A 57,671-nucleotide genomic window follows, 5' to 3' on the forward strand; every position below is an offset into this window, starting at 1 on the left:
GACGGCAGCAAGCTGGCGCTGACCGCCCGCGGCAGCAAGGCGCTGTCGCAGCCGCTCGAAACGGTCGTCTCGCATCTGTTCGAGCGCTGGCAGGCGAAGGGGGCGCCGGACGAACTGCGCCGCGTGGACCTGATCAAGGGCCAGACCAGCCGATCGGCACAGCTCAGTGCCCTGGCCGATCGCCGTACGGTGATCGCTGAGGCCCTCAAGGATTGCTGTCCCGTCGGTCGCTGGATCTCCCTCGACGAGTTTTTCCGCCAGATGCGGTTTCGCAACCACGACTTCGAGGTCACTTACAATGCCTGGGCCCTGTACTTTTCCGACCCGAACTACGGCAGCCTGGGCACCGAGGGCTTCGGGGGGTTCGAGATCCTGCAGGCGCGCTACATCCTCGTCTATCTCTTCGAGTATCTGGCGACGCTCGGCCTGCTCGACGTCGCCTACACCAGCCCCTACCACGCCAGACCCGACTACAGCGAGGCCTGGGGAACCGACGACTTCCTGTTCCTGAGCCGTTACGATGGCCTGCGCTACGTTCGCCTCAATGCCCTCGGTGCTTTTTGCCTCGGATTGACCCCGGACTACCGACCGACTGTCGAGAAGAAGCCGCCGCTACTGGCCACCGGGGCCGACCTCGGTCTGACCCTGCTGCGCGATCCGGAGCCTGCGGAGCGGCTGCTCCTCGAGCGAATCGCCCAGCATTTGTCTGCCGATCGCTGGCGACTCGACCCGGATGCCCTGCTACGAGAGAGTGCCGATGCCAACGAGCGCGGGCGCATCCGCGACTTCCTAGATGCTGCGACCGTTGGCGAACTGCCGGCGGAGTTTTGCCAATTGCTGGAGAGCGTCGGCGAGCGTGCCACCGCTCTCGTCGACGCCGGGTCGGCGCGCCTGATCCGCTGCAAGGACGCCGCCATTGCCGCGCTGCTCGCCTCCGACCCGAGCACCGCGCCGCACTGTATGCGTGCCGGCGACCGCCTGGTCTGTGTTCCCGATCCGAAGCTCGCGGCCTTCCGCAAGGGACTCGCCAGGCTCGGCCTGGTGCTTCCCGAGACCCCCATTGGCTGAGCTGCATGCGCGCTACGAGCGTCTGAGTCCCGACGAGCAACGCATCCTGCGGGTGTTGTCGGTGGTCTGCGAATCGGTCGGGCAGACCGTGCTGCAGCAGATCCTCGACGCCCTCGCCTGGCATGACCGGGCTGGCACCCCACTGAGTCGCCTGCTGAACAAGACCCTGCGCGAGCGGCTGTGCAGCGACGGCTTGATCGATCTACCGAAGGGCGCTCTGTTCTGTCGTCCCGACCTGCGCGAAACCCTGACCCGCGAGACCGTCGCCGACGGAACCTTCGCGACGATCGTCGAAGCCGCAGAGCGCTGCTTCCCGACGCCGCTGCGCAACTCCTGGGAGCAGCCGAGCGAGATGCGCCGCTTGCGGGTGTTGCGCAACGCGCTCTACGCCGGGCGCGAAGACGAGGTCTTGCAAGGGCTCGGGATCGGCCCAGCCGCATCGCTGGCCCGGGTTCCCTATCACCAGGTTCGACAATTGGCCGAGGTCTGCCTGTCCCAGCCGGACCCGGAATGGATCGCCGGCCTGGATCCCCGTCTCCAGATCCTGGCCCTCGCCCCGCTGTTGCACCAGGCGGCTCTGGAACTGGTTCCACAGCCGGATCACTACGTGCTGATGGAACGTCTGCTGACTCCTTTGGCCGCAACCCGCCCGGACGTTGCCGACGCCCTGGCCGAGCAACACCTGCTGCGCGGCCGCCTGGATGCGGTGCCGGCGCTGCTGGCTGGCCAGAGCGACCCCGAGGCGCTGGCCCTGCAAGGCTGGCTACACTTTTTGCAGGGCGATTACACACAGACCATTGAGAGGATCGAGGCCGCCGAGCTGTCGGCGCGCAAGCTGAGCCGCAAGCGCAACGTCTATACGCCGGGCATCGCCGGTGCCCTCTATCTCATCGCCCTGCTGCACCGCGGCGGCAAGGCCGATTACGAACGGATGCAGCGGCAGGTGACCCTCTGTCTGCGGGCCAGCGTGACCGACCCCCTCGAGCAAGGGTTCCGGGTGCTCGGCGACCTGGCCGCGGTGCTGGCCGGCCAACGCCAATTGACCGACGCCGTCTGGCTGCAGTCCAGCCTGAGCGTGCGCGGCGCATTTCCAAAACTACTCCGCTTCCTGGCACTGCACTGGCTTGGCGAGCGCCCGGCAGCGGACGCGCTGCAAGTCCTGGCGACCTGTGCCGAGCAGGCGGCGCAGGCCGGGATCGACTGGTATGCACACGAGGCCGTTGCCCTGCTGGTGGCCTTCGGCTTCGAGGGCGCGACCCCGACCCTTGCGGCACTTGGCGATCCGCCCGCCGGCGTGGTCCGGATGACCGATCTGCTGGCCCCCAGGGCAGCCTGGGAGATCGCCCTCGATGCGCTCAAGGGGCTCGGCAGCCAGGCGGCCGATCCCGGCAGCGTTGCGCCCGAGACCGCCGATCTGCGCATGGCCTGGGTATTCGAATTGCACCAGAACGACGCCCTGCTCGAACCTCGCGAGCAGAAGCGCAGCAAGCGTGGCGGCTGGAGCCAGGGCCGGCCGGTGGCGCTGCAGCGGCTCGCCGAGACCCCCGAAGATTTCCCCTACCTGACGCCCCAGGATCGCGAGATTTGCGCCTGCATCGTCCGCGAGCAGGAAGCGAGCTGGCACGGCGGCTACGCGCGGACCGTTTATCGGATCGATACCGAGCGCGCCCTGCTGGCCGCCGTCGGTCACCCCCTGGTCGTCCGCGACGCGACCACAGATACCCCGGTCGAACTGGTGCGCGCGCTGCCGACGCTGGCGGCGGTGCGCCGTAGCAAGGACTTTCTGGTCAGCATCGAGCCCTTCCCGGCCGAGGACCGGTCGCTGTTGCCGGTCGAGGAGACCCCGCAGTGCATCCGGCTGGTGCAGTTCGATGTCCGGCACCGGGAGATCGCCCGCATTCTCGGCCCGAAGGGCCTCAGCGTCCCCAAGGGTGCCGAGCCGCGCTTGCTCGAAGGGCTCACTGCGGTAGCGCCGCTGCTGACCGTCCATTCCGACATCGGCGGCGGCACCGGCGTCGCCGAGACGATCGTCGCCGACCCGCGCCCGCACCTGCACCTGAACGCTTTCGATGGCGGCCTCGGCCTCGAGTGCTATGTGCACCCCGCTGGTGACGCCGGCCCGCAGTTCCGACCGGGGCAGGGTGGTGCGACCCTGTTCAGCGAGCGCGACGGTCGCGCCCTGCGCTGCCCCCGTGACCTCCGAAGCGAGCTGGCTGCGGCCCGCGCGGTGATCCGTCAATGCCCGGCACTCGCCGGCAACGACGGCTGGAGCTGGCATCTCGACGACCTCGAGCAGGCCCTGAGCGCACTCGAAGAGCTCCATGGCCTCGGTGATGCGGTCGTGCTCGACTGGCCGCAGGGCAAGCGCATCGGCCTTGGCAAGGAAACCCAGCTCAGCCAGATGCGCGTCACCCTCCGGCAGCAGGCCGACTGGCTGGCGATCAATGGCGAGCTGACCCTCGACGACGGGCGCGTGCTGGCGATGCGCGAGCTGCTCGACCGCGCGGCCGCCGCCCAGGGCCGCTTTGTCCGCCTCGGCGAAAACGATTATCTGATCCTCAGCCAGGCCCTGCGCCGGCGCCTCGACAAGCTGCGCGGACTGGTGGCCGACGACGGCTGCTTCCACCCCTTCGCGGCGCCGGCCATCGACGAGATCATCGATGGCATGGCAGTCGAGGCCGATCCGGCGTGGCGGGCGCTGCTCGACCGGCTGGCTGCGCTGCAGGCCCTCGAACCGCCACTCCCTTCGACGCTGCAGGCCGAGCTGCGCGACTACCAGGCCGAGGGCTACCGCTGGCTCGCCCGCCTTGCCCACTGGGGCGCCGGCGCCTGTCTCGCCGACGACATGGGGCTGGGCAAGACGGTCGAGGCGCTGGCACTGATCGTGTCGCGGGCCGCTGCAGGTCCGACGCTAGTGCTGGCGCCGATGTCGGTCTGCGGCAACTGGATCGACGAAGCGCAGCGCTTCGCCCCGACGCTCAAGCCGCTGCGTTTCGGCGGCGCCGACCGCGCCGCGCTGCTCGAACAGGCCGGCCCCTTCGACCTCATCGTCTGCAGCTACGGCCTTCTGCAGAGCGAGGGCGAACGCCTCGCCGAGGTGCAGTGGCAGACCATCGTCGCCGACGAAGCGCAGGCCTTCAAGAACGCGCTCACCAAACGCTCGCAGGCGATGATGCGCCTGCGTGGCGTATTTCGCATGATCACCACCGGCACGCCGATCGAGAACCACCTCGGCGAGCTGTGGAACCTCTTCCGCTTCATCAATCCCGGCCTGCTCGGCTCGCTGGAGACCTTCAACCGACGCTTCGCGATTCCCATCGAGCAGGCCAAGGATGCAAGCGCCCGGCAGCGGCTGCGCCAATTGTTGCGACCCTTCATTCTGCGCCGCCTGAAGAGCGAGGTCTTGAGCGAGCTGCCCGCGCGCACCGAGATTACCCTGCAGATCGAGCTCAGCAGCGGCGAGAGGGCGCTCTACGAAGCCCTGCGCCGGCAGGCCATCGAACGCCTAGAAGAGGCCCCGGAGGATCACCCCGGCCAGCAGCGCATGCAGCTCCTCGCCGAGATCATGCGTCTGCGCCGTGCCTGCTGTCATCCGCGGCTCGCGCTTCCCGACAGCGAGCTGCCAAGTGCCAAGCTCGAGGCCTTCGCCGAGATCGTCGACGAACTGCTCGACAACCGCCACAAGGCGCTGGTCTTCAGTCAGTTCGTCGATCACCTCAAGCTCATCCGCGACCACCTCGATGCCCACGGCATCCGCTACCAGTATCTCGACGGCTCGACCGCCGAGGCGCAGCGCCGCGCCGCGGTCGCCGCTTTCCAGGCCGGCGAGGGAGAATTGTTCCTGATCAGCCTGCGCGCCGGCGGCGCCGGGCTGAACCTGACCGCCGCCGACTACGTCATCCACATGGACCCCTGGTGGAACCCCGCCGTCGAAGACCAGGCCTCCGACCGCGCCCACCGCATCGGCCAGGAGCGCCCGGTCACCATCTACCGCCTGGTCGCCCAGGACACCATCGAAGAGCGCATCCTGCAGCTGCACGCCGGCAAGCGCGACTTGGCCGACGGGCTGCTCGCCGGCACCGAAGACGGCGGGCGGCTGAGCTACGCGGATATGCTGGCGCTGGTGCTGGGGCGCGGCGCAGGCGAGTGAGACGCGGCGCTTGGCTGGGCGGGGTTGGGCCGGTACGCTTGCCCTCGGCTTGAGTTCGGGAGAAATTGCTGGGGCAAGGCTGGGAAATGGGAATCGCGCCCACAGCGCGCCGGCTATACAATCAAGTCTGTTAATCTGCAGGTCGCGTCAGCGACTCACGAATCCTGTACTGAGATTGGTCGTACGCTTCGGCTGCGGAGTCGTCAGCGCTTGCGCTGGCGAACCGTTAACCGTTATCCACGGCTTGATCGTTTGTTGATTGAGGAGGAACATCGATGTCCCTTTACGTCAAGCGTATTTCCATCTTCGCTGCCATCGGTGGCCTGCTCGCAACGACTGCTTGCAATTACAATTCACCGTACGACAGCCCTTACCGCGGCTACTCCAACGATGGCTACTGGGCAGCCGATCGCGACTCGGCGTACGAGCGCGGTTACCGTGATGCCGAACGTTCAAGCTACAACCAGAATTACAGGTCGCATGACTACGAGAAAGGCTATGAGCGTGGCAAGAAGGAGGCCAAGAAGGAGGCCAAGGAGCAGTATCGAAACCGCGACGCCTACCGCCAACCCAAGGCTTACGATCCGCCAGGGAGTTACGTGCCACCGAGCGGTCACATCCCAAAGAGCCCCTACAACGGCCCACCCATTGCTCCCCAGCCCGGCTGGGGGCCAGGGGGTGGTTTGAACGACGGCTGACTTCAGCCAAACGGTCATGACTTTGCAAGACACCCCCGATGATGAAAGTCATGACCGTTTCCCCTCTCCCCCAACCCCTCCCCCGCGAGGGGGAGGGGAGATTCGAGAGTCGCTCGCGACTTTCATAGTAACAGGGGTCACGGACACCGCCGAAAAATTGTCTTGTGTTTTCCCTTCGCGTCTTCTACCCTTTAAGATGTGTTGATTAGCTGTCTTCTTGGGTCGGGAACGTAACGCATCGGTTGTGTTGAGGCCTGAACTTTTCGAGCCGGTTCAGCCGGTAATTTCCCAAGCGGCTTGATTACGAAAGGAGATCATTGATGTCTGCGATGCGGAGCTTCGTCCTGGTGACGGCTGTTTGTGGGGCAATGGCTTCTCCCTGTCTGGCGGAGTCCCCGAAAACAGACCCCCTGCCCGGGGTGCAGTCCCTGGTGGAACGTCACAACAAGGCGTTTGACGCGCAGGATCTCGAGGGCGTGATGGCGACCTATTCCTCGTCGCCCGGTGCCGTCCTGTTGGGTACCGGTGCTGGCGAAGCCTATCTGGGCGGGGAAGGGATCTCTGCTGCCTACGCTCAGTTCTTTACCAAGTTCAAGCCGAACAGCATCAGCTTCAGCAACCAGTGGATTTCAACCGGTGCGAGCGGTAACATCGCCTGGTTTGCGATGACCACCACGATGAAAGCCCCCGTCGACCAGGAAACGCGGGAACGCGCCTTCAACATGTCCGGAACCTTGCAAAAGGAGAAAGGCCAGTGGCGTTTTGTCAGCGTGCACTTTTCCCGGCTGGGTGCCGAGTAGCGAGTAGCAGAGCCGGCGAAAGCATCTGAGTGAAGCGCATGAGGCCATCGAACCGATCCGCATGGTACTTTGCCTCTGGTTTGAGACCAGTTCTACGGGGCCATGGCCGGATTTTTGCGAGCAGGAAACCGAGGTTGAACATGAACGACGACATGAAATCACAGCAGGGAACTGACGACAATACAGCCGATGACACGACGTTGATGGGGCGGAGGGACTTCCTCCGCAGTCTCGACAAGTGGTCCAAGGTCGTCATCGGCAGCGCCCTCTTCGGTGGGGCAATGTTGAAACTGGGTGCTGTGCCGGACGCCGAGGCGGGCGCCTGGGCCAACCGCGCGGGCGGAGGCGGTGCCTGGGCCAACCGTGCGGGCGGTGGTGGTGCCTGGGCCAATCGTGGCGGCGCCTGGGCCAACCGTGGCGGCACTTGGGTCAATGGCGGCGGTTCCTGGGTCAACCGCTTCTAGCCGCCCACTCTTTTCCCCTTCTCGTACTGCCTGACGCGGGAAGCGGGATGGTATGGGCATGCGTCGGTGTCCGCGTGTCAGCACGGGAAGAAGACGTCCTCGGTCGATCAACGGCGATATCCTTGGTAGTCCGCGAAAGTACGCTTCTTGACTGATTCCCTCTTGTACAACGTCCCGCTTGCCTTGGTCGATGCCTATCGGGGACGTCATCTCGTGGTTCGTTCCCGGGATCCGGACCTGATCGGCGCAGCACTCTCGACGAAGGACCGCGACGACCTCGCCTATGTGCAGATCCTTGGCCTGAGTGCGCCGGTGGACGGCCTGTTGCGCTGGGAATGCGGGACTCCTCTCGATCTGGTGGTGGAAAAGCCGACCGAAGAGTTACCGCTACTCTACAAGTACTCGCCCTTGCTGAGCGATCGACCGGTTCGGGTTTCGGTGCCTTTTGCGCCGGGGTTCGGCAAGGTGGTGAGGCTGGCGATATCGCTCGATTTCGCAGTGAAGCTCGAAGGATCTCAGCCAGCGCATTCCCTCGCCGAAGAGTTGCTTGGCGTGGCCAGCGATTACCTTTACCGGCCGAGTGTCTCGGTGCCCGTCGAGTTCGTCCACAGCCTCTTCCTGGCTTTTTTTCGCCAGGAGCCAGTGAGCCTCTGGGCCGTGCAGGAGGAAGATCCGCGCCGGATCCGCTACGTAACCGACCAGAACGAAGAGATCGTCGGCAAGCGATTCATCGGCATGGCGCCGCCATCCGATTTCAACGAATTTGTCAGCGGGCAGATTGCCGGGTTGATCACGGAAGGGGGGGAATGCCGAGGATGCGAATTCGTCGATAGCTGCTCCGGCTATTTCAAATGGCCCGCTAGGAATTATCGCTGCGACACCGTCAAGGCCCTCTTCCGGACGCTCGCCGAGGCAGCAAGGGAGTTGCGGAGCGATCTCGCTGCCTGCCCGCCGAACGGGACAGGAGTCGCGTGAAGCCTCCTTTTTCCCTCATCCTGCTGCCCACGCTGCGTTGTAACGCCGATTGCGAGTACTGCTTCGAGACCCGAACCGAAGATCGACTCACCCTGAATCAACTTGCCGTCGTGCTCCGGAAGGTCCTTGACCACATGCAGGACCGGCAGATCGACACCTTGTCCATCTACTGGCAGGGCGGTGAGGTGATGACCCAGCCACCCGAATGGTTCGAGCGCGCCCATGAACTCGTCCAGGAGATCGCGACCGCACGGGAAAAGCGAATAGGCAATTACCTGCAGACCAACATGATTGGTTACGGCCCGAAATGGAAACCGGTCATCACGGAAATGTTCGGCAACAGCCTGGGGACTTCGATGGATTTCCCCAATCTCCACCGCCGCGTCAAGGGCGGCACGCCGCAACAGTATCAGGATCTGTGGGAGAGAAAGGTTCTCGAGGCCAGGGAAGCCGGCATCGAGATTGGCGTCATCGCGATACCCAATGCCGGGACCGTCGAAGCCGGAGCGGAGGCCTTCTATTCGTATTTCGTCGACCGTCTGGGAATCCGGGATTTTCAGGTCAATACGCCCTTCCCGGGAGGCACGTCGAAAGCGGTGAAGTGTGCTCATCCTCTGGAAACGGAAGACTTCAGCCGCTTTCTACTGGATCTGGCCGATATCTGGGAGAGACGAGGCAGGGACGCAGGTGTACGAATCGGACCCTTCGACAAGCTGCTCGCCTACTTCGAGCAGGGCACGAAAGACCTGCTCTGCATCTGGCGCGAGAACTGCGCAAACGAATTCGTCTGTATCGATCCCCGTGGGCACGTAGCCCAATGCGACTGCTGGGTCAGCAGTTATCCCGAGTATCGCTTTGGCAACATTCTTGATCCGGTCAGCCTCTCGGACCTGCTGCGACGGAGCGATGCACGCCGGGAGTTCCAGATGAGACCCGGTTCCCTGATAAAAACCGAAGAGTGCCTGGATTGTGACTACCTCGCCATCTGCCACGGCGGATGCCCGGTGAGAGCCTACAGCGTTCACGGCGACATCCTCACGAAAGATCCCTATTGTGACCTGTACAAGAAGATCTTCGCCCGTATGGAAGCAATGTCGAGATTTCCTATCTTTCTGCGTAATGCGAGACGTCGTTGAACAAGCTCAAGCGGGCGCGTACCTCGCTCATGAAGTCGAGAATGTTCAGCGCTGCCGGGCTTTGCTCCAGGCGGTCGCGATAGCCCCGCAGGTCGAAGCCCAGCAGGCTGCTGATCAGCAGTCGGTTGGTTCCCTTGTGGGATACCAGCAGCACCGTGCAGTGGCGATGCCGCTCGACTATCCCGCGCATTGCGGGCAATGCGCGGTTGAGCACATTGATACCGGATTCTCCACCCAGGGGCGCGATGACGAACGGATCCTCCTGCCAGATGGCGTACTCGGCCTGGAACCTACTCTCGACCTCGGATCGACGCAGCCCCTCCCAGTGGCCATAATCGATCTCGCGCAGCCCGGGCTCGGCTATCGGCTCCAGACCGTGGGGAAGCGCCAGGGTGCGCGCGGTTTCCATGGTGCGTCGTAGCGGACTGGCGTAAACGGCATCCAGCTTCTCTCGTTTCAGCCGCTCTGCCAGGCATGCCGCCTGTCTGCGGCCTTCGTCGGAGAGGGGCACATCAGAGGAACCGGCGAATCGGTCTTCGGCGGTGAGATCGGTGGCGCCGTGGCGCACCAGGTAGATTCTGGTCGGCATGGGAGTTGGCCAGTTGTTCGTTCAGCCTGCGTCCTTTTCTCGGATGGTTTGATTCGTGGTGTAACGCGAATGGACCGCTGCCACCGCCTGGGCGATGACCGAATCAACTTCGCCTTCCTCGTTGAAAGAACCTTGCAGGTCTTGCAGGCGACCGTCTTCCAGGCCATAGATCCAGGCATGCAACATCAGGGGCTGGTGACGCTTCCAGGCGTCGCCGACCAGCGTGGTGCGGGCAACATTGCGCACCTGCTCGATCACGTTCAGTTCGCACAGGGCGCGCCAGCGGGTCGTGTTGTCCGGCAGCGCCGCCAGGAAATCCATGTGCCGATCGCGCACATCCTGGATGTGGCGCAACCAGTTGTCGATCAATCCCAGGGAGGGCCCTTCCAGAGCCGCCCGGACACCGCCGCAGCCGTAGTGACCGCAAACGATGATGTGGCGGACCTTGAGCACATCGATGGCGTACTGCATCACCGACAGGCAGTTGAGGTCCGTATGCACCACGACGTTGGCGATATTTCGATGCACGAACACTTCGCCCGGCTTCAGGCCGGTGATCTGATTGGCCGGCACCCGACTGTCCGAACACCCTATCCACAGGTAGTCAGGGTCCTGCAAGCCGGCCAGACCGGCAAAGAAATTGGGGTCAGCTGCTCGCATGTCCTCAGCCCAGCGGGTATTGGCGGCAAACAGTTCAGGCAGATATTTCATACTGGAGTCTTTCCATGAGTGGACGCATGCTGGTGGCGACGTGCCGGACACCGAACGCCGCGCCACGATACGGCGAACGAAGAATGAGCGCACCTGCCTGCCGGCAATCCGACCGGCAACGCTGGTCCGGGCAGCGCCCTCGGCAGCAGATTGCCCGCGGGCGCGGCCAGCATGGTCAACGACGACGGTTCAATTGGTCTCGTGCGCCAGTTCCCATTTCTCGGGCGAACGCCACAGCCGCGAGCGCAGCAGTTCGCGTTCGAAGATGAACTCCTTGGGCAGGCGGTCAAAGAACAGCTCGAACTGCTCTTCGTGGGCATGCGCCTCGGCCGAGCCTGCTTTGCGGCCGACCGACATCAGGTCATAGAAGGTATCGCTAGGATAGTCGAGACCGTCCCATGCAATGTCTTCGTGGCGCGGCATCCAGCCCATCGGGCTTTCGATGCCGAAGCCGCGGCCGTGCACACGATCGACAATCCATTTCAATACGCGCATGTTTTCACCGAAGCCCGGCCAAAGGAACTTGCCGTCGTCCCCCTTGCGGAACCAGTTGACGCGGAAGATGCGCGGCGGATTAGGTACTTGGCGACCGACGTTCAGCCAGTGACTGAAATAGTCCGCCATGTTGTAGCCGCAGAACGGCAGCATCGCCATGGGGTCTCGACGCATCGCCGCCTGGCCGATCGCCGCGGCTGTCGCTTCGGAACCCATGGTGGCGGCCAGATACACGCCGTGACTCCAGTTGAAGGCCTGGAACACCAGCGGCATGTCCTTGCTCATTCTGCCGCCGAAGACGAAAGCGCTGATCGGTACGCCGTCCGGATTTTCCCAATCCGCGTCGATGCTCGGGCACTGGCTCGCCGGCGCCGTGAAGCGCGCGTTGGGATGCGCTGCCACGCGGCCGCAGCCGGGAGTCCAATCCTCGCCCTTCCAGTCGATGGCGTGCGCCGGCGGCGGACCGTCCATGCCTTCCCACCAGACGTCGCCGTCGTCGGTCAGCGCAGCGTTGGTGACGATACAGTTCGTCTGTATGGTCAACATTGCGTTGGGGTTGGAACTCCTGTTGGTACCAGGAGCAACGCCGAAGAAACCGGCTTCGGGATTGATCGCCCGCAGCCTCCCGTCCGGTGCCTTCTTGATCCAGGCAATGTCGTCGCCCACCGTGGTGACCTTCCAGCCCTCGAAGCCCTTGGGCGGAACCAGCATCGCCAGATTGGTCTTGCCGCAGGCACTGGGGAAAGCGGCGGCGAGATAGGTCTTTTCACCCTGCGGCGATTCGAGACCCATGATCAGCATGTGTTCGGCGAGCCAGCCCTCATCGCGGGCCATTACGGAGGCGATGCGCAATGCCAGGCACTTCTTGCCCAGGAGTGCATTGCCGCCATAACCCGAGCCGTAGGACCAGATCTCGTAGGTTTCCGGGTAATGCACGATGTACTTGCGACTGATGTCCGCCTCGCACGGCCACGGGACGTCCTTTTGACCGGGCGCGAGCGGAGCGCCGACGGAGTGAACGCAGGGGATGAAAAAGCCGTCGCTGCCGAGTACGTCGAGCACGGCACGGCCCATCCGGGTCATGATTCCCATGTTTACCACGACATAGGGGCTATCGGTGATTTCAATGCCGATCTTGGCGATCGGCGAGCCCAGCGGACCCATGCTGAAAGGGATCACGTACATCGTTCGTCCGCGCATACAAGCGTCGAACAGGCCATTCAAGGTGGCGCGCATTTCTGCCGGCGGCGCCCAATTATTGGTTGGACCGGCATCCTCCTTGTTGATGGAGCAAATGAAGGTGCGGTCTTCAACCCTTCCGACGTCGGAAGGGTGCGAGCGTGCAAGGTAGGAATTCGCCCGCTTTTCGGGATTGAGGCGAATGAATGTTCCGCCTTCTACCATGAGGTTGCACAAACGATCGTATTCAGCCTTCGAGCCATCACACCAGACAACCTGCTCCGGCTTGCACAGCGCCTGCACCTCCTCGACCCAGGCGATCAGTTTCGGGTTGGTGGTCGGAACATTGGCGGATTTCGTTGCGTTGTTCATGTTTCTCCTTTGTCTCGGGTAGTGGTATCAGCTTGCAGGACGCGTCGAAAATACCTCACCGCCCGCTATCAGCAAACGGGGTATATCGACGGTATGGAAATACTGTTGGCAGAAAAATATTACTATGCTAGCCTACTTGAAGTCAACTTACCATAAGCAAGCTTACTAATCGTTTGGTGTCATCAATCAAGACTACTATCCGGAGCACCATAGCAAGTACAATCCGGCGGAGCGTTGCTGGCGAATCCTGGAAAAGTACTGCAACGGGGCCAAGCTGACCGATGGCCAAACGATGTTGGGGTGGGCCAAGAGCCTGACCCGGAAAGGCGTTCATCCCGTCGTCGAACTGAGCCACACGGTCTGTGCAAAAGGAGTCACCGTGGCCAAGGATGGCATGCAAGCTGTCGAGTCCGGACTGGAACGAAGCCGCTTCTAGCCAAGTGGGACATCTTGATCCGACCGGCCTGCACGTTATGAATATTCGTAGAAATCACCTTGATCTGAGGAAAACGCCTGCGCCGAACACAGCACCGTCGTACCGGCAGCCAAGGGCCATTCCTTAGATCGTCACTGAGGCCGCATCCATGATCATCGATGATTTCCAACGGGGCCCGGGCTTCCTCCTGACCGAATCCGCGCGACTGCTGCGCAAACTGATCGACCGACGATTGCAGCCACTGGGCTTGTCGCGTGCGCAATGGTCGATACTGGCGATCCTGTCGAATCAGGAGGGGCTTTCCCAGTCGCAAATATCGGCCAAGCTCGAGATCGAGAAATCCACCGCCGGCCGCCTGATCGATCAGGTCGAGAGAAGCGGCTGGATCGAGCGGCGTCGAATTCCTGGCGACCGGCGCGTATGGGGCATCTACTTGACCGACCAAGCACGGCAATTGCTCGTTCAGGTCGAGACTGTCATTCTCCGTAGCCGCACGGAAATGCTGCACAGCCTGTCACCGGAACAACAACAGTACTTGTCCGAGATCCTGCAAACCGTAAAGTCGAGTCTCTCAGCAGCCCTTGAACTTGATCGGTCGGAACTTCACACGCGGAAATCCGAAGACACAATCGGCTGAGTTCCTGCTGCGGGAGCCGAGAACCAGCTGTGCTTCGGTGGCTGCCGCTGCCCGCTGCTGGTCTCGAATGGGGTTCTTCGATCCGAGCAATTCGCTGATTTTTTCGAGAAACGTCCTGGCGGGGGCCAACCAGGGTTTGAGCTTCTTGGGCGCTGTTGCCAATGCCGGCGAGAAGATCGCCCGGGTCCGGCTGACCTCCGGCGCGAACACCATCACGTCCAACGGTATTCTGGGCAACCCGTCCGACGATGTCGTCGTGATGGACGACTTCCTTTATGCCGAACCGACTGCCGTTCCGGAGCCGTCGAGTCTGGCGCTGGCCGGTCTGGGCCTGCTTTGCGGCCTGGGGTGGATTCGGCGTCGCCGGCCGGAGGCCTGACTCAACAACTGCACCTTGCTTCAGCAAGCGAATAGGGGCGGCATGGCAAAGTGCTGTGAGGATTGGGCGGTTACCTGCCGTTGCGGCTGTCCCGGCGTCAAGCACACAGTGGCCGCCCCACGCTGCTTCACTTCACCCGCTCCAGGCGCGAGCGGCGCCTCACGACCCACCGATCCATCGACGACCGTGCCGTGCGCAGTAGCACCGGCCTCGTGTCTGAGCTATAGTCAATGCCCGCAGGATCTTCGAGCATCTTTCTTCCCCTCGGTTAGTTTGCCCTTCCAAGGGTACGAAATTTCGAAGGCCCTGCCACTCTCCCGCAGGACTTTCATCGGGCGTAGCACTCGGCCTTGGCCGAAATGATGATCAAGGCCGAAATTTCAGCGCGTGTGGTGCGATTCAAAGGGATACACGCTATAGTGAAACAGACCAAAGGTGCCGAACGATTTCATGCCGATTTGCCGGAGCGACAAGCTGCTGGCGCAGTTCACACGGCATGATTCCGGAACAAGAGTCCGGGTGCAGGAGGGTGAAGTGAGCACAAGATATGAGATGGATGTGGTGGCATGGGCCAATGAACAGACTCGGCTGATTTGTGCCGATTGCTTTGATCTGCTCGACCTGGAGCACATGGCGGAGGAGATTGAGGACGTGGGCAAGAGTGAACAGTGCGGGATGGCCAACCGTATGGCCATCCTCCTGGTCAAGTACCACCCGAATCGACGCGGTAGCAGTGATTATCAATAAACTGGTGTTCTGACGCCCGCTTTTGACCGGGAGAGACAATGCTCGACAACAAGACGATTCTCATCACCGGCGGTACCGGTTCGTTCGGCAAGCAGTTCGTGAAGACCATTCTGGCGCGCTATCAGCCGAAAAAGGTCATCATCTACTCACGCGACGAATTGAAGCAGTATGAAATGGCGCAGATTTTTAATGCGCCGCAGATGCGCTATTTCATTGGCGACGTGCGCGACCAGCCGCGTCTCAGGCAAGCCATGGATGGGGTCGATCATGTGATCCACGCAGCGGCCCTGAAGCACGTGCCGGTGGCCGAATACAATCCGATGGAATGCATCAAGACGAATATATATGGGGCCGAAAACGTGATTCAGGCCGCCATCGCCGCTGAAGTGGAACAGGTGATCGCCCTGTCGACGGACAAGGCGGCCAATCCGATCAACCTGTATGGTGCAACAAAACTGGCGTCCGATAAATTGTTCGTCGCAGCGAACAATATCGTGGGTGCACGCCGAACGCGGTTTGCGGTCGTTCGCTACGGCAATGTGGTTGGTTCGCGCGGCTCGGTCATTCCTTTTTTCCAGAAGTTGCTTGCGCAGGGCGCCACCGAATTGCCGATCACGGATGAGCGCATGACCCGCTTCTGGATCACCTTGCAAAATGGGGTTGACTTCGTCATCAGGAATTTTGAGCGCATGCATGGAGGCGAGATCTTCATTCCCAAGATTCCGTCGGCGACCATCCTCGACCTGGCCAAGGCCATTGCCCCGCACCTGCCACTGAAGATCATAGGCATTCGTCCCGGCGAAAAGCTGCATGAAACCATGTGCCCAGGCGATGATTCTCATCTGACTCTTGAATTTCATGACCATTTCGTGATCAAGCCAGCGATTTCGTTCACCCTGCAAGTCGATTACCACAAGAATCGGCTGGGCGAGATCGGCATCCCGGTAGTCGGTGGCTTTGAATACAGTTCCGGCACCAATCCCGAGTTCCTTGATGTTGCTGCCATTCGCATGCTGATCGCACAGGGACGCGAGAATTGATTCCCTACGGTCGCCAATCGATTTCTGAAGAGGATATCGCTGCCGTCGTGGCAGTGCTACGTTCGGACTGGATCACGCAGGGACCCTGTATCGACGCTTTCGAATGCGCACTGGCAGGGTATTGCGGCGTGGCCCACGGGGTGGCGGTGGCCAATGCGACGGCAGCGCTGCACATCGCCTGCCTGGCGCTCGGTGTCGGCCCTGGGGACTGGGTCTGGACCTCTCCGAACACCTTCCTGGCTTCGGCCAATTGCGCCCTGTATTGTGGTGCCCGGGTCGACTTTGTGGACATCGACCCGCTGACCTACAACATCAGCGTGGCGGCGCTGCAAGAAAAACTGCGACAGGCAAGTCTCGATGGTGTGCTGCCGGCGGTGCTCATCCCGGTTCACTTCGCAGGCCAATCCTGCGACATGAAGGCGATCGGAGCGCTGGCAAGGCAATACGGATGCCGGGTGATCGAGGATGCATCGCATGCGGTTGGCGCCGACTACCAGGCCGGCAAGGTCGGCAATTGCGCCTTCAGCGACATGACGGTGTTCAGTTTTCATCCAGTCAAGATATTGACCACTGCTGAAGGCGGCATGGTGATGACCAACAGCGCGGCATTGAGCCAGGCATTGCAGCGTCTGCGGTCGCACGGAATGACACGCGCCCCGGCCGATTTGCAGAACAAGAATGAAGGCGCCTGGTATTACGAACAGATCGAACTGGGCTACAACTACCGAATCACCGATCTTCAGGCGGCACTAGGCCTCAGCCAGCTGGCAAGTCTGGACAGGTTCGTGGCACGCCGGCGCGAACTGGCCGCGCGCTACGACCGGCTGTTGGCCAACTTGCCGCTGGTATTGCCGCGGCAGGCCGGATACGGCCGTTCGGCCTACCATCTATACCCGGTCTGGGTAGCGTCCGAGCGGCGTCGTGTCGTGTTCGACGCGCTACGCGCCCAAGGCATCGGTGCCAATGTGCATTACCTGCCCGTCTATCTACAGCCCTATTACCAAATGCTCGGCTTTCGCGTCGGGAAGTGCCCACAAGCCGAGCATTTTTACCGTGGCGCCATCAGTCTGCCCCTGTTCTATTCGATGACAGACGATGAGCAGGACCAGGTGGTGGCTGCGCTGTCGAGTGCCCTGGCATGAAGCTGGCAATCATTCCTGCCCGTGGTGGCAGCAAACGCATTCCGCGCAAGAACGTCAAACTGTTCTGCGGCAAGCCGATGATCGCCTGGTCGATTGATGCGGCACACGCCTCCGGTCTTTTCGATCACATCGTCGTTTCGACCGACGATATTGAAATCTCCGAAGTGGCGAAGGCGTATGGGGCGGAAGTGCCGTTCATGCGACCGGCAGCCCTCTCCGACGATCACACCGGAACATCACCTGTAGTTGCGCATGCAATCGAATGGTATCGAGCACAGGGCGGCATGCCTGACCCGGTTTGCTGCATCTACGCGACCGCACCATTCGTCAGCACGGCGGATCTGCAGCGGGGCCTGCAATTGCTGACTGACAGCGGTTCTGATTTTGCTTTCTCGGTCACCCGTTATACATTCCCGATTCAGCGTGCAATCAAGCTGACTGAAGAAGGGAGGGTTCAGATGTTTCAACCCGCACATTTCAACACCCGTTCGCAAGACCTGGAAGAGGCTTTCCATGATGCAGGGCAGTTCTACTGGGGGCGTGCTGCGGCGTGGATAGCCGACAAACCGGTCTTTTCAACGATTGCAATGCCGGTGATTCTGCCCCGTCACCGCGTACAGGACATTGACACGCCGGAAGACTGGGAGCGTGCAGAGTGGATGTTCAAGGCATTGCAGACAGGATGACCCGGATGACCGGGCAAGAAATTTCTTTTCGGGTTGATGCCTCCCTGCAAATCGGCACAGGCCACGTCATGCGTTGTCTGACACTGGCCGATGCCCTACGATCCGCGGGTGCCAAGTGCCGTTTCATCTGTCGTGAGCACCCAGGCCATCTTCTTGGCCTGATCCGGCAACGTGGGCATGCAGCGATTGCCTTGCCTGGCACGGCTGCGAACGCTTCCCTTGCTTCTCATGGGCACCAGTTTCAACTGGCGCATGCGGCCTGGCTTGGCGCCGAATGGGCGACCGACGCAGGGCAAACCCAGGCGGTATGGCATGGTTTGGTCACGGACTGGCTCATCGTGGACCATTATGCTCTCGATGCGCGCTGGGAATCTGCGCTCAAGGCGCAATACCGAAAGCTGATGGTCATTGACGACCTTGCCGACCGCGAACATATTGCTGATCTCTTGCTTGATCAGAATCTGGTCGATGGAATGGAAAACCGCTACCAGGGCAAAGTGCCCGGCCATTGTATCTGCCTGGTCGGCCCGCAATACGCACTGCTGAGACCAGAGTTCAGCATGCTTCGGCCTGCCAGTCTTGCCCGGCGTAAAACGCCTGCTTTGAAGCGATTGTTGATTTTCATGGGAGGCAGCGACCCGGACAATGAAACCGGCAAGGTTCTCGATGGGGTGATGCTGTCCAGGAAACCTTGGGAGCATATCGACGTGGTCGTCGGGGAAAGCCATTCTGCCCTGCAAACCCTGAAGGACACCCTGGTGAACTTCCCGTCCGCCACGCTGCACATCCAGACACCCGATATGGCGAAATTGATGGCGGCTGCGGATCTGGCCGTCACTGCAGGCGGGAGTGTGACCTGGGAAAAATGTATCCTCGGACTGCCCAGTCTCGTCGTCATCCTTGGAGAGAACCAGCGCTCGGTTGCCACGATGATGCATCGGCAGGGGGCTCAACGAACACTGGGTGTGGCCTCTGAACTGACCCCAGCTTGCTATGCGAAATATCTGGACGAGGTCGTAAGCGCTGCATTGCCGGCAATGATCGACTGTGCCAGCAGAGTGTGCGATGGTTCAGGTGTTGAAAAGGTATTAAGAATTCTCGAGGATGAGAACTGCGTATGAATGACAGCCTCTTGGCCATCGCCGGGCGGAGGATCGGCCCCAATGAACCCCCTTATTGCATCGCCGAAGTCGGCATCAATCATAATGGCGATCTTGGAATCGCCAAACGGATGATAGAAATTGCCAAAGAGGTGGGTGCCGATGCCGTCAAGTTCCAGACCTTCAAAGCGGAAGAATTCTGCGGTGATCCTGAACAGATGTTTACCTATCAATCGCAAGGGCAAACCGTCACCGAATCCATGCTGGAAATGTTCAGGCGCTACGAATTCGCCCCGCAGCAATGGCGTGCAATCAAGGCGCACTGCGATGCTGTAGGCATTACCTTTTTCTCGACTCCACAGAACCGTTCCGACCTCGATCTGCTGCTGGCGATCGGTGTGCTGGCGATCAAGGTGGGCTCCGACGACTTTACGAACCTGCCGTTACTCCGAAGTTACGCGGCAGCCAATCTGCCGCTGATTCTTTCCTGCGGCATGAGTGATCTGGCCGAAGTGCACCAGGCTCTGGAAACGGTCGGATGGTTTACCGGCAAGCCTCTGGCCTTATTGCTGTGCACTTCCCAGTACCCTACGCCTGCGCAGGACGTTAATATCCGCAAGCTGACGACCCTGCAGCAGGCTTTCCCAGGCCTGCTGGTCGGTTTTTCCGATCATACACAGGGTCCCTTGGCTGCAGGACTGGCCGTCGCTCTGGGTGCACGGGTCTTCGAGAAGCACTTCACTCTGGACCATGATCTGCCGGGGCCGGATCACTGGTTTGCCGAAGACACCGAGGGGCTGCGCGAATGGATACGAATCATCAAGTGCGCGCATGAAATATTGGGTAGTCCATTTCTCATGCCAACAAAAGCAGAAAGAGGGATGCGCTTGCAGGCGAGGCGCAGCATCGTAGCATTACGAAATATAGAAATAGGTGAAGAATTGAACGCCGAGAATATTGGTTTGCGGCGACCCGGTGCCGGGTTGTCTCCAGAGCTGATTGATCAGGTGATGGGTCTGCGAGTGGCGCGCCAGATTAAAAAGGGGTGCTATCTCCGGTTGACTGATATTTCAAATCAAGGATGAAAATGGTCACCAGGGTTTTTTTTAATCATTCCGACTATGCGCTGACAGCACTAGACGATCAGGATAAGGATCTGATTTTGAGATGGCGTAATTCGGAATCGATTCGCCATTACATGTACGACACCAGGATAATCACTCCGGAAATGCACGACGAGTGGTTCCGCAGAGAGTTGAAGAATGAAAAGTCGCGGCATTTCATGTTCAAGGAAAAAGGCAGGTCTGTTGGTTTTGTGTCCTTTACGGATATCAATGCTCGCGATCGTCGTTGTACCTGGGCATATAATTTGTCAGACGAAAGGGATAGTCTTCAGAAGGGGCTTGGCGCCGTGATGGAGTACTTTGCCATCGAACATGTATTTGAAAAAATGCCCATCGAGAAGCTTTGCTGCGAGGTTCTGGATTTCAATACTGCAGTGGTTCGCCTTCATCAGCGCTTTGGATTCATCAAGGAGGGATTTCTTCAAAAGCATATATACAGGGATGATGGGGTTTTCGGCGTGGTGGTGATGGCGCTTTTTCGAGAGGACTGGATGAAGATAAAAGGCGATTTGAACAAGACCTTGTTCAGCGCCAGCTAGCCGATTGGTGATTATCTCTGCTCATCAGCCAGCCTATCTCCCATGGCTGGGATATTTTGATAAAATTGCACGCGCTGATGTCTATGTTTTTCTCGATACCGTGCAGTTCGAAAAAAACAGCTTCATCAACCGCAACAAGATTAAAACGGCACAAGGCCCACAATGGCTGACCATTCCGGTCAGGGTCAAAGGGCATATTCAGGCATCACTTCGTGAAACCTTGACCGACGAGATGCAACCCTGGCGCAGCAAGCATTTGAAGTCGCTGGAAATGAATTACCGAAAAGCGCCAAGATTCAGGGAGTGCTTTCCAATAATCGAACAGTTGCTGGCAACGCCGGAATCCAATCTTGCCGAGTTGTGCTGGCAGCAACTTCGATTCTGGGTGGCGGAATTCGAAATACACACAAGGATTGTGCGTGCATCGGAATTGCCGATAACCAGCAGAAAATCGCAATTGATCCTGGATCTGTGCCAGCACTTCGGGGCAGAAAAATATTTGTCCGGTGCTTTGGGGAAAAACTATCTGGACGAGGATCGTTTCGCAGCCTCCGGAATATCGATCGATTATCAGGACTTTCAGCATCCAGTTTATCCGCAATTATGGGGAGATTTCGAACCCTATATGTGCATCGTCGATTACTGGATGAACTGCGGTTCGGACATACATAAGATTTTGACTGGGAAATGGCATGAGTCTGAGTTCTGAATGGGAGCAGCGTTACGCAGAAGGCACTCATCTGTCGGTATGGCCGTGGTCCGATGTGGTCAGCCTGGTACATCGGCACCTTAAACCGATCCTTGTGGCGGGCGGTGGGAGTGTTCTTGAACTTGGCTCAGGTGCAGGTGCGAATATACCATTATTTATTTCTCTGGGTATGGACTATTATGGCATAGAGGGTAGCCCAACAATAGTGAAAAAACTACATCAACGCTATCCTGATCTCATCACAAATATCATTGAAGCGGATTTTACAATTCAGCAGCCGTTCGAGCAAAGATTTGATCTGGTTCTCGACCGAGCTTCGTTGACCCACAACAACACAGTGTCGATAAGAAGTGCATTGCAGATCGTTTCGGATGCGCTCAAGCCTGATGGCATATTTATCGGCTCTGATTGGTTTTCCATGAATCATAGTGATTTTTTGTCTGGGAAAGCTGTTGATGATGATTTTACAAGAACAAGTTACAGCAAGGGTCAATTCACTGGGGTAGGAAAAGTCCACTTTTCCGATGCAGCCCATCTTCGAGATCTGTTTTCGAGTTTCGAGATTTTGTTCATGGAAGAGAAACTGATGCGACGATATGAGCCACAGGACAACCATCAGTTCGCCTCCTGGAACATCGTCGCCAGGAAGCCGCATGATTAATGTGAAAGTCGCGTCAGCGACTCACGAATCTCCCCTCCCCACTTGTGGGGGAGGGGTCGGGGGAGAGGGCGTTAGAAGTGTTCTGGTCGTTGCCGCCCACCCGGATGACGAAGTATTGGGTTGCGGGGGTACCATTGCCAGGCATCTTGCCCAGGGTGACCATGTCCATGTGCTGATCCTGGCAGAAGGTGCCACCAGTCGTTCGGAGCAGCGTGATCGCACCGCAGCCGGAGAACAATTGCTGGTTCTCTCTGCAGCCGCCAGGGAGGCGCATGCTCGACTCGGATCAACCTCCCTGGCAATGCTCGATTTTCCGGATAACCGGATGGATAGCGTGCATTTGCTCGATGTGGTCAAGGCCGTGGAATCCCATTTCAGGAAGGCCGATCCGGACATCATTTATACCCATTTCCCTGGCGATCTGAACATCGATCACCGGATTACCAGCGAAGCCGTGCAGACCGCCTGCCGCCCGCAACCAGGAAACCGGCTGTGTCAGGTCCTGTTTTTCGAGGTGCCTTCGAGTACCGAGTGGCGCATGTCAGGAAACAACGGTTTTGTGCCGAACTATTTCTGTGATATTTCTTCGATGCTTGATCGCAAGCTGGCCGCGCTTGATAGCTATGCCCTGGAAATGAGGGGTTGGCCACATGCGCGTTCAGTCACTGCCTGCGAGCATCTGGCGAGATGGCGAGGTGCAAGTATCGGCGTGGAGGCAGCCGAGGCCTTCGTGGTGGGTCGGATGCTAGATGCCCTGTTCATGGCGCGGCATCTATAAGTAGGCTCGCAATGGCCGAGCATTCTGGAACAAGCTGATGTAATTCCTGAACTGTTCAGTGCGAAAGTAAAATAAACTGCTAGGGTCCGAGGTAAACCACTTCAATCGGAGCAGAGTATTCTCGACGCTTTCCTGAGGAACGAGCCTGGCATTACCAAGGGTCATTTCCGAAGGAGCCAGGGACTCTACAATAGGGTTGAGAATGGGAATGGAATCATTCAGAAAATGCAGTGCACCGGTTGTCGGCATATCATACATCAGGCATAAATCACAACCGTTTGTATGTTGCTCCATGGTCTCATTGGCATTTTTCATTAACTCGGCGGCAGAAATTCCAATATCTCTTTCCAACAAGCTGATAATTGAGTAACTCGGTTTGCAACGTATTTTTAGTGCGATGCCATTATCATTGCACCAGGCAACGATCTGCCGTATTCCGTGCATGTAGGGTTGGTAGCGTGTGAAATAGACTCCATTGAGAGACAGCGAATTGAGCAACAGCGAAATCGTTTTTATTTCGCTAACGATGGTCGAACCGCTGAAGGTTTCCGGATAAGCGATCTTGAAGTTCAGTACGCTTTTGCGATTGGCATCGAAAATTTCCTGCCCATGTATTGGATGACTGAGTACCGTGATATTTCTGTATTTGAACTCGATGTCATTGACGCACTTGGAGTGGGGTAGGAAAATTACGGGTAGTGAGTGCTTCTGCGCAAAAGAAATGATCGGGCCATGAAATCCGGCATCGTGATCGGATAATATTATTCTTGATGGTTTCGATTTTTCGAAATACCGGGAAAGCTGGTAATAGGTGACTAGCTGGGCGCAGTAAATGTTTGTGAGATGTCGGATCTGGCGCTGGCGGTAATTGGGAATGACCAGATATGGCGCGAATATCTGATCGAGTTTTTCCATTAATGCAATGGAGAAATCGTGAATCCTATTGCGAATTTCTTCCGGTAAACCGGAGAGGGTGTTCCCGGCTTCCACCAGTGCCAGCGTCCTGATTGCCGGTAATGGGATATTGAAATTCGTTGCTTCGATATTTATCAGCGTTTTTCCGGTCGAGATCATTTCCTGGAAAAAATATTTGATATCATACCAGCAGGTCGGCAAATGAATCAGTAGCTGTTCAAGTTCTTCATTAGGATTTTCCTCTGATAATTCGGGGATCAGATGGGTATCCTCATCCTTGCTGCCGTAGGTAAATCCTGAAAACTCGATGTCACTGCATTTCAGGTACCACAGGAGCAAGATCGATGGGATGTATGAATTGAAGTAATACGAGCCAGGGGTATCGCAGATGAAGAGATGTACTTTCGTGCCGGCCAGCTTGTTTCCCAGATTTTCCCATAGGGCTGTGTACCACTTGAGAGCAATAAGAATATAATAAAGATTCAGATGCTGCCATCCAGCTATTGATACCTCGGGGACGATCTCCCTGACTTCGAGATCAAGTGCACTCTCCAGGTCGAAAGCGGCAGAGTGAGCGCTGCCATCCAGTTCGTGATAGAGCGGGCAATTGTCGAAAGGAATGAAATTTATATTCTCCAGTCCGCTCGAAGAAATTTGGTCAACCAGTATCGGGTCGAATGTGTAAACAGTATACGAAGGCAGGTTTCTGGCGATTTGTATGGCTGGGGAAATATCGGCAGCACTGATGATTATGATCAAATTTTCCATCGCAAGAGTTTTCTATTCGCGCAACTTGTCACGTAATTGCGAGTAGGCTTCCTTGTAATCGTGGAAGCCCTGTTCCTTCATCGCGATCTTCAGCGCATCGCTCAGCACGGCTTCGGTCCTGAACTGATTCAGACGGCTATTCGACCAGGCACAATCAAAGGTGTTGTAAGCGCGTACACGCCACTGGGGATGGACCGTCAGCATGACTGAAGCAATACGTTCCATGAGGAAGACTTTTCTCTGCACGGAGCCCGGATAGGCTGTTTCGACAGTCAGCAACTGTTTCAGCACGCTGTCCTCACCCTCGCAAATGGAAAATAGCTGCTCGTTGAGATTCAGCCAGGCGCGCCAGAATGCAGGGCGCGCGGCAAAAAAATTGCTGAAGATGATCTGCCGTGAATCCATGACCAGCGGCGCCAGACCGATGGGCATGCCAACTGCCGCAAAAAAGGTTTCGCTGGCTGCGATAAAACCTGGTGAAAACAGTTCCTCCTGTTCGAATACATTGAGGAAAAAAGCTCCCATGTCAGGTTGCGGGCTGAATGAAACCACATCGGTCTCTGCGCCGGCGGCTTGCACGAAGGTTTTTACCTGGGCATGGCTCAGCCCGGTCTTTTCCTGAAAGCGTGGTGAGAAGAAACCATAAAACGCATTCTCGTCGAGATCTTCATCGATCAGGAATCTGCGAATCGGCCAATACTCACGCCAATCATTGCGAGGGCTATTGACATTGTCCAGGATCAGGTATCCCGGAGGGACTTCAGCCAGGGTCTTTTCAGAGTAGGCAATATGATAGAGATGGACCGGAGGCAATGCAGGACTCATCACTTGCATCGGGTCAGTAGTATTCCCGGTTTGCATCAGCTGTCTGCTAGCGCCTTGACCACATACTGAAATGGAGTTGCATCTTGCAGGGCCATCTCGGGATCGTTACCGGATGCACGCGCCATCTGCCGGATCGCTGCCGCCATTTCATCGCTAGGTTGATCGAGGAGACGGGCAATCATGTTGATCACCTGGAATCCGTGCGAATTGAACAGATCGATAATGGTCAGACGGGTAAGCCAGCGAATATGGGTGCGATCGAACAGGCCTGAATCCTGATAGATGAACAGGCCGGCGTTGAGGCGGGACTGGACGCCCCAGTATTGCGCATTCGGGATGCAGGCAATCACTTCGGTGTTGCCACGTGCATTGGCCTTGATACGTTCCAGCAGTTGCCACGGATCGTAGAGATGCTCCAAAGCATCAGCAAACACCCAGCACTCGGCATCACCCAGCTGGCGGAATGTTTCGGCAGATAGATATTCGACGTTACCATGGATCACCTCGGTGCAATGTTGCCTGGACGCTTCGGCGTAGTCCGCATCGATTTCTATGCCCACATAGCGGCAGCCTGGATTGATGTCACGATAGGCACGCGCCAAAGCACCGCTGCTGGAGCCCACCTCCACCACTTCGGTATAGTCGCTACGCATGAAGTTGAGAACATCCGGATTATGAATCTGATTGATCGGGGTTTGTCTCATTGCTTGTGCCGGGTGCACGGTGATCCTTTCAAGGGGGCTGAATTTGCTTCACATTGGCGATGAAGTTGCCGGTGGATGCATGGTCAATTCCAACAACCGGCTTTCCAGATTGCGTACGAACAAGGGGGTATCGAACAGCACTCCCTGAGTGCGCTCCCTGATCAGGTGTGCCCGCATCCGTTGGCATTCAGTTCGACGATGACCCAGGGCAACCGCCTTTTCTTCATAGTCATTGAGCTGGTAGGTGATGAGTTCTCCCAGATTGGCGGCGGTCAGCAGGGCACCGGCCATCCGGGACGCAAAGGTACGTCCACTCCGGGTCAGGACGGGCAAGCCCATCCATAGGGCGTCGTTGGCGGTCGTGCCGGCATTGAATGGGAAGGTGTCAAGGAACAGGTCCGCAATCTGGTAGCGAGCCAGATAGTTTTCCGGGGCAACCCGCTCGGTGAAGATCAGACGGGAGGGTTCGATGCCCTGATTGATGGCTTCCTGACGCAGGTTTTCTTCGGCCCAGGGATTGTCGGCCAGTAACCACAAAACGCTGCCGGACACGCGGCGCAGGATGTTCATCCAGATGCTGAACATTTCGGGGGTGAACTTGAAGTTGTTGTTGAATGAGCAGTACACAAAGCAGTCTTCCGGCAGCCCGCAGCTCGCCCGGCTAGGGGAGGGACCCAGCGCCCGCTTGCGGTCGCTGACCTGGTAGATGTCAGGCATATAGAGGGGTTTTTCGGAATAGTAGCGGGCTTCCTCTTCGGGGATGAGGAAGCGGTCGGCAATGACGTAGTCGATGAACGGGAGGCCGGTGGTGGCCGGCAGGCCGAGATAGGTGATCTGGATTGGCGCCGGCCGGTAGGCCAGCATGTTCATTCGGGCACCGGCAGTCTGGCCCTGCAGGTCCACCAGAATATCGATCTCGTGTTCCCGAATCAGGCAAGCCGCTTCCTCGTCGCCGAGTTGATCGATACGTTGGAAGTGATCCATGGCGGCAATCACCCGCCTGCGCACTTCCGAGCCATCCTCCGGGCTCCAGCAATACGCGTAGACCTCGAATTTCTCTCGGTCATGAGATTCGAACATCTCCACCATCAGCATCGCGACCGGATGCAGGCAGAAATCCGAGGAGCAATAGCCGATGCGGATTTTCCGGTGTCCGTAGCCGCCAGGCTTGGCGAGGGATGGCAGATCCTTGAGTACCTTCTTGTCCGCGTAGCGTCGCGAGGCGGCCAGTTGTACCGCAGGATCATCGGTCATCGCAAGCATGGCCAGGGCGGAGGTGGAATTCTCCATCAGTTCCGGGCTGACCTTGCCGGTGCGTCGATAAACTGGCCAACAGCATTGTTTCATGCGCAGAAATACCCAGTGGTGGAGTACATCCGCCTGGGTGGGATCGATCGACAGACTCCTGTCGAGATAGTCCGTGGCATCCCGATATTCTTTTTTGATCTCCAGCACCCGGCCAAGATTGTTCAGGGCAAGCAGCAGGAAGGCCTGGTATTCATCCGTGTCGGCGGGAACATTGCGCTCAACCCACAGCCACTCTTCGACCGCCTGGTCCAGCAGGCCCCGGCGCTCAAGGACCAGCCCAAGGTTGAGTCGAGGCTGAATGAAGCCAGGAGACAGGGCGATCGCCTGCCGGTAAGCCTCTTCAGAAGCCGCCAGATCCCCGAGATTCGACAACGTCGCGCCGAGGTTGAAGTACGCCGCATGGGCGTGGGTTGAAGGGGTTCTCTTGAGCCAGGTCTGGTAGAGGATCGCTGCCAGAGGAGCGCGCTGCTCTTGCTCCAGTTTGCTGCACTGGTCGATGAGTTGCAGCAGTTCGAGTTGCCCGTTCCATGCCTGCATCAGCAGAGAAACAAATACATCGTCGCGCACTACCACTCCCCTCAAGGCCGCCGTCCCGAATCCACTGTCACAACGAGCCTGGATTATATCCTGAAAACTGGCCTCGGCGATCTTTGCAGGATAATCATAACTGATTGTAATAATTGAACAAAATCATCCGTTCAAGCGGTACGTTTGCTGTAGATCAGGCGACAGACGGATTCTGCACGCGCAGCTTGCGATCAATCGAAAGACTGTCCAGGATGGCATGGGACATCTTCAGCCAAACGGTCATGACCGTTTCCCCTCTCCCTCGAGCCCTCTCCCGCGAGGGGAGAGCAACTGTGTTCCCAGTCAAGCTTTTTTAGGCGCATTTTGCATGCTCTGGATTCCACGGAATACCCGATTTGACTATGGCGTTCATGATCGTCAGCATCTTGTGCATGCAAGCGACCAGCGCGACTTTTTTGAGTTTTCCGTTAGCAAGCAAACGTTCATAAAAGGTCTTGATGACGGGGTTGTAACGTATGGCACTTAAGGCCGCCATGTATAAAGCGGTACGGACCGTCGCTCGACCACCCCAGGTGATGCGCTTACCCTTGTGGCGACCACTGTCCGCGTTTAATGGAGCGACTCCGACCAACTTGCCAATCTGCGCATGGGTGAGTTGGCCCAACTCAGGCAATGCCCCCATCAGACTCGCTTGCGTACACGGTCCGACCCCTTTGAAGCCTTTGAACAAAGCGAGCTTCTCGGCAAAATGCTCTTTCAGCATGCCAGCCATGCTTTTATCAACCGCCACGATCTGTCGATCCAGTATTTTGAGGACTGCCTTGATGCTCTTGTGTTGCGAACCATGGCTCAGGGCCAATCGGTTTCCTTCCGCCACGCGCATGCCAATGAGCTGGTTGTGGCGTACAAGCAAGGCTTCCAACGCCTCCTGGTTGGCATCGGGCAGTTTCATCAACAGCCGTTCCCGCTGCGCCGATTGGTGCAGTGTCCGCGCAAAGTGCGACAGGACTCGCGCATCAATGGCGTCCGTCTTGGAAAGGTATCCCATGGATTTGGCAAAGTCTCGCGCCTGCCTCGGATTGACCACCATCACCGGCAGCCCGGCCGCACAGAGTGCCGCCGCCACCTGGCGCTCGAAGCCTCCCGTGGCCTCCAATACGATCGCCCCAATCTCCTCAGAACGTGGAACGAGCTCTTTGACCAACGCCGCTATATCAGCGTCAGCATTGGCAATGCATTGGGTTTTTGATTGGTCGTCTAAAGCGATCTCCAGCGTGTCTTTGGAAACGTCAATACCCACAAACGTTGATTCAGAAGCGTTCATCTATAGCCATCCTTGCAAATACGTGGTCACGGCTTTCCGGCACGTGCCAACCAGCAACTGTTCGGTATTCAGACAAACGGCTGACAATGCACGCCAAGTGCTCTCCCACGGGCTTGATGTCCCAGAGGGGCGTCGGGCTGTGCGTCGCCTTCCGAACTCGTTTCCACCACACCTCCGTGGCACTCTACGACCTAAACCTTGGGGCTCTGCCCCAAACCCCGCACTCGCCGTGAGGCAGCGGCCGGGGATGATCAACCCCTCCCCAGCCCCTGCCTCAAGTGTACTTGGCTTACAGGATGTCAAGAGGCTTTCGCGGCATAAACGCAAGAGAAAAATACCTCTCTCGCATTTATTCCACGGTCCTCTTGACACCCTTCCAGCCATGACTTCATCTCCTCTCTTGAACGAACGAAAAACCACAAAACGAAGCATACAAGGGGAGATTCGAGAGTCGCTCGCGACTTTCATAGTAAAAGGAAGCGGGGCCGAGGAGGCCCCGCTGCATGGCTGAACCGCTGCTTAATTACCTGTCGCGAGCATGCCCTTGGTGATCGCATCCAGGCTTGGCGGATTGGTCAGCGAGTTGGTCGCCACCGTCTGTGAAGCCTGGGAGGCACCGAACGGATTGCCGTTCGGGTCGTATTGCTGCAACAAGGCCGCAATGCTTGCCTGCGGGGCGAGTTGAGGCAGGAGGCTGGTACCCAGGGCGTTCGGGTCGGGCGCTGCCTGTTCTGTGTTGAATGAGGAGATGGCCTGCAGCAGGTTGCCCACATTCGCTCTGAGATCCACCGCCGCTGCCGCAATGGTGGGCGGCGCTGCCTGGCTTGCGGCGTTGCCGTCGGTCGCGAACCAGACGTCGGCCATCCCGTGATTTGCCCCATCAACGGTCTGGTAACTGGAAATCAGTCCGACGATATTGCCCGCATCCATCACCGCAGTTCTCGTCGCTTGCAGATCGAGTTTGACTATTTCCAGCGACTCGAGGGAGCGCAGTTCACCCGCCTGGCTGATCCCGTCCGAATTGCCGTCCACCCAAACCGCTAGCTCCGACCAATGAGCGTCTGCCGAACTGATGACGCCGTCGGCATTGCTGTCCATTTCATTCAGGGCGACATAGCCGTCTGCAGCCTTTTCGCCGTTGGCCAGCGTGACCGAAGATCCAAACAATTCACCGCCGTCGTTGATGGTTCCGTCGCCATTGCGGTCCATGACCAGGAGGCCGTCACCACTGGCAACCCAGCCGGTATGAATCTTGTTGCCGGTCGCCAACAGGTCGAACTGAACGCCCGAAGAAATGCTCTGCGACAGTTTGCCATCTTCGTTGAGGTCAAGAATCAGCGGCGTGGAAGCGGAGTTGACCTGTGCCGTGGTCAGGGCGGCGGTTTGCGTGGTCGTCAGGAACATCCCCTTGAGGGCATAGGTCTGAGCCGTGCTCATGGCAGCGAGCTGGCTGAGGGTCAGGACGGGAACCTGAGCGGCGGTGAGTGCGGCGAGCTGGGTGGTACCGAGTGCTGCGACATCAGCGGCTTCCATGGCCTTCACCTGGGCAGTGGTGAGGCCGCTGGCGATCTGGGTGACCGTCAGTGCGGCAACCTGCGCTGTGGTCAGCGCGACGATCTGGCTGGTTCGCAGAGCTGCGATATCGGCGGCTTCCATCGCTCTCACTTGGGCCGTGGTGAGACCGCTGGCGATCTGGGTGGCGGTGAGCGCGCCGACCTGGGTCGTGGTCAGCGCCACCACCTGGGCGGTGCCAAGGTTGGCGATCTGACTGTTGGCGAGGGCAGCGATCTGGCTGGTCCTCAGTGCCGCGACATCAGTCGCCTCGATCGCTTGCAGCTGGGTGGTGGTGAGGCCGTTGACGAGCTGATTGGTGGTCAGTGCGGCGACCTGCGCCGTGGTCAGAGCGACCACCTGGGCGGTGTCGAGACTGGCCACCTGGGATGTGGTGAGTGCGGCGACCTGCGACGTGCCGATCCCTGCGATCTGGCTGGTGCGCAGGACGATGGCGATCTGACTGCTGGAGAGCGCGGCTACCTGGCTGGTCTTGAATGCTGAGACATCGGTGGCATCCATGGTGCTTAGCTGGTTGGTGGTGAGGCCGTTGGCAATCTGATTGACGGTGAGTGCGCCGATCTGTGAGGAAGTCAGGGCTGCGAACTGGGAGGTGCCGAGGTTGGCGATCTGACTGGTGGCAAGGGCGGCGATCTGGCTGCTCTTGAGTGCCGCGACATCAGTCGCCTCGATGGCTTGCAGTTGGGTGCTGCTGAGGCCGTTGACGAGCTGATTAGTGGTCAGTGCGCGGACCTGCGCCGTGGTCAGCGCGACGATCTGGGCGGTGCCGAGACCGGCGACCTGGGCAGTGGTCAGGGCAGCGACCTGCGACGTGCTGATTCCCGCGATCTGGCTGCTGCCAAGGACGATGGCGATCTGGCTGCTGCTGAGCGCGACCAGCTGGCTGGTCTTGAGTGCCGCGACATCGCGGGTTTCCAGGGCCGTCAGCTGGTTGGTGGTGAGGCCATTGATGAGCTGATTGGTGGTGAGCGCGGCGACCTGCGACGAGGTCAGCGCGACGATCTGGCTGGTGCCGAGGTTGGCGATCTGAGTGGTGGTGAGGGCGGCGACCTGACTGCTCTTGAGTGCCGCGACATCGGCGGTTTCCATCGCCGCTAGCTGAGCGGTGGTGAGGCCATTGACCAGCTGATTGGTGGTGAATGCGGGGATCTGCGCCGAGGTCAGCGCGGCGATCTGGGCGGTGCCGAGACCGGCGATCTGGGCGGTGGTGAGGGCGGCGACCTGGGCCGTTCTGATCGCAGCGATCTGGCTGCTGCCAAAGACGATGGCGATCTGGCTGCTGGTGAGCGCGGCCACCTGGACAGTCTTGAGTGCTGCCACATCACGGGTTTCCAGGACCGTCAGCTGGTTGGTGGTGAGGCCGTTGATGAGCTGATTGGTGGTGAGCGCGGCGACCTGCGACGAGGTCAGCGCGACGATCTGGCTGGTGCCGAGGTTGGCGATCTGAGTGGTGGTGAGGGCGGCGACCTGGCTGCTCTTGAGTGCCGCGACATCGGCGGTTTCCATCGCCGCCAGTTGGGCGGTGGTGAGGCCATTGACGAGCTGATTGGTGGTGAATGCGGGGATCTGCGCCGAGGTCAGCGCGGCGATCTGGGCGGTGCCGAGACCAGCGATCTGGGCGGTGGTGAGGGCGGCGACCTGGGCCGTCCTGATCGCAGCGATCTGGCTGCTGCCAAAGACGATGGCGATCTGGCTGCTGGTGAGCGCGGCCACCTGGACGGTCTTGAGTGCTGCCACATCACGGGTTTCCAGGACCGTCAGCTGGTTGGTGGTGAGGCCGTTGATGAGCTGATTGGTGGTGAGGGCGGCGACCTGCGACGAGGTCAGTGCGACGATCTGGCTGGTGCCGAGGTTGGCGATCTGAGTGGTGGTGAGGGCGGCGACCTGGCTGCTCTTGAGTGCCGCGACATCGGCGGTTTCCATCGCCGCCAGTTGGGCGGTGGTGAGGCCATTGACGAGCTGATTGGTGGTGAATGCGGGGATCTGCGCCGAGGTCAGCGCGGCGATCTGGGCGGTGCCGAGACCAGCGATCTGGGCGGTGGTGAGGGCGGCGACCTGGGCCGTCCTGATCGCAGCGATCTGGCTGCTGCCAAAGACGATGGCGATCTGGCTGCTGCTGAGCGCGGCCACCTGGACAGTCTTGAGTGCTGCCACATCACGGGTTTCCAGGACCGTCAGCTGGTTGGTGGTGAGGCCGTTGATGAGCTGATTGGTGGTGAGGGCGGCGACCTGCGACGAGGTCAGCGCGACGATCTGGCTGGTGCCGAGGTTGGCGATCTGAGTGGTGGTGAGGGCGGCGACCTGGCTGCTCTTGAGTGCCGCGACATCGGCGGTTTCCATCGCCGCCAGTTGGGCGGTGGTGAGGCCATTGACCAGCTGATTGGTGGTGAATGCGGGGATCTGCGCCGAGGTCAGCGCGGCGATCTGGGCGGTGCCGAGACCGGCGATCTGGGCGGTGGTGAGGGCGGCGACCTGGGCCGTTCTGATCGCAGCGATCTGGCTGCTGCCAAAGACGATGGCGATCTGGCTGCTGGTGAGCGCGGCCACCTGGACAGTCTTGAGTGCTGCCACATCACGGGTTTCCAGGACCGTCAGCTGGTTGGTGGTGAGGCCGTTGATGAGCTGATTGGTGGTGAGCGCGGCGACCTGCGACGAGGTCAGCGCGACGATCTGGCTGGTGCCGAGGTTGGCGATCTGAGTGGTGGTGAGGGCGGCGACCTGGCTGCTCTTGAGTGCCGCGACATCGGCGGTTTCCATCGCCGCCAGTTGGGCGGTGGTGAGGCCATTGACCAGCTGATCGGTGGTGAGTGCAGCGACTTGCGCGGTGGTCATCGCCACGATCTGGGCAGTGCTGAGGCCGGCGGCGATCTGGCTGGTGGAGAGCTCCCGAATTTCGCTGGTCGTGAGTGCGGCGATTTGCCCGGCATCCAGAGTACTGATCTGCGTGGTCGTAAGGGACGAAATGATTGACATCTATTCTTCCTCGGAGACTTTTCTTGCCCTGAAAAAAGCCTCGAAAGTAAATTAAATTAATGCGCAAGGGCGTTTTTTCGGATGCCGGTCGAGCACATCGAAACGCGTCAGACGATTACATCATCGGCTTGCGTCAGGAAAACTTTAGCCAACTATTTCACGGATTCAGTCTTTTTTGCCCGCGCCCGAACATTGGCCGCGCAGGGTTTCCCACGCCGGCCAGAAGCAGGAGGCCGAGCCTGTCTGGTCATGATTGGCCTGCTTCCGGCTTCGCATCGTGTGCTGCGACGGCGTTTGCCGCTGCTCATGGACCGGGCTGGATATTCGCTGGTGGCGCGGTGATTCCCAGTGACGCGAGGTCCAGGCCGGCCTGCTCGAACTGGCTGCGCAGGGTGGCGGCGTCGCTGCGCAAGCGTGCGCGGGTCTCGGCGTCGGGGGCGATCACGGCCAGCGTGATCTGCTTACCCTGGATGTGCAGTCGGGCATCGACCTCGCCGAGTTGGGGAAGCGTCAGACGCAGCCGTGTCTGCCACTGTTCGGCGCTGTCGCCGGAGTCAGCGCCGCCGCCGCCCCTGTTTTCACGGCGACCGATCTCGTTGGCGATCTCCCACTGAATTTGCTGACCGGGCCAGACTTGTCCCTGCCATGAAAAATTCTGGGTGGCGAAGGCTTCGAGTTGCTGCTGGACGATTGTCTGTGCCTGCGGGGCGACGGGCTGGGAAGGCGGTGCGGATGGAGGGGGCTGGGGAGTTTGGGAAGACTGGGCCGACTGTCTGGTAGCAGGGTTCAAATCTGCCGGCTTGGCCTGGGTGGCCTCCACGGCGGTGTCTGACACGGCGAGTGGCTCGGCAGCCTGGGGTGATTCCTGCACGTTCACGATCGGGGTGGTCGCAAGCCGGGGCGCCGTTACTTGCTGCTCGGCCAGCCCGGGAGCCGGTATTCCCTTTGGTTCCTGCAGCAGAGTCGCCGACTGGCTGGTGGCGAGGTTCGGGGCTACCGGTCTGGTCTGCGCTTGCGTCGCCTCGGCGACGGTGTCTGTCATGCCACGGGATTCTTCTGCCAGGGACGATTCCTGTGCAGCCGTGACCTGGGGAGCCGTATCTGGTGGTGCGGCCACCAGGGGAGCCAGTTTCCCCTGCGCTTCCTGCAGCAGGGGCGTTGACTGGCTGATGGCGACGTTCGGGTCTGCCGGCCTGGCCTGCGTGGCCTCTCCGGCGGCGCCTGTGATGCCGCGAGCTTCGCTGGCCGGGGACGATTCCTGCGCGGTCGCGATCAGGGGAGCCAGTTTCCCCTGCGCTTCCTGCAGCAGGGGCGTTGACTGGCTGATGGCGACGTTCGGGTCTGCCGGCCTGGCCTGCGTGGCCTCTCCGGCGGCGCCTGTGATGCCGCGAGCTTCGCTGGCCGGGGACGATTCCTGCGCGGTCGCGATCAGGGTGGCCGCCAGCCGGGGAACGGCTGCTTGCTGCATTGCCACCAGGGGAAGCAGCTTGCCCTGTGGCTCCTGCAGCAATTGCGCCTTGCTGTAGCGGCCCTCGACCCATTCCGCCTGATGCGATTCGTAAAACATGCCGCTCTCGCTGATCGCCTGCTTGAGCAGCGGCAGCAGCTCCTGGGCGTTGGCCGGTGGGCGGGCGGCGATCGGCTGATTGCCGTTGAGCGGCAGCGCCACGGGGCCGGCGTTGCGAGCGCCGCCAAGCAGATCGCTGATCAGTTGCCCGGTGCGGCTCAGACTGGTGGCGGCCGCTTCGACGCCCCGCTGGCCGCTGTCGGATACCGTTTTTGCCAGCACCGCCAGAGTCAGCTTGCCGTTGCTCTCGGCGACCTCCAGCTCGATCGCGTCACCGCTCCTGGCGGCAAAGGGCAGGGCGAGGGTGACGCTGCGCTGGTTGATCAGCGCGCGGTAGGAGCCGTTGGGCAGCAGCGACTGGATTTCAGCCAACAAGCGCTGTCCGACGACGAGGCCGGAAAGTTTGTCGGTAATCTCCTGTCCCGGCGGCGTCGGCCGCAGGGCGAGATCGGCAGTCGGCTGCAGGCGGTTGGCGACGTCGGGGCGGATCATGGCCGTTAATATGAAAGTCGCGTCAGCGACTCACGAATCTCCCCTTCCCCCTCGCGGGGGAGGGGCTGGGGGAGAGGGAAACGGTCATGACTTTCTTGATCGGATGTATCTCGAAAAGTCATGGCCGTTAATGTGAAAGTCGCTCAAACTTCTCGCAGGACGACGCGCAGTTCGTTCAAGCGGGCCTCGACCAGCGGGCGGATGCGCGCATCGCAGCGCTGGCAATTCCCGATCAGCGTGCGCGCGCGCACGGCCTCCGCGGGTGCGAGCTGGCTTGTCAAGTTGCTTGGCAGGCTGTCGGTCAGGGCCCGGCGTGCGGCCTCGTGCCTGGCCAGCAATTCCCAGTCACCGTCTTCGGCAGCGCTGAGCATCGCCTCGGCAAGCGCCAGCAGGTGCTCGAGTGCGCTCAGCGAAGAACTCATGCGACGGCTCTTTGCTGCGCCTGGGGTGAAATTTCTCGCCAGGCACCATGAATCTCTTCGAGCAGGGCAGCGACTTCCTCGAGCGCGCGCAGATCGTTGTCGAGGTTGGCGCGCAGCAGGCGCAGCACCATGTAGTCGTAAAGGGCATGGAGGCGCTCGGCGAGTTCGCCGCCCTGTTCCAGGTCGAGGCTGACCTTGAGGCCGTTGCCGATGATGTCGATGGCTTTGGAAATGGCTTCCCCCTTGGCGGCGATCTGTTGTTGCTGCATGGCGGCGCGGGCCTTGCCGATGGCGGCCTGGGCGCCGGCGAAGAGCAGCAGAATCAGCCGGTACGGGTCGGCCACTTCGATGGCTGCATCGATACCTACCTTCTGATAGGCTGAAATCGCGTTGCGTGCATTGCCGAACATTGCGGACTCCTGGTGGATGGAACTAACTACTACTGTACTTGGGCAGGTTGGCGAGTTGTTGCGTCAGGAAATTGCTGGTCGTGGTCATTCCTGCGATGAGCGTGTCGAGTGAGGTGAATTGCTTGCGATAGCGCGCTTCGATCTGGACCAGCCGATCCGATATCACCGTCGATTGCTTGCCGAGGTTGCTGATCGACGAATTGAGTCCGTCGCTGCGGGCGGCAATCAGGCCACCGCTACCGACCAGTCCGTCGGCAACGCTCTTGACCGCGCTGCCGTAGGCGGCGACCAGGTTGGCGACGCCGTTGAGATCCTTGCCGATTGCCGTGCTCAGTTTGGCGGCATCGACGGTCAGCGTGCCGTCCTTCTGCAGGCTGACACCGATGTCCGACAGACGTTGCAGGCTGGCGCCGGCGAGTGCGGAGGGGACCTCGCCAAGTGCGCTGCGGAAGGAATTCTGTACCGTCCGCAGCGTGCTGTCGCCGTTGAGCGTACCAGCTTTCTTGCTGGCTGCATCGTAACTGCCGAGATTCCTGGCGGTGTTCTGGAAATCGTTGATCGCCTTGACCAGCGCGTTGACGCCGGTGGTCAGGCTGGTATTGTCCTTGCTGATCGTCAGCGTGGTGCTGAGCGAGGTCGCGGGCGCTTCCGGGCCTTTCAGCAGATTCAGGGTGATGCCGTCGATCGCCGTCGTCACGGTGTTGGTGGCGGACGACACCGCAACGCCATTCAGTGTGAAGGTGGCGCCGAGCGCGGCGTGCGTCTGGGTAAAGGTATCCACCGGCTCGACCGGATCCGAGCGGGTGTTGGCAGGGGCGGCGCTCCCCGACAATTCGATGAACTGGTTGCTGCCGCCGGTGTTACTGGTCAACACGAGCTGCTTACCGGAGGTGCCGTCGATGACCTTCGCCGTCACGCCTGTGCTGGCGCTGTTGATTGCGTCGCGCATCATTTCCGGGGTGGAGTCGGCGGCGATGGGGACATCCGTGGTCTTGTTGGTATTGGAACCGTCGCTGTCGCCGAGATTGATGGTCAGCGTGCCGCTGACCGGCAGGGTGCCACCGACCCCGGAAAATACGCCGCTGTCCGTGCTGACGCTGTGGTGTCTGGCCTCTGGAGCTACGTAGGACAAGCCCGTACTTCCAGAAATCTGGATGACCTGGTTGCTGCCGGCGGTGTCGCTGGTCAACAGCAGTTGCTTGCCATCGGTACCGTTGATCACCAGCGCCGCAACACCGGCGTTGGCGGCGTTGATCGCGTCGCGGATGGCCTCCGGCGTGGCGTCATCCGCGATGGTGATGTCGGTCGTCTTGCTCACGGTGACGCCGTCCGCTGTGCCGAGCGCAAGGGTTAGCGTACCGCCGTCCGAGAGGGTTCCGTTGGTCCCTGAAAATGGCGAACTGGCTCCGCCGGGAGTAGCGATGCTGTGCTGCGTGGCAAGTTGGGTCACTGCCAGGCTGTAGGTGCCGGCTACCGCGCTCGATGTCGTGGTGGCCGAAGCGATCGTCGTGTCGGCCACAGACGTTCTCAAAACCGTGAATTTCTGCGCCGCCGTCGTGCCACTGACGGGTACCAGATTCCCTGCCGCCGTTTGCATCGCCGAAATCGTTCCCTGCAGCGATCCGAGCGCCGAGATCTTGGCCTGAAAGCCGGCCTGCTTCTGTGCCAGAACGGTCAGCGGTCGTTTTTCCACCGCCATCAACTGGCTGACGATGCTGTTTACATCGAGGTTCGAGCCAAGGCCCGGTGACGAAACCGCCATGGTATTCTCCTGCAGCCGTGCGCTGCGAACTGCGAGCGAGGAAGCGGTCAGGCCGACTGTTTGACAAACAAACCCTTGATGCTGTCGAGAGCCTTGGCAATGGCCAGCATCTCCTGCGAAGGCACCTGGCGGATCACTTCCTTGGTGGCGCTGTCGATGATTTTGACCACCAGTTGCCCGGAATCTCCGTCCACGCTGAATTCCAGATTGTCATTGATCGGCTTGACAAAATCGCGAACGCTCTGGGTGGCCGCTTCAAGCTGCGTCCGGTCGGGGGGCTGCACTGGCAGCAGGGTCAGTGTGGGGTCGGTGGTTCTGGTTTCGCCCGCTGTCTTGACGTCGCGTGCCGCAGGGCTGACGACGACCAGATTGGCCTGGGGGGGTAGTGAAGCGGCAGTGGATTGGATGTTCATCTCGGACTCCTTAGGGAACAGACGCCAGGGCGCGACCGCCGGATCACGACCGCGCCCCTGATCTTAGCGCTATTTGACGGCGTTTGCTTAGCCGCGCAGCAGCGAGAGCACACCCTGCGGCAGCGAGTTGGCCTGCGCCAGCATCGCCGTACCGGCCTGCTGCATGATCTGCCCACGGCTCAGGTTGGCGGTCTCGGCAGCAAAGTCGGCGTCGAGAATGCGGCTGCGTGAGGCCGTCAGGTTTTCCGAGGTGGTCGCCAGATTGCTGACGACGCTGGCGAAGCGGTTCTGCAGCGCACCGAGGTTGGCTCGACTCGAGTTGATGTTGGCCAGCGCCGAGTCGATCGTCGCAATGGCGTTCTGCGCGCCGGTGGCGGTGCTCAGATCAACGCTGGCGATGCCGGCGCCAAATGTGGCCGTGGCAGCCGTATAGGATGAACTCAGTCCGGAGCGTGCGATGTCGGAACCACTCAGGGTGATGCCGGCACTCGCCGTCGAGCTTAGCGTGATGTTGCCTCGCGTAATGACGGCATTGGAAGATGCGGCATTGGCGGCTTCGTCGGCGCCTGCGCCGAGTTGATCTGCGCTGAAGCCGGTGGTGGTTGCCGTAGCGGTTGCGTGCGCAAAGTTGCCACTGATGCTGATGGCTTGTCCCTCGCCGGCCGACAAGGTCAGGGTGCCAGCGCCATCAGTGGTTGCCGTCACGCCGGTCTTGCTGGTCAGTGCATTGATCGCGGCGGCGACGTTGTCCCCTTGAGTTGTGGCGTCGATTCCGGCGGCAACTGCGCCAATATCGTAGCCATTGATCGTCAGATCTCCGGCAGCCAGGGTACCCACGGCGGCGGCGCCGGCGGCGGCGATGTGGCTGTTAGTGCCGCCATCGTCGCCGATGGTCAAACCGGTGTTCGTGACATCAGCACCTGTACCACGGCCGATCAGGCTGATGTTGCGGCCATCGGCAGCGGTCAGCGAGACCGCGCCCGTCGAGGTGCTGAAAGTGGCGGTGACGCCGCTCTGGTTGGCAACGGCATTGAATGCGGCAGCGATGTTGGCGCCCTGGGTGATGGTGTCTGATCCTGCTGCGATGGCCCCCAGTTTGACATTATTGACGTAAATGAAGTCGGTGCCATCGCCAGCAATGGCAACCTGTGCCGGGTCCGCGGCGCCGGTCAGCGTGGTGGCGCTCGCTTTGGCCGTGACTCCGGTCTGGCCCGACACGGCGTTGAAGGCTGCCGCTTTGGAGATGGCGCTATCGTTGCTTCCCGCAGCGGAAAGACCGTCCCGCACACTTGGTCCGATGCCATAACCATTGACGGTAATGCCGCCACTGGCGATGGAGCCCGTTTTGGTGGCGCCAGCGGTGGTTGCATTGTACGAGGAGGTGGTGCCGACGCCCAGCGCATCGGCTTTGGCGCTGGCGAGCGAACTGATCGTCAGTGCTTCGCCGCTGTTCGCCCCGACCTGGAAGGACTGCGCGTTGAAGGTGCCGTCGAGCAGCTTGACGCCGTTGAATGCGGTCTGACCAGCGACGGTATTGATCTGCTGCACCAGCGTGTCGACTTCCTGTTGCAAGGCGGCGCGGTCGGTGGCGGTATTGGTGGCGTTGGAGGCCTGTACCGACAGTTCGCGCATCCGCTGTAGCGAGTCGGTGATGCTCTGCAGGCCGCCTTCAGCGGTCTGCGCCAGCGAAATGCCGTCGTTGGCGTTGCGCGAAGCCTGGTTGAGGCCGGTGATCTGTGAACTCATGCGCGTCGAGATGGCGAGGCCGGCGGCGTCGTCCTTGGCGCTGTTGATGCGCAGTCCCGAGGACAAGCGCTGCAGCGAGGTGGAGAGCGAGGCTTGAGACATGTTGAGGCTGCGTTGCGAGTTCAACGACGCGACGTTGGTGTTGATGAGTTGGGGCATTTTCCTTCTCCTGACTGAGTCGAATTGAATTCGGGTTGTCGGTGATCTGCCTCTTGAGGTGTCTGCCGGCCCGTCCTGTGTGGCGATTGTTTCGCTGACAATTTTTCTTACGACCCATTGCTGGAAAACTTTAGCGGGCGGAATGCAAATTTCCGAGCATCGACTCCAGACCGTATTCGAACAACTGTTGCAGAGGGGCGCCCAGATACGACAGGCCGACCATCAGGGCGGCGAATCCGAGCGCGATGGTCAGCGGAAAGCCGATGGCCATCAGGTTGAGTTGCGGCGCGGCGCGGCTCAGAATCGTCAGGGCGAGGTTGCTGATCATCAAGGCGACGACGATGGGCAGCGCCAGGAGCAGCCCCGAGGAAAAGATGATCGCGCCTGCATTCGCCAGTCTCCCCAGGAGTCCGCTGCAAGCCCCTGGGTGCTGACGGGGAGCACCGTGAAGCTGTGCGCCAGGGTGGCAATCAGCATCAGGTGGCCGTTGATGGCCAGGAACACCAGCAAGGCCAGCAGTCCCATGAATTCCGAAATGACCGCGGTCTGGCCGGCGGTCTGCGGGTTATAAAAGGTGGCAAAGCCGAGACCCATCTGCAGGCTGATCAGGTTGCCCGCCATGTCCACCGCGGAGAAGACGAGGCGGATGGCAAAACCCATGGCAAATCCGACGAGCAGTTGTTGTGCCAGGATCAGCAGGCCGCTTCCCGACGCCGGATCCAGCGGCGGCATGCCGGGCAGTACGGGAACGATGGCGATGCTGATCGCCAGGCCGAGCAGCAGTCGGACCCGCGTGCTCAGGGCAGGATGGTCGAATGGCGGAGCCGCGGCGAAGACGGCCAGGATGCGCGCCAGCGGGAAGAAGAAGGCCACCACCCAGGCGTTGATCTCGGCAGCGCTCAGGCTGATCATGCGGCGTTCAGCCGATCAGGAGCGGGATGCTCTCGAACAGCCGCCGCACATAATCGACCATGATCTCCAGCATCCACGGGCCGGCCAGCAGAAGGATCAGGAACATGCCCACCAGCTTGGGAATGAAGGAGAGGGTCTGCTCGTTGATCTGGGTCGCCGCCTGAAAGATGCTGATGATCAGGCCGATCACCAGCGCGGCCAGCAGCAGCGGCGCGGACATCAGCAAGGTCATCTCGACCGCCTGGCGCCCGATATCCATGACCAGTTCGGGCGTCACGTGGCAAAGCTCGCGACCAGCGAGCCGAGCAGCAGATGCCAGCCATCGACGAGAACGAACAGCATCAGCTTCAAGGGCAGCGCTACCAGCACCGGCGACATCATCATCATGCCCATCGACATCAGCACGCTGGCAACCACCATGTCGACGACCAGGAACGGGATGAAGATGATGAAGCCGATCTGGAAGGCCGTCTTCAGCTCGCTGGTGATGAAAGCCGGGATCAGCAGGCGCATCGGAATGTCGTCGGCCGACGCAAAGTTCGCGGTCTTGGTCATGCGCGCGAAAAGGGCGATGTCGGCCTCACGGGTCTGTTTGAGCATGAACTTGCGCAATGGCACCGCCCCGCGCTCAATGGCTTCGAGGTAGCTGATCCGGTTCTCCGACAATGGGAGATAGGCATCGCTGTAGACGGTGTCGAGTACCGGGGACATGATGAAAAAGGTCAGGAACAGCGAGAGACCGATCAGCACCTGATTGGGCGGCGAGTTCTGGGTACCCAGTGCTTGCCGTAGCAGCGAGAGGACGATGATGATGCGTGTGAAGCTGGTCATCATCAGCAGCGCAGCCGGCAGGAAAGTGAGTGCCGTCAGCGTCAGCAGGGTCTGGATCGACAAGGTGTAGGTCTGGCTGCCACCGCTACCCGGCGTGCTGGTCAGCATCGGCAGCCCGCCGGCCTGTGCCCAGGCAGCCCCTGGCGCGACGATTGCGAGCAGAAGCAGCCAGGGGAGGTGCTTAACCGCCTTCATTCTTGCGCTCGGTGATCTGTTTCAGCCACTGCGCAAAATGCCGCTCGCCATCGCCGGCAGGTTTGAGGTCGCCTTTCGGCAGCGTGTGCAGGGTCCGGATCTGGCCTGGCACGAGGCCGACGACGATCCAGGTGTCGCCGATCTCGACGAGCACGATACGCTCGCGGGTGCCAATCATCAGACCGCCAACGACGCGCAGGGGACCGCTGCTGCCGAATCCGCGACCCCCATTGAGCTTGCGCAGCAAGTACGCAGCAAGAAACAGAACGCCGATGACCAGGACCAGAGCCAGAATGGTCTGCAGCAGCATGCCTGTTGAAACGCCTGGCTCGGCAGCCTGCGCGCAGGCATTGCTCGAAAACAGTGCGAGCAGCAAACGGCCCACCCTGTGGGTGCCGTCGAGACAGATGGGTTGGCAGTGTCGAATCAAGTGGGTCGGCCAGACTGTGGTGCTGCTCACTATCTTAAAGCAAGTGGGGAGAAGGTCAAAACATCGTGATCGGACAGCAATTGCTCGGCAGAGACGCTCAATGTCCGATCTTGCGAGCCCGTTCGGAGGGCGTCACGATATCGGTCAGGCGAATGCCGAACTTGTCGTTGACCACCACCACCTCGCCCTGTGCAATCAGCGTGCCATTGACGAAGACATTCAGCGGTTCGCCTGCCATGGCATCCAGTTCGACGACCGAACCGTGTGCGAGTTGCAGAAGGTTCTTGATGGTAATCTTGGTGCGCCCGAGTTCGACAGCGATCTGGACGGGAATGTCCAGGATCATGTCGAGTTCGTTCATCATCGAGGTCTTGTGGTCCGAATCATCGAAACTCGGGAAGATGTTCGCGGGCTGCGCCCTGGCGGCTGGTGCCGCTTCAGCCATGGCCTGCTCAGCCATCGCCGCCGCCCAGTCATCTTCCGCGTCGTCGGTTGCCGAAGTCGCGAAATCGTCTGTTTCCTTAGCCATTGCTTTCTCCCAGAGGGGCCTCCGCGTTCTCGGAAGCCATGAAGCGGTCGATCTTGAGCGCGTATTGCCCCCTCTGCTGACCGTAGCGGCATTCCATCAGGGGCACGTCGTCGACCAGTGCGACGATTTTATCGGGGACTTCGAGAGGGATGACATCGCCGACTTTCATCGTGAGAATCTCGCGTAGGCTCACCGTTTGCGTTGCCAGTCGCGCCGTAATTTCGACTTCGGCATTGATCAACTGCTTGCGCAACATGATGATCCAGCGCCGGTCGGTGGATAGCTGATCGCTCTGCATGGCGCTGTACAGCAGGTCGCGAATCGGTTCGATCATCGAATACGGGAAACAGATGTGCATGTCCGCGTTCGAGCCGCCGAATTCCAGCGAGAAGGTCGTTGCGATGACGATCTCGGACGGTGTGGCGATGTTTGCGAACTGCGAGTTCATTTCGGAGCGGATGTACTCGAAGGTGAGATGGTAGACCGGCTTCCAGGAGCGGGTGTACTCGCTGAATACGACCCCCAGCAGTCCCTGAATGATGCGTTGTTCGGTCGCGGTGAAATCCCGGCCTTCGACGCGCGTGTGAAAGCGGCCATCGCCGCCGAACATGTTGTCGACCACCAGAAAGACCAGGCTGGGGTCGAAGACAAACAAGGCCGTACCCCGCAGCGGCTTGGCGGCGACCAGGTTCAGGTTGGTCGGTACCACCAGGTTGCGGGTGAATTCACTGTATTTTTGTACACGTATCGAGCCGACCGAGATCTCGGCGCTGCGATGCATGTAGTTGAAAAGACCGATGCGAAGGTAACGGGCAAAACGCTCATTGACCAGTTCGAGCGTCGGCATGCGCCCCCGGACGATTCGCTCTTGCGTCCCGAGATTGTAGGGACGGGGACCCTCGCCAGCCTCATCAACCGCCTCGGGTTCGTCGGCTTCGCCGCTGACGCCCTTGAGCAGGGCGTCGACTTCATCCTGGGAGAGGAAATCGGCGCTCATTGCGGCTTATTGAATGATGAACGAGGTGAATAGCACTTCCCTGATTGGCCCCTCACGGTTCTTCCCTTTGCCGGCAGGGTCGAGAACGCCGTTCATTTTCTCCATGATCTCCCGCGCGAGCTTCTCCTTGCCTTCGGTACTGATCAAATCCGAGGCCTTCTTGCTCGACAGCAGCAAGGTCAGGTCGTTGCGCAGCTTCGGCATGTAGGCTTTGAGCTGGTCACCTGTCTGCGGATCGTCGACTTCGACCGACAGAACCAGTTGCAGGAACTGGTCACCACGTTCCGGGACGAGATTGACGGTAAAGGCATCGAGTGCGATATACACTGGCGCTGCATTCCGGTCGACTTTCTTCTTCTTGACCGGCTTGACTTTTTCCACGGCGACTTCGCCGTCATCGTCGACCTGCTCGGGGGAATGCCTCAACAGGAGGAAGGCGCTTACCCCGCCGATGCCGAGTACCAGCACCAGGACCACGATGATGATCAACAGTTTCTTGCTGTTCTTCGCTGGCGGGGCGTCCACGCCCTCGCTTGCGGGCTTTGCATCCTTGGCCATTCAGCAGTTCTCTCCCTGGGTTTTGCAGCCTGGTCCATTCCGATACACGCTGGCTGCGGCCCGGCTGGACGACTGTTGCTATGCAAAAATGTCGATCAGTCCGCGGCCACGCTGCGTGACGAAGGTCTTGCCCGACAGGACGTTGACCGAATCGCTGCCAAGTATAGCGTTATCGGCCAGCGGGCGGGGCCGGTGCTGCGGCTCTGGTTGCCCGTCTGACTGCTGACGGAACGACTCGCTGCCGACACTGACTTGTCCGAGGGCAATTCCCGTTCCGGCGAACATCTCGCGCAGGCGCGGCACTGCCGTTTCGATGGCGCCACGAACATCGGCATTGAGCGAGACAAAGTGAGCGCTGGCGCCGTCCTTGTCCAGGTTCAGGGTGATCTCTATCGACCCGAGCTGTGGTGGATGGAGGGTCAGTTGGGCGAGCTGCTTTTCGTTGCTCGCAAACCACAACAGCTTCTGACCCAGATCGCTGGCCCAGGACGGATCATGAAGTGGTGTCTGAAGATGATGAGGGATGTCGTGGGTGAGTGCTGCACCACTCACGAAGTTGCCGGGCAAACTTGCGAGTGTGCTCGGGCTGCTGGCCGGAGCGAATGGCGGCTCGGGCGGGTTCGACCCGGATCGTTCGGGGGAGGGCCAGGTTGCGAGCGTGCCCGGGCTGCTGGCCGGAGCGAACGGCGGCTCGGGCTGGCTCGACCCGGATCGTTCGCTGGAAGGCCAGGCTGCGAGCGTGTCCGGGCTGCTGGCCGGAGCGAACGGTGGCTCGGGCTGGTTCGACCCGGATCGTTCGGAGGAGGACCAGGCTGCGAGCGTGCCCGGGCCGCTGGCCGGAGCGAACGGTGGCTCGGGCTGGCTCGACCCGGATCGTTCGCTGGAAGGCCAGGCTGCGAGCGTGTCCGGGCTGCTGGCCGGAGCGAACGGCGGCTCGGGCTGGTTCGACCCGGATCGTTCGGGGGAGGGCCAGGCTGTGAGCGTGCCCGGGCTGCTGGCCGGAGCGAACGGTGGCTCGGGCTGGCTCGACCCGGATCGTTCGGGGGAGGGCCAGGCTGTGAGCGTGCCCGGGTCGCTGGCCGGAGCGAACGGTGGCTCGGGCTGGTTCGACCCGGATCGTTCGGAGGAGGGCCAGGCTGTGAGCGTGCCCGGGCCGCTGGCCGGAGCGAATAGCGGCTCGGGCTGGTTCGACCCGGATCGTTCGGAGGAGGGCCAGGCTGTGAGCGTGCCCGGGCTGCTGGCCGGAGCGAATGGTGGCTCGGGCTGGTTCGACCCGGATCGTTCGCTGGAGGGCCAGGCTGCGAGCGTGCCCGGGCCGCTGGCCGGAGCGAACGGTGGCTCGGGCTCGTTCGACCCGGATCGTTCGGGGGAGGGCCAGGCTGCGAGTGTGCCCGGGCCGCTGGCCGGAGCGAATGGCGGCTCGGGCTGGTTCGACCCGGATCGTTTGGGGGAGGGCCAGGCTGCGAGTGTGCCCGGGCCGCTGGCCGGATTGCGCAGCTCGGGCGTGTTCCACCCCGATGGCTCGGCGGAAGGTACGGCGGAAGGTACGGCGAATTCGGCAACGGCAAATTTTGCCGGTTTGTCGTCAGAGGCCAATGGTGTCGATGCCGCAGGCTGCCGCTCATCGCCGGTCTGCGCTCTGATCTCCGGGGTCTCTGGAGCGATTCTGGTAGGGGTCGATGGCAGCAGTGCTTCTGTGCGAACCGACCGGGAAGGGTCGATCTCCGGGTTTGTTGCGAGCACCGAACTGCCTGGCTGTTGCGCTGGCGGGAAGCCGAGAGTCGCCAGGAATTGTGGATCGGTGGCAGTCGCAGCCGTGCCGGCGTCGGCAATGGCCAGCTCGCTGTTGTCTGGCTGATCGTCATCGGGCAAGGGTTTGGCGGCGACGAATGGCTGGCCGAGCAGCATGCTGGCAAAGTCGAGGCCGCTGTTCATGTGCTCAGTCGCAGGCGTGCCTGCGCTTCCGACGGACATTTCCTGGATGGGCGGCTTGACGAATGTTGAAACGACGGCAATGGTCATGATCAATCGCTTTACTGTAATAGTCGCGTCAGCGACTCACGAATCTTTCCTCCCCACTCGCGGGGGAGAGGGAAACAGCCATGAATTTCATGGTCGTTCGCAAGGTTCTGCAGCGCTGTAAAAGCAAATATCGTGCCAAAGTTGGGTCAACAATCCTCTTCGCGGTCGTTGCGGCGGGCGGCAAACTCGTCCTGAATCCTTTGCTCCTGACGAAATTCCTGCCGTGCTTCGCTGGCGCGATGACGTTCGGAGAGGGCGTCGAAAGCTTTCAGCCGTGTCCGCTGCCGTTGCCATTCTGCCTGGCCGGCGGCGGTGTGCATTTCCTGCTGGCTGACGGACTGGAGCTGCTGCTGGATGGCCTCGTCGAGACGGTTCAGAAATTCCTGGTAGTTGCGCCATTCGGGTTGTCCCAGTCCGTTCTGGGCAGCCTGCCGAAAGCGGGCCGTGTATTCCTCGCGATACTGCAGCAGCATTGCGAGCTTTTTCCTGGCGTCACGTTCCGCAGCAAGCAGGCGAGCGAGCGATTGCGTCGCCTCGTCGTTGCGATTGCGCATCAGCTCGAGTACCGTTTGCAGGGAGAAGGGTTTGGTCACGCGGAAATCACCGACTGGTCAATCGGAAGGTCGCTTCAATGAAATACCAAGGGAAGGCAGGAGGCTCACGCAGCCGGCTCGAACAAGGCGCGCAGACGCGCAACGCTGCTGCCGAAATCCGCGCGCTGGCTCAGGTTCTGCTGCAGCAATTCCTCGAATCGCGGATAGATGACGATCGCCTGGTCGAGCTGCGGGTCGGAACCGGCAGCGTAGGCTCCGACGCTGATCAGGTCGCGCGACCGCTGATAGCGTGAAAAGAGACCCTTGAATTTGCGGATGTACTGCAGATGCGCTGGACTGACCAGATTGACCATGGCGCGCGAGATCGATTGTTCGATGTCGATTGCCGGATAGTGACCCGCATCGGCGAGCGTCCGCGACAGCACGATGTGGCCGTCCAGGATTGCTCTTGCGGCATCGGCGATGGGATCCTGCTGGTCGTCACCTTCGGCCAGCACGGTGTAGAAGGCGGTGATCGAACCACCGCCTTCGAGGCCGTTGCCGGCGCGCTCGACGAGCTGCGGCAGGCGTGCGAAAACCGATGGTGGGTAGCCGCGAGTGACCGGGGGTTCGCCGATGGCCAGAGCAATCTCGCGCTGCGCCATCGCGTAGCGGGTCAGCGAGTCCATGATCAGCAGCACTTGCCGGCCACGATCCCGGAAGTATTCGGCGATACAGGTCGCGTAGGCCGCGCCTTGCAGGCGCATCAGCGGGCTGACGTCAGCCGGTGCGGCAACGACGACCGAACGGTGCAGGCCTTCCTCACCCAGGATCTGTTCGATGAACTCCTTGACTTCACGGCCGCGCTCACCGATCAGTCCGACGACAATCACCTCAGCCGCGGTATAGCGGGCCATCATTCCGAGCAGGACGCTCTTGCCTACCCCTGATCCGGCGAAAAGCCCCATCCGCTGGCCGCGGCCGACGCAGAGCAGGGCATTGATGGCGCGCACCCCGACATCGAGCGTCTCGTCGATCGGTGCTCTGGACATCGGATTGACGGGCCGACTCTGAAGTGGGCGCAGAGAGTCGGCGTGCAGGGGGCCGAGCCTGTCGAGCGGTCGGCCGGCACCATCGAGGACCCGGCCAAGCAGCGATTCGCCGACCGGAACCAGTTTGGCGCGGTCGATCCAGCGCCGGCGGGCGGGTGGTGGTCGACCGACCTGTGGGTGCTGGTGGGGGGTCTCGAGAGCGACTACCCTGGCTCCCGGTGAGAGACCGAAGACATCCTCCGATGGCATCAGGAAAAGTCGCTCGCCGTTGAAGCCGACCACTTCTGCCTCGATCGGCGAGCCACCCACCGACACGATCCGGCATGAACTGCCAAGCGGCAACTTGAGCCCCGAGGCCTCCATGACCAGGCCGTTGATCCGGGTCAGATGGCCGCTCGGCAACAGCGAACTGGCCTGACTGGCGGTTTGCCGGCAGCCATCGAGGAAGCCATGCCACGCCGCAAGGTGCCGGTTATCAGCAAGATCAGTCATCGTCATTCCAAACGGACTTCATTGTCGGGCCTTGAGCCATTCCTGGCTGACGCCGATGGCCTCGATGACGCGCCGCCAACGGGTTTCCAGGGTCGCGTCGACTTCGCTGGCACCCAGTTCGACTCGGCAACCGCCAGCAGTGAGCGTATTGTCGTCGATAATTCGCCAGTTGGCATGGGCGAGCTGCTCGCCCAGGTGGCTGCGAACCAGCGCCGCATCATCCGGGTGCACGAACAGCAGCGGCTGGCCATGATGGGGGTGCAGGGCGGTGACCGCTTCCCTGACCACCGACAAGAGCAGCTCCGGTTGCACGCGCAGGCTCTGACGCAAGACCTGACTGGCGATTTCGATCGCCAGGACCAGCAATTGATCGGCCACGCTCTGATCGATCACCGCCAGGGCCTGCTGCAGGTTGTCCATCAGCGAGGCCATGCCGGTTGCCACTGCCTGCGCTGCATTGATCCCCTCGGCATAGCCGGCGGCGTAGCCGGCGCTGTATCCCGCGGTATAGCCGGCGGTGTGTGCCTCGCGATGGATGCGCTCGATTTCCTCGGCGCTGGGCAGGGGCAGCGGCGGCTCCTGCGGCGGCGCTTCGACTTCGCAGGCCACCAGCACTTCCTCAGCCGGCGGACCGCCGGGCGCCGCCTCCAGCCCTTGTTCGGCATCGAAAGACGCCAGCTCCCAGCGCTGGTAGGCGGTCATCTTTTCTTTCGAAATCGGTTTGCTCATGTTTTGTTGCAGGCTCACACCATTTCCTCGCCACCCGCTGAGCCGAGTACGATCTGGCCTTCATCTGCGAGGCGGCGAACGACCTTGAGGATTTCCTTCTGCTCGGCTTCGACCTCCGAAAGGCGAACCGGGCCGCGCGAATCGAGATCTTCGCGCAACATCTCCGAAGCGCGCTGCGACATGTTCTTGAAAATCTTTTCACGCAGAGGATCGCTGGCACCCTTCATCGCCAGGATCAGCGATTCCGACTGAATTTCGCGCAACAGCAGCTGGATGCCCCGGTCGTCGAGATCGAGAAGATTCTCGAAGACGAACATCTCGTCGAGAATCTTCTGCGCCAGGTCAGGATCGTATTCGCGGATCGAGTCCATGACCGCGGTCTCATTGGCGCTGCCCATGAAATTGAGCATTTCGGCAACCGTGCGCACGCCACCCATGGCCGACTTCTTGATGCTGGCAGACCCCGAGAGCAGGCGCAACATCACGTCGTTCAGCTCCTTCAACGCTTCTGGCTGGATACCTTCGAGAGTGGCCACACGCAGAACCACGTCGTTGCGCAGCCTTTCCGAAAACTGGTTCAAGATGTCGCTGGCGTGATCATGGGCGAGATGGACGAGAATCGTGGCGATGATCTGTGGGTGCTCGTTGCGGATCAGATCGGCGACCGTCGGCGCATCCATCCACTTCAGGCCTTCAATCCCATTGGTGTCACCGGGTTGCAGGATGCGCGAGATCAGGTTGGACGCCTTGTCGTCACCCAGCGCCTTGGTGAGGACCGAACGTACATAGGCATCCGTATCGATGTGCACCGCGGCCGATTCTTCGGCCGATTGCTGAAACTCGGTCAGCACCTCATCGACGCGCACACGCGGGACCGATTTCAACGCCGCCATGGCGTGACCGAGCTTCTGCACCTCCTTCGGGGCCAGATGCTTGAGCACTTCAGCGGCATAATCCTCGCCGAGAGAGATCAGCAGTATGGCGCTCTTCTCAACGCCGTCGTCAGCTGCCATTGGCACCCATCCATTCCTTGATGATGTTGGCTACCAGTTGCGGGTCATCTTTCGCCAGTTCGCGTGCCTTGGCGAGCCTGGTCTCCAGCAATTCGGCGGCGGTCGGGACATGCTCCTGCTCGCGTTCTTCGCCTTCTTCCTCGGCAAGCACGTCAATCTTGCCGCCGACGGTGGCTTCTTCGGCAGGAGGTGGAAGCATGGTCTTGAGCAGTGGCCGCACGACGCCGAGCAGCAGATAGGCAAGGACGCCGGCCAGGACAAGGTACTTGATCAGATCCTTGGCCAGGGAAATCATTTCGGGGTCACGCCAGGCCGGCAGTCCTTCTTCCTTTTCGATGGCAGTAAACGGCGCATTGGCGACCGAGATGGTATCCCCGCGATCCTTGTTGAAGCCCATGGCTTCCTTGACCAGATCGCTGATCTGCTTCAGTTCGTTGTCCGGCAGTGGCTTGTTGGCCGGTTTGCCGTCCTTGCCGATTTCCTTGCGCTGATTGACCACTACCGCCGCCGACAGGCGTTTGACGGTGCCGACCGATTGCTTGACATGACGGATGGTCTTGTCGATCTCGTAGTTGATCGTCGAGTTCTTGCTGGTGCTGATGGGTTGGCCGACGTTGGCGATCGGTGCCTGCACGCCGGCCGCGTTGAGTTGCCCGGGCGCCGGCGGGGTGGGCGTGGCGGCGGCCCCGGCACCAGCCACCGCGGGTTGCGTCAATGGCGCAGTGGCCGGTACGGGGGGTTGGTTGCTGAGGGCGCCGGGAACCCCCTGCGCCGTCGGGCTGGTACTGGCGGTTTCGCTGGTCTGCTGGCTGCGAATGCTGATCTCCGGCGGCGTCGTGTTCGGCCGATGCGTCTCGGCAGTCTGTTCTGCCTGCGAAAAGTCGATGTCGGCGGCAATCTGGACGCGGGCGTTGCCGGGGCCGACGATCGGTGCCAGGATGTCTTCGACGCGCTTGATGATGCTCGCCTCGACTTCCTGGATGTACTTGACCTGTGTCGGGTCCAGGCCGGCCTCGAGCAGCTTGCTCTTCATCTGCGACAGCAGCGTGCCGCTCTGGTCGAGCAGGGTGACGCTGGCGGTTGCCAGTTGCGGAACGCTGGCCGCGACAAGATTCTGGATGCCGGCGATCTGGCCCGCATCGAGCGAACGCCCAGGGTAGAGATTGAGCATCACCGACGCCGATGGCTTCATCTCTTCGCGCATGAAAACACTCGGCTTCGGTATCGCCAGGTGCACGCGCGCGGCCTGAACCGCCGCAATCGATTGAATGGTGCGCGACAGCTCGCCTTCCAGACCACGCTGATAATTAACCTGTTCGGCAAACTGGCTGATGCCGAACTTCTGGCTTTCCATCAGCTCGAAACCGACCGCTCCGCCCCTGGGCAGTCCCTGTGAAGCCAGGCGCAGGCGCACATCATGGACGCGGCTGGCGGGTACGAGGATGGCGCTGCCCGAGTCGTTGAACTTGTAGGGAATGTTCATCTGCTCCAGGACAGCGATGATCGCGCCGCCGTCCCGCTCGCTGATGTTGGAGAACAATATCCTGAACTCGCTTTGCCTGAGCAGGGTTCCCGCCGCGACGAGCAGGGCGATGACAGCGGCGACCGAGACCATCAGCAGCACTTTCTGCTTGTTGCTCAGGCGCGCCAGTGCCTCGCGAACGCGATCCAGCGGATTGACCGCGTCTGCTGTCGGTGTGGTTTCGGCTGTCGCCATGCTTGTGATACGTTGATGAGCCTGCGATCAAGCAAGCAAAAAGCGAAAAAAAGCTGATAATTGCATCGCTATTGTAGCTGTTTATTGCACGGGACCTTCCAACCGATGAGTGAAGTTGTACAAATGCCGGGTCATGAAGCCCAGGAACTGCAACGGGCTTTCGACGTTTTCAATCAGGTTTCACAGGCCCTGACGCAGGCGTATCAGGGGCTGCAGGGGCGTGTCGAGTCGCTGACTGCGGAGCTGGCGGTCGCCAATGGGGAATTGCGTCGGCAATACGAGGCGAAAGAAGCTCTTTCCGAACGTCTTTCGATATTGCTCAACGCCTTGCCAGCCGGTGTGGTGGTGCTCGACAGCGCCGCCCGCGTCAGCGAGGCCAACCCGGCGGCCTGCCAGATGTTCGGTTCGTCGATCGTCGGTGATCTATGGCCGCGGGTGCAGGAGGCCAGACTGGTGGCGACCGAAGCGCCGGGAGAATGGCATCTGGATGGGCGTCGCCTGGCTGTCGTCGAGAGTCCGCTCGACTCGGCCGGTGGGCGAATCCTGCTGATGCATGATGTGACCGCGGCACACGGCCTCAAGGCCGAGCTGGCACGTCATCAGCGGCTGGTGGCCATGGGCGAGATGGCGGCTTCGCTGGCACACCAGTTGCGGACCCCGTTGGCAACGGCATTACTCTATAGCGCCAATCTCGGTCAAGCCGATCTCGCCGATGCGGCGCGCATCCGTTTTGCCAGCAAGACGACGGCACAACTGCAACGCCTCGAGCGCCTGATTCAGGAGGTGCTGTTGTTTGCGCGCGGGGAGAGCATCGGCTGCGATACCTTGCTCACCGGGGAACTGCTGGGCGACGCGGCGCAGACCGTGCAGCCTTTGTTTCTGGAGAAGAAGGTTGCCTTCCGGGTGATCTGTGGCGCCAGCGAGGTGATCGTCACCGGCAGCCGAAAAGCCTTGGCCGGTGCCCTGGTGAATCTGCTCGAGAACGCCCTGCAAGCCTGTACGGCCGGCGGGCAAGTCACCCTTTGGGCAAGCGAGTCCGGCCGGCAGTTGCGCATCGGCGTGCGCGATACCGGTGCCGGGATCGCTCCCGAGGTGCAACTGCGCGTTTTCGATCCATTCTTTACCACGCGGGCGCAGGGCACCGGGCTCGGTCTGGCGATCGCCCTCGGCGTCGTGCGCGCACACGGGGGGAGCATCAGCGTCAGTTCGGTACCGGGAGAGGGCTCGGAATTCGTGATCCTGTTGCCGATCGAAGAGGCGGCAGCGGAAACGCACTGAGGAACAGAAACGAATGGTACAGGGATTGCCGATTCTGGTGGTTGAAGACGACGCCGCACTGCGTGAGGCGATCTGCGATACCCTTGAGCTGGCAGGGCAGACGGTAGTGTCTGCTGGCGGCGGCGAAGAGGCGCTGCAATTGCTCGTCAGGAATGCCGTGTCGCTGGTGGTCAGCGACGTGCGCATGCTGCCGATCGATGGCATTGCCCTGCTCAAGGAAATCCGCAACCGCTTTCCGTACCTGCCTGTGGTCCTGATGACGGCATTCGCCGATGTCGACCGCGCGGTCGAAGCCATGCGGGCAGGCGCTTGTGACTTCCTGCTCAAGCCCTTCGAGCCAAAGGCACTGCTCGAACATGTGCTGCGCTATCGCCTGCCGGAAGCGCCCGATGACGATCGGGTGATCGCCATCGATCCGGTGACCAGCAATCTCTTTGCCCTGGCCAGGCGAGTCGCGCAGACCGACGCCACGGTTCTGCTGAGTGGCGAGAGCGGTGTGGGCAAGGAAGTGGTGGCGCGCTATATTCACCAGCACTCGGCGCGCAGCAAGGGTCCATTCGTCGCCATCAATTGTGCGGCGATTCCGGACAGTCTGCTCGAAGCCACGCTTTTCGGTTATGAAAAGGGGGCTTTCAGTGGCGCTCAGCACGCCCAGGCCGGCAAGTTTGAACAGGCGCAGCATGGAACCCTGTTGCTCGACGAAATCACCGAAATGCCGCTGGCTCTGCAGGCCAAGCTGCTGCGCGTTCTCCAGGAGCGTGAAGTCGAGCGGGTGGGGGGCAGCAAGCCGGTAAGCCTCGATCTGCGTGTCGTTGCCACCTCCAATCGGGACATCGCCGACAGCGTGGCGAGGGGCCTGTTTCGCGAGGATCTGTTCTATCGGCTCAACGTCTTTCCACTGATGATCCCGGCCCTGCGGCAACGCAGTCAGGATATCGCTCCCCTGGCGCGTCATTTTCTGGCTACACACGGCGGCCGCTCCGGTCGTCCGCGCTTGCGCCTGTCCGCCGCCGCCGAGACTGCCCTGCAGTGCAGGGCCTGGCCAGGCAATGTCCGCGAACTGGAAAACATTATCCAGCGAGCGGTCATTCTTGCCGCTGGCGACATCGTCGACGTCGATGCCCTGCATCTTGCACTCGAGCGACGCGTCGATCCGACGGCTGGACAAGCGCCGGAAATCGCCACCCCGGAGGGTGCCACACCCTGCCGGGCCCGATCAACCGACGACATGCGCGACGTGGAGCGCGAACATATCCTGCAAACGCTCGAGGCTGTGGGTGGTTCGCGCAAACTGGCCGGGCAGCGTCTCGGTATGCCCGAGAGAACCCTGCGTTACAAGTTGCGACAGTATCGCCTGGAGGGATTTCTCAAGGACTGATGTGTGCTTGCCGGGTTATCATGACCGTAGATGAAGGAGTTGGCGCAGTTCTTGCTGCGAGATCTTCAACAGCGTTTGGAGAAGCAAATGGATACCCAGGGTATTGATCAGATGTTGAGCATGTTGCGTACGAACTCGGCGGCGGCCGGCGGTCGTGCCGCCGAGGCGCAGAGCGCCGCCGCCGGCGGGTCGGACTTCGCCCAGGTATTGCAGGCTTCGATTGCCGAGGTCAATCAGACGCAGCAGCAGGCAGATGCGATGGCGGCAAATTTTGCCGCCGGCAACAGTAGCGAGAACCTGCACGAGGTGATGATCGCGCTGCAAAAGGCCAATATCTCTTTCCAGGAAATGATTCAGGTACGCAACAAGCTCGTCTCGGCCTACCATGACGTAATGAACATGCAGGTCTGACCCGGGACACGAGGCGCTTGTGTTTACGGGTCACTGCCCCCATAATGTCAGGCATGGTTGTAATTCCGGCAACCCGGAAGCGTTCTGGACGCGGGTTCGATTCCCGCCACCTCCACCACTACGGGGGTGCACTGGTCTCGACAGGGTGACAGATGGTGAGCAGGCAACCCGAAAGGCGACGGACGTAATCCGAGCAAAACCACAAACGCCAACGATGAGCGTTTCGCACTGGCCGCTTAGGCCTGCTGAGGACGTAGCCGTCCAATAAACAGAATGGCTATCGGCGGGGGCTTCGGCCCCCGCCGTCATTCCTGCCGGGGATTCTGCGATCCCTTTCTGATGCAATCAGCCAAAAACTCGCCGGATTCGGCTGCTTCAGGCTTCCTTCTCGGTCTCCTCGTGTTCGCTGAGATCGGTCAACTGCGTTTCCAGAGAGTCGAAACCTGGTGCTGCGGTTTGTTGCAGGCGTAACAGACGCCGAATGAGCCGTTGTTGAGCAAAAGTCTGTGATGGATCAGGTTTGCCGAGCAGGTATTCCGAGCCACGTTTGGTCATGATCACCATCGAGTTTGCATCAACACGGTAGCCCGTGACCGGTGAGGTCCTGATGCACGAGGAAGTCGGGAAGCGTGGATTGCTGCCATATACGCGTCCTTCGACGCACACCAGAGACTCGCCATCACGGGTGATCAGGTCCAGCATCTTCCAGTTGTTAAGAATATTCATTGCGCTGCTCCACCCTGTGCGAGACGCGAAATGCCGAAGAGGCCTTCGATTCTAAGCCATAAGTCTAATTTGAGGGGCTTTATGGGCCCTGGTGTCTGCCGAAGCAAACCGAATCCGATGGTGCCGAGCAGACAGCAATGTGTGAAGCAAAAACCATGCTAAAGAATCTGAGTCACATCTTTGCGTATTAAAACAGTACACTTCTTGCGAACTCCAGGTCCTGCCACGATTGCAGTGTAAAATTTTCCGACACCCATTCAGGCAGGGCAGGGCAGGGCGCTCGCGTCAAGCGGTGACGGCAAGAAGCGTGCTCGGGAAAGCCGCTGATCGGTTCAAGAGCAGGTGCAACCGTATTTCGCAAGGATCGAGTTTGGCCCTCACAGCAGGCTCCCAAGTTCGTCAGCACACAAGGGTTCAAGCTGCGCCATCTGTCGCTTGAGCACTTCGAGGGTCGCTTCGGACGCGTCGTGACCTTTTGCCAGCCGGCCGCTAACGCGTGCGCGCAATTGTGTCGGCGTGGCCTGCGGGGCGACGATGAAGAAAGCCACTCCGGAACATTGCGCCAGAGCGCGAAAGGTCTCGCGCCGCGAGCGCTCGAGGAAAGCGGCGTCGACGATCACCGACCAGCCGGCGGCGAGCAACTCGCTGGCCAGCTCATGCAGCCGTTGGTAGGTGAGATCACTGGCGTTTCTGGTGTAGATGCCATTGCCCGGCGCTGACTTGCTGCTGGCGGTTGGCGCGATGCCGAACAGGCGCTTGCGCTCGACGTCGGAGCGCAGGCGCAGCGTCGCTGCCGCCTGATCACCCAGCAACAAGCGTCTGGATGCGCGGCTTTTCCCGCAGCCGGTGACGCCGTGGGTGATGATCAGCCGCGCGGGCGGCGGCTTCACCAGGCGCTCGGCGAGTGCCAGGTAGGCGAGCGCCTGTCCGAGATCGGCGTTCGTCTGGCTGGCCTGGATGGCCGCCACCTTGGCCCGCACCAGCGCGCGATAAACGGCATAGAAGCGCAGCACCTGTACCGCGTTGTAGTCACCGCTGCAACTGAGCCACTCATTCACCAGCCAGCCGGCGAGGCCAGCCCGGCCCTGGTCGTACAGATCGATGTAGGTGAAGGCGATTTCACTGGCGACGTCGATCCAGCGCAGGTCTTCGCTGAACTCGATGCAGTCGAAGATCTGCACCTGACCGTCGATCAACACCAGGTTGCGAAGATGCAGGTCGCCGTGACACTCGCGTACCCGCCCGGCCGCCTTGCGAGTGGCAAAATGCGGCGCCAGGCGCGCGAACTCGGTGCGTGTCCAGGTCGCCAGTCGCGTCAGTCGCGTCTGCAGCTCGTCGCCGGGCAGTAGCCTCAGCAGTTCGTCA

Annotated in this window: 55 protein-coding genes and 1 other RNA gene (2 of these 56 only partly in view); 25 read left to right on the forward strand and 31 right to left on the reverse strand. The window is 60.5% G+C overall.

The features are described from left to right. The 7 genes from V5B59_RS24780 to V5B59_RS24810 all read left to right on the forward strand — a co-directional run. Positions 1-1,068: the 3' portion of a hypothetical protein gene (locus tag V5B59_RS24780; RefSeq protein ID WP_332352457.1), read on the forward strand. Its footprint begins 744 nt before the window's first position; the window shows 1,068 of its 1,812 coding nt (coding positions 745-1,812); the start codon falls outside the window, past its left edge; it ends in the stop codon at positions 1,066-1,068. Next, a complete protein-coding gene (locus tag V5B59_RS24785; protein WP_169070601.1) occupies positions 1,061-5,218 on the forward strand; it encodes a DEAD/DEAH box helicase in 4,158 nt (1,385 codons plus the stop codon). Before V5B59_RS24780 ends, V5B59_RS24785 begins: the two co-directional genes overlap by 8 nt. 275 nt (positions 5,219-5,493) lie before the next feature. Then, positions 5,494-5,916 (forward strand): hypothetical protein, encoded by a 423-nt coding sequence (locus tag V5B59_RS24790; protein WP_169070600.1) that lies wholly within the window; start codon positions 5,494-5,496, stop codon positions 5,914-5,916. A 320-nt stretch (positions 5,917-6,236) separates the two neighbouring features. Next, positions 6,237-6,716, forward strand: a complete 480-nt coding sequence (locus V5B59_RS24795) for a nuclear transport factor 2 family protein (protein ID WP_169070599.1) — start codon at positions 6,237-6,239, stop codon at positions 6,714-6,716. Between the two features lie 134 nt (positions 6,717-6,850). Next, on the forward strand, positions 6,851-7,180 hold the full coding sequence (locus V5B59_RS24800; RefSeq protein ID WP_372703656.1) for a hypothetical protein: 330 nt from the start codon (positions 6,851-6,853) through the stop codon (positions 7,178-7,180). 147 nt (positions 7,181-7,327) lie between these two features. Then, entirely contained in the window at positions 7,328-8,155 is an 828-nt protein-coding gene (locus V5B59_RS24805) for a hypothetical protein (protein ID WP_332352458.1), read from the forward strand. Beyond that, the gene (locus tag V5B59_RS24810; RefSeq protein WP_169070597.1) at positions 8,152-9,291 is read left to right on the forward strand and encodes a radical SAM protein; all 1,140 of its coding nucleotides are present in this window, start codon (positions 8,152-8,154) and stop codon (positions 9,289-9,291) included. The genes V5B59_RS24805 and V5B59_RS24810 overlap by 4 nt, the downstream gene beginning before the upstream one ends. Here V5B59_RS24810 and V5B59_RS24815 read toward each other — a convergent pair. The 3 genes from V5B59_RS24815 to V5B59_RS24825 all read right to left on the reverse strand — a co-directional run bounded on the left by V5B59_RS24815 (position 9,260) and on the right by V5B59_RS24825 (position 12,637). Further along, on the reverse strand, positions 9,260-9,880 hold the full coding sequence (locus V5B59_RS24815) for a histidine phosphatase family protein (protein ID WP_332352459.1): 621 nt from the start codon (positions 9,878-9,880) through the stop codon (positions 9,260-9,262). The genes V5B59_RS24810 and V5B59_RS24815 overlap by 32 nt on opposite strands. 21 nt (positions 9,881-9,901) lie before the next feature. After that, a complete protein-coding gene (gene can / locus V5B59_RS24820; RefSeq protein ID WP_332352460.1) occupies positions 9,902-10,591 on the reverse strand; it encodes a carbonate dehydratase in 690 nt (229 codons plus the stop codon). Positions 10,592-10,780: 189 nt separating this feature from the next. Continuing rightward, a complete protein-coding gene (locus tag V5B59_RS24825; protein WP_169070595.1) occupies positions 10,781-12,637 on the reverse strand; it encodes a phosphoenolpyruvate carboxykinase (GTP) in 1,857 nt (618 codons plus the stop codon). 247 nt (positions 12,638-12,884) lie between these two features. Between V5B59_RS24825 and V5B59_RS24830 the strand changes: the two genes are divergently transcribed. From V5B59_RS24830 to V5B59_RS24890, 13 genes are all read left to right on the forward strand, one after another. Then, positions 12,885-13,073 (forward strand): hypothetical protein, encoded by a 189-nt coding sequence (locus tag V5B59_RS24830; protein ID WP_332352487.1) that lies wholly within the window; start codon positions 12,885-12,887, stop codon positions 13,071-13,073. A 148-nt stretch (positions 13,074-13,221) separates the two neighbouring features. Then, on the forward strand, positions 13,222-13,710 hold the full coding sequence (locus V5B59_RS24835; RefSeq protein WP_034909790.1) for a MarR family winged helix-turn-helix transcriptional regulator: 489 nt from the start codon (positions 13,222-13,224) through the stop codon (positions 13,708-13,710). 67 nt (positions 13,711-13,777) lie between these two features. Next, complete coding sequence (locus tag V5B59_RS24840) at positions 13,778-14,089, forward strand: PEP-CTERM sorting domain-containing protein (RefSeq protein ID WP_169070594.1); 312 nt, start codon at positions 13,778-13,780, stop codon at positions 14,087-14,089. A gap of 435 nt (positions 14,090-14,524) precedes the next feature. Continuing rightward, the gene (locus V5B59_RS26445; RefSeq protein ID WP_372703655.1) at positions 14,525-14,836 is read left to right on the forward strand and encodes a DUF29 family protein; all 312 of its coding nucleotides are present in this window, start codon (positions 14,525-14,527) and stop codon (positions 14,834-14,836) included. Between the two features lie 38 nt (positions 14,837-14,874). Further along, positions 14,875-15,876, forward strand: a complete 1,002-nt coding sequence (gene pseB / locus V5B59_RS24850) for a UDP-N-acetylglucosamine 4,6-dehydratase (inverting) (protein ID WP_169070593.1) — start codon at positions 14,875-14,877, stop codon at positions 15,874-15,876. Beyond that, positions 15,873-17,018, forward strand: a complete 1,146-nt coding sequence (gene pseC / locus V5B59_RS24855; protein WP_169070592.1) for a UDP-4-amino-4,6-dideoxy-N-acetyl-beta-L-altrosamine transaminase — start codon at positions 15,873-15,875, stop codon at positions 17,016-17,018. Before pseB ends, pseC begins: the two co-directional genes overlap by 4 nt. Further along, positions 17,015-17,704, forward strand: a complete 690-nt coding sequence (pseF, locus tag V5B59_RS24860) for a pseudaminic acid cytidylyltransferase (protein WP_034909310.1) — start codon at positions 17,015-17,017, stop codon at positions 17,702-17,704. The genes pseC and pseF overlap by 4 nt, the downstream gene beginning before the upstream one ends. 5 nt (positions 17,705-17,709) lie before the next feature. Continuing rightward, on the forward strand, positions 17,710-18,825 hold the full coding sequence (gene pseG, locus V5B59_RS24865) for a UDP-2,4-diacetamido-2,4,6-trideoxy-beta-L-altropyranose hydrolase (RefSeq protein ID WP_034909308.1): 1,116 nt from the start codon (positions 17,710-17,712) through the stop codon (positions 18,823-18,825). Further along, entirely contained in the window at positions 18,822-19,889 is a 1,068-nt protein-coding gene (locus tag V5B59_RS24870) for an N-acetylneuraminate synthase family protein (protein ID WP_169070591.1), read from the forward strand. Before pseG ends, V5B59_RS24870 begins: the two co-directional genes overlap by 4 nt. Next, complete coding sequence (gene pseH, locus V5B59_RS24875; protein ID WP_332352461.1) at positions 19,886-20,467, forward strand: UDP-4-amino-4,6-dideoxy-N-acetyl-beta-L-altrosamine N-acetyltransferase; 582 nt, start codon at positions 19,886-19,888, stop codon at positions 20,465-20,467. Before V5B59_RS24870 ends, pseH begins: the two co-directional genes overlap by 4 nt. A 7-nt stretch (positions 20,468-20,474) precedes the next feature. Continuing rightward, positions 20,475-21,176 carry a WbqC family protein gene (locus V5B59_RS24880; RefSeq protein WP_332352462.1) on the forward strand — a complete coding sequence of 234 codons (702 nt, stop codon included), beginning with the start codon at positions 20,475-20,477 and terminating at the stop codon, positions 21,174-21,176. Beyond that, a complete protein-coding gene (locus tag V5B59_RS24885) occupies positions 21,160-21,837 on the forward strand; it encodes a class I SAM-dependent methyltransferase (protein WP_169070587.1) in 678 nt (225 codons plus the stop codon). The genes V5B59_RS24880 and V5B59_RS24885 overlap by 17 nt, the downstream gene beginning before the upstream one ends. Continuing rightward, positions 21,830-22,615, forward strand: coding sequence for a PIG-L deacetylase family protein (locus V5B59_RS24890; RefSeq protein WP_332352463.1), 786 nt, complete (start codon positions 21,830-21,832; stop codon positions 22,613-22,615). Before V5B59_RS24885 ends, V5B59_RS24890 begins: the two co-directional genes overlap by 8 nt. On the opposite strand, the gene V5B59_RS24895 is transcribed toward V5B59_RS24890, so the two are convergent. The 21 genes from V5B59_RS24895 to V5B59_RS24995 all read right to left on the reverse strand — a co-directional run bounded on the left by V5B59_RS24895 (position 22,610) and on the right by V5B59_RS24995 (position 45,507). Next, complete coding sequence (locus V5B59_RS24895) at positions 22,610-24,298, reverse strand: hypothetical protein (protein ID WP_332352464.1); 1,689 nt, start codon at positions 24,296-24,298, stop codon at positions 22,610-22,612. The two genes, V5B59_RS24890 and V5B59_RS24895, sit on opposite strands and share 6 nt — an antisense overlap. Positions 24,299-24,310: 12 nt before the next feature. Beyond that, complete coding sequence (locus V5B59_RS24900) at positions 24,311-25,159, reverse strand: hypothetical protein (protein ID WP_332352465.1); 849 nt, start codon at positions 25,157-25,159, stop codon at positions 24,311-24,313. Continuing rightward, entirely contained in the window at positions 25,159-25,827 is a 669-nt protein-coding gene (locus V5B59_RS24905; protein ID WP_169070584.1) for a class I SAM-dependent methyltransferase, read from the reverse strand. The genes V5B59_RS24900 and V5B59_RS24905 overlap by 1 nt, the downstream gene beginning before the upstream one ends. A 48-nt stretch (positions 25,828-25,875) precedes the next feature. Then, positions 25,876-27,702 carry a tetratricopeptide repeat protein gene (locus V5B59_RS24910; protein WP_308240126.1) on the reverse strand — a complete coding sequence of 609 codons (1,827 nt, stop codon included), beginning with the start codon at positions 27,700-27,702 and terminating at the stop codon, positions 25,876-25,878. Positions 27,703-28,015: 313 nt separating this feature from the next. Next, positions 28,016-28,987, reverse strand: coding sequence for a transposase (locus V5B59_RS24915; protein ID WP_332351565.1), 972 nt, complete (start codon positions 28,985-28,987; stop codon positions 28,016-28,018). 519 nt (positions 28,988-29,506) lie between these two features. Next, positions 29,507-33,532, reverse strand: a complete 4,026-nt coding sequence (locus tag V5B59_RS24920; RefSeq protein ID WP_332352466.1) for a beta strand repeat-containing protein — start codon at positions 33,530-33,532, stop codon at positions 29,507-29,509. Positions 33,533-33,836: 304 nt separating this feature from the next. Continuing rightward, complete coding sequence (locus V5B59_RS24925; RefSeq protein ID WP_332352467.1) at positions 33,837-35,591, reverse strand: flagellar hook-length control protein FliK; 1,755 nt, start codon at positions 35,589-35,591, stop codon at positions 33,837-33,839. A gap of 143 nt (positions 35,592-35,734) precedes the next feature. After that, on the reverse strand, positions 35,735-36,013 hold the full coding sequence (locus V5B59_RS24930) for a flagellar protein FliT (RefSeq protein ID WP_034908662.1): 279 nt from the start codon (positions 36,011-36,013) through the stop codon (positions 35,735-35,737). Further along, on the reverse strand, positions 36,010-36,423 hold the full coding sequence (fliS, locus tag V5B59_RS24935; RefSeq protein ID WP_169072023.1) for a flagellar export chaperone FliS: 414 nt from the start codon (positions 36,421-36,423) through the stop codon (positions 36,010-36,012). The genes V5B59_RS24930 and fliS overlap by 4 nt, the downstream gene beginning before the upstream one ends. A 22-nt stretch (positions 36,424-36,445) precedes the next feature. Next, positions 36,446-38,185, reverse strand: coding sequence for a flagellar filament capping protein FliD (gene fliD, locus V5B59_RS24940; RefSeq protein ID WP_169072024.1), 1,740 nt, complete (start codon positions 38,183-38,185; stop codon positions 36,446-36,448). 47 nt (positions 38,186-38,232) lie between these two features. After that, positions 38,233-38,598 (reverse strand): flagellar protein FlaG, encoded by a 366-nt coding sequence (locus V5B59_RS24945; protein ID WP_169072025.1) that lies wholly within the window; start codon positions 38,596-38,598, stop codon positions 38,233-38,235. A gap of 87 nt (positions 38,599-38,685) precedes the next feature. Then, positions 38,686-40,503: a flagellin gene (locus V5B59_RS24950; RefSeq protein WP_169072026.1), complete on the reverse strand. Its 1,818-nt coding sequence runs from the start codon at positions 40,501-40,503 to the stop codon at positions 38,686-38,688. A gap of 130 nt (positions 40,504-40,633) precedes the next feature. Next, the gene (locus V5B59_RS24955) at positions 40,634-40,909 is read right to left on the reverse strand and encodes a flagellar biosynthetic protein FliR (protein ID WP_332352488.1); all 276 of its coding nucleotides are present in this window, start codon (positions 40,907-40,909) and stop codon (positions 40,634-40,636) included. Continuing rightward, positions 40,831-41,415, reverse strand: a complete 585-nt coding sequence (locus V5B59_RS24960) for a flagellar biosynthetic protein FliR (RefSeq protein WP_332352468.1) — start codon at positions 41,413-41,415, stop codon at positions 40,831-40,833. Before V5B59_RS24960 ends, V5B59_RS24955 begins: the two co-directional genes overlap by 79 nt. Positions 41,416-41,422: 7 nt before the next feature. Further along, positions 41,423-41,692, reverse strand: a complete 270-nt coding sequence (gene fliQ / locus V5B59_RS24965; RefSeq protein ID WP_169072028.1) for a flagellar biosynthesis protein FliQ — start codon at positions 41,690-41,692, stop codon at positions 41,423-41,425. Next, entirely contained in the window at positions 41,689-42,441 is a 753-nt protein-coding gene (gene fliP, locus V5B59_RS24970) for a flagellar type III secretion system pore protein FliP (RefSeq protein WP_332352469.1), read from the reverse strand. Before fliP ends, fliQ begins: the two co-directional genes overlap by 4 nt. Further along, positions 42,428-42,826, reverse strand: coding sequence for a flagellar biosynthetic protein FliO (fliO, locus tag V5B59_RS24975; protein WP_288131208.1), 399 nt, complete (start codon positions 42,824-42,826; stop codon positions 42,428-42,430). Before fliO ends, fliP begins: the two co-directional genes overlap by 14 nt. Positions 42,827-42,968: 142 nt before the next feature. Beyond that, entirely contained in the window at positions 42,969-43,400 is a 432-nt protein-coding gene (gene fliN, locus V5B59_RS24980; RefSeq protein WP_034919144.1) for a flagellar motor switch protein FliN, read from the reverse strand. Then, positions 43,393-44,397, reverse strand: coding sequence for a flagellar motor switch protein FliM (fliM, locus tag V5B59_RS24985; protein WP_034919146.1), 1,005 nt, complete (start codon positions 44,395-44,397; stop codon positions 43,393-43,395). The genes fliN and fliM overlap by 8 nt, the downstream gene beginning before the upstream one ends. 6 nt (positions 44,398-44,403) lie before the next feature. Then, positions 44,404-44,955, reverse strand: a complete 552-nt coding sequence (locus tag V5B59_RS24990; protein WP_169072031.1) for a flagellar basal body-associated FliL family protein — start codon at positions 44,953-44,955, stop codon at positions 44,404-44,406. Between the two features lie 78 nt (positions 44,956-45,033). Further along, positions 45,034-45,507: a flagellar hook-length control protein FliK gene (locus V5B59_RS24995; RefSeq protein WP_169072032.1), complete on the reverse strand. Its 474-nt coding sequence runs from the start codon at positions 45,505-45,507 to the stop codon at positions 45,034-45,036. Here V5B59_RS24995 and V5B59_RS25000 point away from each other — a divergent pair. Then, positions 45,488-46,813 carry a hypothetical protein gene (locus V5B59_RS25000; RefSeq protein WP_332352470.1) on the forward strand — a complete coding sequence of 442 codons (1,326 nt, stop codon included), beginning with the start codon at positions 45,488-45,490 and terminating at the stop codon, positions 46,811-46,813. The two genes, V5B59_RS24995 and V5B59_RS25000, sit on opposite strands and share 20 nt — an antisense overlap. A 310-nt stretch (positions 46,814-47,123) precedes the next feature. On the opposite strand, the gene fliJ is transcribed toward V5B59_RS25000, so the two are convergent. The 5 genes from fliJ to fliF all read right to left on the reverse strand — a co-directional run bounded on the left by fliJ (position 47,124) and on the right by fliF (position 52,513). Then, positions 47,124-47,570, reverse strand: coding sequence for a flagellar export protein FliJ (gene fliJ, locus V5B59_RS25005; protein WP_034909479.1), 447 nt, complete (start codon positions 47,568-47,570; stop codon positions 47,124-47,126). A gap of 65 nt (positions 47,571-47,635) precedes the next feature. Continuing rightward, on the reverse strand, positions 47,636-49,054 hold the full coding sequence (fliI, locus tag V5B59_RS25010; RefSeq protein ID WP_169071669.1) for a flagellar protein export ATPase FliI: 1,419 nt from the start codon (positions 49,052-49,054) through the stop codon (positions 47,636-47,638). An 18-nt stretch (positions 49,055-49,072) separates the two neighbouring features. Then, positions 49,073-49,783, reverse strand: coding sequence for a flagellar assembly protein FliH (locus tag V5B59_RS25015; protein WP_169071668.1), 711 nt, complete (start codon positions 49,781-49,783; stop codon positions 49,073-49,075). A 14-nt stretch (positions 49,784-49,797) separates the two neighbouring features. Beyond that, positions 49,798-50,796, reverse strand: a complete 999-nt coding sequence (gene fliG, locus V5B59_RS25020; RefSeq protein WP_169071667.1) for a flagellar motor switch protein FliG — start codon at positions 50,794-50,796, stop codon at positions 49,798-49,800. Continuing rightward, on the reverse strand, positions 50,786-52,513 hold the full coding sequence (fliF, locus tag V5B59_RS25025; protein ID WP_169071666.1) for a flagellar basal-body MS-ring/collar protein FliF: 1,728 nt from the start codon (positions 52,511-52,513) through the stop codon (positions 50,786-50,788). The genes fliG and fliF overlap by 11 nt, the downstream gene beginning before the upstream one ends. A 105-nt stretch (positions 52,514-52,618) precedes the next feature. Here fliF and V5B59_RS25030 point away from each other — a divergent pair, with 105 nt between their 5' ends. The 4 genes from V5B59_RS25030 (at position 52,619) to ssrA (ending at position 55,888) form a co-directional block, all read left to right on the forward strand. Then, complete coding sequence (locus tag V5B59_RS25030; RefSeq protein ID WP_332352471.1) at positions 52,619-53,791, forward strand: sensor histidine kinase; 1,173 nt, start codon at positions 52,619-52,621, stop codon at positions 53,789-53,791. A 13-nt stretch (positions 53,792-53,804) separates the two neighbouring features. Further along, positions 53,805-55,169: a sigma-54-dependent transcriptional regulator gene (locus tag V5B59_RS25035; RefSeq protein ID WP_169071664.1), complete on the forward strand. Its 1,365-nt coding sequence runs from the start codon at positions 53,805-53,807 to the stop codon at positions 55,167-55,169. Positions 55,170-55,256: 87 nt separating this feature from the next. Further along, the gene (gene fliE / locus V5B59_RS25040; protein WP_034917677.1) at positions 55,257-55,580 is read left to right on the forward strand and encodes a flagellar hook-basal body complex protein FliE; all 324 of its coding nucleotides are present in this window, start codon (positions 55,257-55,259) and stop codon (positions 55,578-55,580) included. 4 nt (positions 55,581-55,584) lie between these two features. Next, positions 55,585-55,888, forward strand: a transfer-messenger RNA (tmRNA) gene (ssrA, locus tag V5B59_RS25045). A gap of 67 nt (positions 55,889-55,955) precedes the next feature. On the opposite strand, the gene V5B59_RS25050 is transcribed toward ssrA, so the two are convergent. Both V5B59_RS25050 and V5B59_RS25055 read right to left on the reverse strand, forming a co-directional pair. Next, positions 55,956-56,306: a hypothetical protein gene (locus V5B59_RS25050; protein WP_034917660.1), complete on the reverse strand. Its 351-nt coding sequence runs from the start codon at positions 56,304-56,306 to the stop codon at positions 55,956-55,958. A 377-nt stretch (positions 56,307-56,683) separates the two neighbouring features. Then, positions 56,684-57,671, reverse strand: the 3' portion of a protein-coding gene (locus tag V5B59_RS25055) for a bifunctional aminoglycoside phosphotransferase/ATP-binding protein (protein WP_248595030.1). The gene runs 509 nt beyond the window's last position; 988 of the gene's 1,497 nt are visible here — the last part of the coding sequence; its start codon lies beyond the right edge, outside the window; it ends in the stop codon at positions 56,684-56,686.

The sequence above is a fragment of the Candidatus Accumulibacter contiguus genome, from assembly GCF_036625285.1.
Taxonomy (GTDB): domain Bacteria; phylum Pseudomonadota; class Gammaproteobacteria; order Burkholderiales; family Rhodocyclaceae; genus Accumulibacter; species Accumulibacter contiguus.

Excerpts from the sequence above, each read along its gene's own strand:
- V5B59_RS24790 (WP_169070600.1), top strand. The coding sequence starts at position 5,494 with ATGTCCCTTTACGTCAAGCGTATTTCCATCTTCGCTGCCATCGGTGGC.
- V5B59_RS24795 (WP_169070599.1), top strand. The coding sequence starts at position 6,237 with ATGTCTGCGATGCGGAGCTTCGTCCTGGTGACGGCTGTTTGTGGGGCA.
- V5B59_RS24815 (WP_332352459.1), bottom strand. The coding sequence starts at position 9,880 with ATGCCGACCAGAATCTACCTGGTGCGCCACGGCGCCACCGATCTCACC.
- can (WP_332352460.1), bottom strand. The coding sequence starts at position 10,591 with ATGAAATATCTGCCTGAACTGTTTGCCGCCAATACCCGCTGGGCTGAG.
- V5B59_RS24825 (WP_169070595.1), bottom strand. The coding sequence starts at position 12,637 with ATGAACAACGCAACGAAATCCGCCAATGTTCCGACCACCAACCCGAAA.
- V5B59_RS24835 (WP_034909790.1), top strand. The coding sequence starts at position 13,222 with ATGATCATCGATGATTTCCAACGGGGCCCGGGCTTCCTCCTGACCGAA.
- V5B59_RS24840 (WP_169070594.1), top strand. The coding sequence starts at position 13,778 with ATGGGGTTCTTCGATCCGAGCAATTCGCTGATTTTTTCGAGAAACGTC.
- pseB (WP_169070593.1), top strand. The coding sequence starts at position 14,875 with ATGCTCGACAACAAGACGATTCTCATCACCGGCGGTACCGGTTCGTTC.
- pseF (WP_034909310.1), top strand. The coding sequence starts at position 17,015 with ATGAAGCTGGCAATCATTCCTGCCCGTGGTGGCAGCAAACGCATTCCG.
- pseG (WP_034909308.1), top strand. The coding sequence starts at position 17,710 with ATGACCGGGCAAGAAATTTCTTTTCGGGTTGATGCCTCCCTGCAAATC.
- V5B59_RS24870 (WP_169070591.1), top strand. The coding sequence starts at position 18,822 with ATGAATGACAGCCTCTTGGCCATCGCCGGGCGGAGGATCGGCCCCAAT.
- pseH (WP_332352461.1), top strand. The coding sequence starts at position 19,886 with ATGAAAATGGTCACCAGGGTTTTTTTTAATCATTCCGACTATGCGCTG.
- V5B59_RS24885 (WP_169070587.1), top strand. The coding sequence starts at position 21,160 with ATGAGTCTGAGTTCTGAATGGGAGCAGCGTTACGCAGAAGGCACTCAT.
- V5B59_RS24890 (WP_332352463.1), top strand. The coding sequence starts at position 21,830 with ATGATTAATGTGAAAGTCGCGTCAGCGACTCACGAATCTCCCCTCCCC.
- V5B59_RS24895 (WP_332352464.1), bottom strand. The coding sequence starts at position 24,298 with ATGGAAAATTTGATCATAATCATCAGTGCTGCCGATATTTCCCCAGCC.
- V5B59_RS24900 (WP_332352465.1), bottom strand. The coding sequence starts at position 25,159 with ATGCAAACCGGGAATACTACTGACCCGATGCAAGTGATGAGTCCTGCA.
- V5B59_RS24905 (WP_169070584.1), bottom strand. The coding sequence starts at position 25,827 with ATGAGACAAACCCCGATCAATCAGATTCATAATCCGGATGTTCTCAAC.
- V5B59_RS24915 (WP_332351565.1), bottom strand. The coding sequence starts at position 28,987 with ATGAACGCTTCTGAATCAACGTTTGTGGGTATTGACGTTTCCAAAGAC.
- V5B59_RS24920 (WP_332352466.1), bottom strand. The coding sequence starts at position 33,532 with ATGTCAATCATTTCGTCCCTTACGACCACGCAGATCAGTACTCTGGAT.
- V5B59_RS24925 (WP_332352467.1), bottom strand. The coding sequence starts at position 35,591 with ATGATCCGCCCCGACGTCGCCAACCGCCTGCAGCCGACTGCCGATCTC.
- V5B59_RS24930 (WP_034908662.1), bottom strand. The coding sequence starts at position 36,013 with ATGAGTTCTTCGCTGAGCGCACTCGAGCACCTGCTGGCGCTTGCCGAG.
- fliS (WP_169072023.1), bottom strand. The coding sequence starts at position 36,423 with ATGTTCGGCAATGCACGCAACGCGATTTCAGCCTATCAGAAGGTAGGT.
- fliD (WP_169072024.1), bottom strand. The coding sequence starts at position 38,185 with ATGGCGGTTTCGTCACCGGGCCTTGGCTCGAACCTCGATGTAAACAGC.
- V5B59_RS24945 (WP_169072025.1), bottom strand. The coding sequence starts at position 38,598 with ATGAACATCCAATCCACTGCCGCTTCACTACCCCCCCAGGCCAATCTG.
- V5B59_RS24950 (WP_169072026.1), bottom strand. The coding sequence starts at position 40,503 with ATGCCCCAACTCATCAACACCAACGTCGCGTCGTTGAACTCGCAACGC.
- V5B59_RS24960 (WP_332352468.1), bottom strand. The coding sequence starts at position 41,415 with ATGATCAGCCTGAGCGCTGCCGAGATCAACGCCTGGGTGGTGGCCTTC.
- fliP (WP_332352469.1), bottom strand. The coding sequence starts at position 42,441 with ATGAAGGCGGTTAAGCACCTCCCCTGGCTGCTTCTGCTCGCAATCGTC.
- fliN (WP_034919144.1), bottom strand. The coding sequence starts at position 43,400 with ATGGCTAAGGAAACAGACGATTTCGCGACTTCGGCAACCGACGACGCG.
- fliM (WP_034919146.1), bottom strand. The coding sequence starts at position 44,397 with ATGAGCGCCGATTTCCTCTCCCAGGATGAAGTCGACGCCCTGCTCAAG.
- V5B59_RS24990 (WP_169072031.1), bottom strand. The coding sequence starts at position 44,955 with ATGGCCAAGGATGCAAAGCCCGCAAGCGAGGGCGTGGACGCCCCGCCA.
- fliI (WP_169071669.1), bottom strand. The coding sequence starts at position 49,054 with ATGACTGATCTTGCTGATAACCGGCACCTTGCGGCGTGGCATGGCTTC.
- V5B59_RS25015 (WP_169071668.1), bottom strand. The coding sequence starts at position 49,783 with ATGAGCAAACCGATTTCGAAAGAAAAGATGACCGCCTACCAGCGCTGG.
- fliG (WP_169071667.1), bottom strand. The coding sequence starts at position 50,796 with ATGGCAGCTGACGACGGCGTTGAGAAGAGCGCCATACTGCTGATCTCT.
- fliF (WP_169071666.1), bottom strand. The coding sequence starts at position 52,513 with ATGGCGACAGCCGAAACCACACCGACAGCAGACGCGGTCAATCCGCTG.
- V5B59_RS25030 (WP_332352471.1), top strand. The coding sequence starts at position 52,619 with ATGAGTGAAGTTGTACAAATGCCGGGTCATGAAGCCCAGGAACTGCAA.
- V5B59_RS25035 (WP_169071664.1), top strand. The coding sequence starts at position 53,805 with ATGGTACAGGGATTGCCGATTCTGGTGGTTGAAGACGACGCCGCACTG.
- fliE (WP_034917677.1), top strand. The coding sequence starts at position 55,257 with ATGGATACCCAGGGTATTGATCAGATGTTGAGCATGTTGCGTACGAAC.
- V5B59_RS25050 (WP_034917660.1), bottom strand. The coding sequence starts at position 56,306 with ATGAATATTCTTAACAACTGGAAGATGCTGGACCTGATCACCCGTGAT.